This window comes from Paraburkholderia sp. GAS333 (assembly GCF_050435665.1).
GTDB lineage: Bacteria > Pseudomonadota > Gammaproteobacteria > Burkholderiales > Burkholderiaceae > Paraburkholderia > Paraburkholderia fungorum_A.
This window is the reverse complement of sequence record NZ_JBNDKS010000005.1, coordinates 1-56130: the sequence shown is the minus strand read 5'-3', so window position 1 is coordinate 56130 and position 56130 is coordinate 1. Positions and strand designations below refer to the sequence as shown.

52 protein-coding genes, 5 pseudogenes and 1 riboswitch (1 of these 58 only partly in view) are annotated in these 56130 nt (G+C 61.6%); of the genes and pseudogenes, 45 read left to right on the top strand and 12 right to left on the bottom strand.

What is annotated here, in order from left to right:
- Positions 1-781 carry the 3' portion of an amidohydrolase family protein gene (locus ABH945_RS25260; RefSeq protein WP_429252331.1) on the top strand. 611 nt of this gene lie to the left of the window's left edge, so the window shows 781 of its 1392 coding nt (coding positions 612-1392); its start codon lies beyond the left edge, outside the window; it ends in the stop codon at positions 779-781.
- A gap of 41 nt (positions 782-822) precedes the next feature.
- On the opposite strand, the gene ABH945_RS25255 is transcribed toward ABH945_RS25260, so the two are convergent.
- Both ABH945_RS25255 and ABH945_RS25250 read right to left on the bottom strand, forming a co-directional pair.
- Positions 823-1719, bottom strand: a complete 897-nt coding sequence (locus ABH945_RS25255; protein WP_429252330.1) for a LysR family transcriptional regulator — start codon at positions 1717-1719, stop codon at positions 823-825.
- Positions 1720-1805: 86 nt separating this feature from the next.
- The gene (locus ABH945_RS25250; RefSeq protein ID WP_074767919.1) at positions 1806-2573 is read right to left on the bottom strand and encodes a DeoR/GlpR family DNA-binding transcription regulator; all 768 of its coding nucleotides are present in this window, start codon (positions 2571-2573) and stop codon (positions 1806-1808) included.
- A gap of 178 nt (positions 2574-2751) precedes the next feature.
- Between ABH945_RS25250 and ABH945_RS25245 the strand changes: the two genes are divergently transcribed.
- The 9 genes from ABH945_RS25245 to ABH945_RS25205 all read left to right on the top strand — a co-directional run bounded on the left by ABH945_RS25245 (position 2752) and on the right by ABH945_RS25205 (position 12061).
- On the top strand, positions 2752-3606 hold the full coding sequence (locus ABH945_RS25245) for a transketolase (RefSeq protein ID WP_429252329.1): 855 nt from the start codon (positions 2752-2754) through the stop codon (positions 3604-3606).
- Positions 3599-4543, top strand: coding sequence for a transketolase family protein (locus ABH945_RS25240; RefSeq protein ID WP_429252328.1), 945 nt, complete (start codon positions 3599-3601; stop codon positions 4541-4543). Before ABH945_RS25245 ends, ABH945_RS25240 begins: the two co-directional genes overlap by 8 nt.
- Positions 4544-4574: 31 nt before the next feature.
- Positions 4575-5372 carry a GolD/DthD family dehydrogenase gene (locus ABH945_RS25235; RefSeq protein WP_074767925.1) on the top strand — a complete coding sequence of 266 codons (798 nt, stop codon included), beginning with the start codon at positions 4575-4577 and terminating at the stop codon, positions 5370-5372.
- 58 nt (positions 5373-5430) lie between these two features.
- Complete coding sequence (locus ABH945_RS25230; RefSeq protein ID WP_429252327.1) at positions 5431-6372, top strand: D-ribose ABC transporter substrate-binding protein; 942 nt, start codon at positions 5431-5433, stop codon at positions 6370-6372.
- Positions 6373-6452: 80 nt separating this feature from the next.
- Positions 6453-7091: a DUF2291 family protein gene (locus ABH945_RS25225; RefSeq protein WP_429252326.1), complete on the top strand. Its 639-nt coding sequence runs from the start codon at positions 6453-6455 to the stop codon at positions 7089-7091.
- The gene (locus tag ABH945_RS25220) at positions 7088-8626 is read left to right on the top strand and encodes a sugar ABC transporter ATP-binding protein (protein ID WP_074767931.1); all 1539 of its coding nucleotides are present in this window, start codon (positions 7088-7090) and stop codon (positions 8624-8626) included. Before ABH945_RS25225 ends, ABH945_RS25220 begins: the two co-directional genes overlap by 4 nt.
- 18 nt (positions 8627-8644) lie before the next feature.
- Positions 8645-9727 carry an ABC transporter permease gene (locus ABH945_RS25215; protein ID WP_216350614.1) on the top strand — a complete coding sequence of 361 codons (1083 nt, stop codon included), beginning with the start codon at positions 8645-8647 and terminating at the stop codon, positions 9725-9727.
- 34 nt (positions 9728-9761) lie between these two features.
- A complete protein-coding gene (locus ABH945_RS25210; RefSeq protein WP_429252325.1) occupies positions 9762-11231 on the top strand; it encodes an FGGY family carbohydrate kinase in 1470 nt (489 codons plus the stop codon).
- 23 nt (positions 11232-11254) lie between these two features.
- Positions 11255-12061, top strand: coding sequence for an SDR family oxidoreductase (locus ABH945_RS25205; RefSeq protein WP_429252324.1), 807 nt, complete (start codon positions 11255-11257; stop codon positions 12059-12061).
- A gap of 109 nt (positions 12062-12170) precedes the next feature.
- On the opposite strand, the gene ABH945_RS25200 is transcribed toward ABH945_RS25205, so the two are convergent.
- Positions 12171-12671, bottom strand: coding sequence for a 6,7-dimethyl-8-ribityllumazine synthase (locus tag ABH945_RS25200; protein WP_083380029.1), 501 nt, complete (start codon positions 12669-12671; stop codon positions 12171-12173).
- A 78-nt stretch (positions 12672-12749) separates the two neighbouring features.
- Positions 12750-12906: riboswitch (FMN riboswitch) on the bottom strand.
- 102 nt (positions 12907-13008) lie between these two features.
- Between ABH945_RS25200 and tpiA the strand changes: the two genes are divergently transcribed.
- The 13 genes and pseudogenes from tpiA (at position 13009) to ABH945_RS25135 (ending at position 28112) form a co-directional block, all read left to right on the top strand.
- Positions 13009-13794 carry a triose-phosphate isomerase gene (gene tpiA / locus ABH945_RS25195; protein ID WP_429252323.1) on the top strand — a complete coding sequence of 262 codons (786 nt, stop codon included), beginning with the start codon at positions 13009-13011 and terminating at the stop codon, positions 13792-13794.
- Positions 13795-14088: 294 nt separating this feature from the next.
- Positions 14089-14631 (top strand): sugar dehydrogenase complex small subunit, encoded by a 543-nt coding sequence (locus ABH945_RS25190; protein ID WP_429252322.1) that lies wholly within the window; start codon positions 14089-14091, stop codon positions 14629-14631.
- A gap of 29 nt (positions 14632-14660) precedes the next feature.
- Positions 14661-16259, top strand: coding sequence for a GMC family oxidoreductase (locus tag ABH945_RS25185; protein WP_429252321.1), 1599 nt, complete (start codon positions 14661-14663; stop codon positions 16257-16259).
- Positions 16260-16261: 2 nt separating this feature from the next.
- Positions 16262-17653, top strand: a complete 1392-nt coding sequence (locus ABH945_RS25180; protein ID WP_429252320.1) for a c-type cytochrome — start codon at positions 16262-16264, stop codon at positions 17651-17653.
- Positions 17654-17841: 188 nt separating this feature from the next.
- Positions 17842-18474 carry a glutathione transferase gene (yfcF, locus tag ABH945_RS25175; RefSeq protein WP_429252319.1) on the top strand — a complete coding sequence of 211 codons (633 nt, stop codon included), beginning with the start codon at positions 17842-17844 and terminating at the stop codon, positions 18472-18474.
- A gap of 56 nt (positions 18475-18530) precedes the next feature.
- Positions 18531-19481 carry a transcriptional regulator GcvA gene (gene gcvA / locus ABH945_RS25170; RefSeq protein ID WP_429252318.1) on the top strand — a complete coding sequence of 317 codons (951 nt, stop codon included), beginning with the start codon at positions 18531-18533 and terminating at the stop codon, positions 19479-19481.
- A 70-nt stretch (positions 19482-19551) separates the two neighbouring features.
- Positions 19552-20040 (top strand): annotated as a pseudogene (locus ABH945_RS25165) (RidA family protein).
- Positions 20041-20051: 11 nt separating this feature from the next.
- Positions 20052-21248: an aminotransferase class V-fold PLP-dependent enzyme gene (locus tag ABH945_RS25160; protein ID WP_429252317.1), complete on the top strand. Its 1197-nt coding sequence runs from the start codon at positions 20052-20054 to the stop codon at positions 21246-21248.
- Positions 21249-21453: 205 nt separating this feature from the next.
- A complete protein-coding gene (locus tag ABH945_RS25155; RefSeq protein WP_074767952.1) occupies positions 21454-23004 on the top strand; it encodes a methyl-accepting chemotaxis protein in 1551 nt (516 codons plus the stop codon).
- A gap of 29 nt (positions 23005-23033) precedes the next feature.
- The gene (locus tag ABH945_RS25150; protein WP_074767954.1) at positions 23034-23768 is read left to right on the top strand and encodes a gluconate 2-dehydrogenase subunit 3 family protein; all 735 of its coding nucleotides are present in this window, start codon (positions 23034-23036) and stop codon (positions 23766-23768) included.
- A gap of 5 nt (positions 23769-23773) precedes the next feature.
- Entirely contained in the window at positions 23774-25552 is a 1779-nt protein-coding gene (locus tag ABH945_RS25145) for a GMC family oxidoreductase (RefSeq protein ID WP_074767956.1), read from the top strand.
- A 15-nt stretch (positions 25553-25567) separates the two neighbouring features.
- Positions 25568-26869 carry a c-type cytochrome gene (locus ABH945_RS25140; protein WP_429252316.1) on the top strand — a complete coding sequence of 434 codons (1302 nt, stop codon included), beginning with the start codon at positions 25568-25570 and terminating at the stop codon, positions 26867-26869.
- A gap of 190 nt (positions 26870-27059) precedes the next feature.
- On the top strand, positions 27060-28112 hold the full coding sequence (locus tag ABH945_RS25135; RefSeq protein WP_429252315.1) for an alpha/beta fold hydrolase: 1053 nt from the start codon (positions 27060-27062) through the stop codon (positions 28110-28112).
- Positions 28113-28167: 55 nt separating this feature from the next.
- Here ABH945_RS25135 and ABH945_RS25130 read toward each other — a convergent pair whose 3' ends face one another.
- Positions 28168-28965, bottom strand: a complete 798-nt coding sequence (locus ABH945_RS25130; protein WP_074767962.1) for a sulfotransferase family protein — start codon at positions 28963-28965, stop codon at positions 28168-28170.
- 310 nt (positions 28966-29275) lie between these two features.
- The gene (locus tag ABH945_RS25125; RefSeq protein ID WP_074767964.1) at positions 29276-31282 is read right to left on the bottom strand and encodes a bifunctional DedA family/phosphatase PAP2 family protein; all 2007 of its coding nucleotides are present in this window, start codon (positions 31280-31282) and stop codon (positions 29276-29278) included.
- Positions 31283-31595: 313 nt separating this feature from the next.
- Here ABH945_RS25125 and ABH945_RS25120 point away from each other — a divergent pair, with 313 nt between their 5' ends.
- Together ABH945_RS25120 and ABH945_RS25115 are read left to right on the top strand one after the other, a co-directional pair.
- The gene (locus ABH945_RS25120; RefSeq protein ID WP_074771063.1) at positions 31596-31976 is read left to right on the top strand and encodes a hypothetical protein; all 381 of its coding nucleotides are present in this window, start codon (positions 31596-31598) and stop codon (positions 31974-31976) included.
- A gap of 94 nt (positions 31977-32070) precedes the next feature.
- Positions 32071-32547, top strand: a complete 477-nt coding sequence (locus tag ABH945_RS25115) for an OsmC family protein (RefSeq protein ID WP_429252314.1) — start codon at positions 32071-32073, stop codon at positions 32545-32547.
- 100 nt (positions 32548-32647) lie between these two features.
- Here the strand turns inward: ABH945_RS25115 and ABH945_RS25110 are convergent, their stop codons facing one another.
- A complete protein-coding gene (locus tag ABH945_RS25110; protein ID WP_074767968.1) occupies positions 32648-32887 on the bottom strand; it encodes a hypothetical protein in 240 nt (79 codons plus the stop codon).
- Positions 32888-32961: 74 nt separating this feature from the next.
- Positions 32962-33429 carry an Lrp/AsnC family transcriptional regulator gene (locus tag ABH945_RS25105; protein ID WP_074767970.1) on the bottom strand — a complete coding sequence of 156 codons (468 nt, stop codon included), beginning with the start codon at positions 33427-33429 and terminating at the stop codon, positions 32962-32964.
- Between the two features lie 157 nt (positions 33430-33586).
- On the opposite strand from ABH945_RS25105, the gene ABH945_RS25100 reads away from it, so the two are divergent.
- Positions 33587-34228 (top strand): LysE family translocator, encoded by a 642-nt coding sequence (locus tag ABH945_RS25100; protein WP_074767972.1) that lies wholly within the window; start codon positions 33587-33589, stop codon positions 34226-34228.
- Positions 34229-34312: 84 nt separating this feature from the next.
- Here the strand turns inward: ABH945_RS25100 and ABH945_RS25095 are convergent, their stop codons facing one another.
- Positions 34313-34486 carry a DUF1289 domain-containing protein gene (locus tag ABH945_RS25095; protein WP_074767974.1) on the bottom strand — a complete coding sequence of 58 codons (174 nt, stop codon included), beginning with the start codon at positions 34484-34486 and terminating at the stop codon, positions 34313-34315.
- A gap of 157 nt (positions 34487-34643) precedes the next feature.
- On the opposite strand from ABH945_RS25095, the gene ABH945_RS25090 reads away from it, so the two are divergent.
- Positions 34644-34964: a YnfA family protein gene (locus ABH945_RS25090; RefSeq protein ID WP_074767976.1), complete on the top strand. Its 321-nt coding sequence runs from the start codon at positions 34644-34646 to the stop codon at positions 34962-34964.
- Between the two features lie 51 nt (positions 34965-35015).
- On the opposite strand, the gene ABH945_RS25085 is transcribed toward ABH945_RS25090, so the two are convergent.
- The gene (locus tag ABH945_RS25085; protein WP_074767977.1) at positions 35016-35525 is read right to left on the bottom strand and encodes a DUF1993 domain-containing protein; all 510 of its coding nucleotides are present in this window, start codon (positions 35523-35525) and stop codon (positions 35016-35018) included.
- 324 nt (positions 35526-35849) lie between these two features.
- On the opposite strand from ABH945_RS25085, the gene ABH945_RS25080 reads away from it, so the two are divergent.
- The 6 genes from ABH945_RS25080 to ABH945_RS25055 all read left to right on the top strand — a co-directional run bounded on the left by ABH945_RS25080 (position 35850) and on the right by ABH945_RS25055 (position 41383).
- Positions 35850-37409 (top strand): S53 family peptidase, encoded by a 1560-nt coding sequence (locus ABH945_RS25080; protein ID WP_429252313.1) that lies wholly within the window; start codon positions 35850-35852, stop codon positions 37407-37409.
- 93 nt (positions 37410-37502) lie between these two features.
- A complete protein-coding gene (locus ABH945_RS25075) occupies positions 37503-39167 on the top strand; it encodes a S10 family peptidase (RefSeq protein ID WP_429252312.1) in 1665 nt (554 codons plus the stop codon).
- Between the two features lie 378 nt (positions 39168-39545).
- Positions 39546-40196 carry a hypothetical protein gene (locus tag ABH945_RS25070; RefSeq protein ID WP_429252311.1) on the top strand — a complete coding sequence of 217 codons (651 nt, stop codon included), beginning with the start codon at positions 39546-39548 and terminating at the stop codon, positions 40194-40196.
- A gap of 114 nt (positions 40197-40310) precedes the next feature.
- Positions 40311-40670 carry a hypothetical protein gene (locus ABH945_RS25065; RefSeq protein ID WP_429252310.1) on the top strand — a complete coding sequence of 120 codons (360 nt, stop codon included), beginning with the start codon at positions 40311-40313 and terminating at the stop codon, positions 40668-40670.
- A gap of 285 nt (positions 40671-40955) precedes the next feature.
- The gene (locus tag ABH945_RS25060) at positions 40956-41114 is read left to right on the top strand and encodes a hypothetical protein (protein WP_201642845.1); all 159 of its coding nucleotides are present in this window, start codon (positions 40956-40958) and stop codon (positions 41112-41114) included.
- 5 nt (positions 41115-41119) lie between these two features.
- Positions 41120-41383, top strand: a complete 264-nt coding sequence (locus ABH945_RS25055; protein WP_074767986.1) for an RNA recognition motif domain-containing protein — start codon at positions 41120-41122, stop codon at positions 41381-41383.
- Positions 41384-41568: 185 nt separating this feature from the next.
- Here ABH945_RS25055 and nadE read toward each other — a convergent pair whose 3' ends face one another.
- Positions 41569-42426 (bottom strand): ammonia-dependent NAD(+) synthetase, encoded by an 858-nt coding sequence (gene nadE, locus ABH945_RS25050; protein ID WP_429252309.1) that lies wholly within the window; start codon positions 42424-42426, stop codon positions 41569-41571.
- A gap of 494 nt (positions 42427-42920) precedes the next feature.
- Here nadE and ABH945_RS25045 point away from each other — a divergent pair, with 494 nt between their 5' ends.
- Positions 42921-43982 carry a L,D-transpeptidase gene (locus tag ABH945_RS25045; RefSeq protein WP_429252612.1) on the top strand — a complete coding sequence of 354 codons (1062 nt, stop codon included), beginning with the start codon at positions 42921-42923 and terminating at the stop codon, positions 43980-43982.
- A gap of 312 nt (positions 43983-44294) precedes the next feature.
- Here ABH945_RS25045 and ABH945_RS25040 read toward each other — a convergent pair whose 3' ends face one another.
- Both ABH945_RS25040 and ABH945_RS25035 read right to left on the bottom strand, forming a co-directional pair.
- The gene (locus ABH945_RS25040; protein WP_074767988.1) at positions 44295-45167 is read right to left on the bottom strand and encodes a DMT family transporter; all 873 of its coding nucleotides are present in this window, start codon (positions 45165-45167) and stop codon (positions 44295-44297) included.
- Between the two features lie 204 nt (positions 45168-45371).
- Entirely contained in the window at positions 45372-46931 is a 1560-nt protein-coding gene (locus tag ABH945_RS25035) for an ABC1 kinase family protein (protein ID WP_429252308.1), read from the bottom strand.
- 278 nt (positions 46932-47209) lie between these two features.
- Here ABH945_RS25035 and ABH945_RS25030 point away from each other — a divergent pair, with 278 nt between their 5' ends.
- The 11 genes and pseudogenes from ABH945_RS25030 to ABH945_RS24980 form a co-directional block, all read left to right on the top strand.
- Positions 47210-47965, top strand: a complete 756-nt coding sequence (locus ABH945_RS25030; RefSeq protein ID WP_074767994.1) for a DeoR/GlpR family DNA-binding transcription regulator — start codon at positions 47210-47212, stop codon at positions 47963-47965.
- Between the two features lie 842 nt (positions 47966-48807).
- On the top strand, positions 48808-49899 hold the full coding sequence (gene phnS, locus ABH945_RS25025) for a 2-aminoethylphosphonate ABC transporter substrate-binding protein (RefSeq protein WP_074767996.1): 1092 nt from the start codon (positions 48808-48810) through the stop codon (positions 49897-49899).
- A 109-nt stretch (positions 49900-50008) separates the two neighbouring features.
- On the top strand, positions 50009-51103 hold the full coding sequence (gene phnT, locus ABH945_RS25020; RefSeq protein WP_074771067.1) for a 2-aminoethylphosphonate ABC transport system ATP-binding subunit PhnT: 1095 nt from the start codon (positions 50009-50011) through the stop codon (positions 51101-51103).
- Positions 51081-52043: a 2-aminoethylphosphonate ABC transporter permease subunit gene (locus ABH945_RS25015; protein ID WP_429252307.1), complete on the top strand. Its 963-nt coding sequence runs from the start codon at positions 51081-51083 to the stop codon at positions 52041-52043. Before phnT ends, ABH945_RS25015 begins: the two co-directional genes overlap by 23 nt.
- The gene (gene phnV / locus ABH945_RS25010; RefSeq protein WP_429252306.1) at positions 52033-52896 is read left to right on the top strand and encodes a 2-aminoethylphosphonate ABC transport system, membrane component PhnV; all 864 of its coding nucleotides are present in this window, start codon (positions 52033-52035) and stop codon (positions 52894-52896) included. The genes ABH945_RS25015 and phnV overlap by 11 nt, the downstream gene beginning before the upstream one ends.
- A gap of 75 nt (positions 52897-52971) precedes the next feature.
- Entirely contained in the window at positions 52972-53733 is a 762-nt protein-coding gene (locus ABH945_RS25005) for a phosphonate utilization associated transcriptional regulator (protein WP_429252305.1), read from the top strand.
- Between the two features lie 91 nt (positions 53734-53824).
- Positions 53825-54089 (top strand): annotated as a pseudogene (locus ABH945_RS25000) (alkaline phosphatase family protein); the annotation flags it as partial.
- Positions 54090-54125: 36 nt separating this feature from the next.
- Positions 54126-54380 (top strand): annotated as a pseudogene (locus tag ABH945_RS24995) (aldehyde dehydrogenase family protein); the annotation flags it as partial.
- Positions 54381-54388: 8 nt separating this feature from the next.
- Entirely contained in the window at positions 54389-54727 is a 339-nt protein-coding gene (locus tag ABH945_RS24990) for an aldehyde dehydrogenase family protein (protein ID WP_429252611.1), read from the top strand.
- Positions 54651-55295: pseudogene (locus tag ABH945_RS24985) on the top strand (aldehyde dehydrogenase family protein). The gene ABH945_RS24990 and the pseudogene ABH945_RS24985 overlap by 77 nt, the downstream one beginning before the upstream one ends.
- A gap of 73 nt (positions 55296-55368) precedes the next feature.
- A pseudogene (locus ABH945_RS24980) lies at positions 55369-55923 on the top strand (phosphonate degradation HD-domain oxygenase); the annotation flags it as partial.
- Positions 55924-56130 lie beyond the last annotated feature (207 nt).

Below are 56130 nucleotides of genomic sequence, written 5' to 3'. Positions count from 1 at the left end.
GCATGGCGTCGGTTTGCATACGCACAGTAACGAAAGCCGCTTCGATGTCGATGCAACGCAAAAGCGCTATGGTGTGCGGCCCATTCAGGCGCTGGAAAAATTCGGTTTGCTGGACGCGCACAAAGTCATGCTCGCGCATTGCGTCTGGCTCTCCGACGAAGAAATCACAATTCTCGCGGACCGCAATGTCGGCGTTGCGCACAATCCGGTCAGCAATATGAAGCTTGCGAGCGGCGCGGCGCCGGTCGAGAAATTATTGGCAGCAGGTATTTGCGTCGGCCTGGGGACGGACGGAGAGAAAGAGAACAACAACCTCGATATGTTCGAGGAAATGAAGGTCGCGTCGTTGCTCGCGAAGGCGACGAGTCTCGACGCAGCAGCACTCGATGCCTGGTCCGTCTGCCGGATGGCGACCGCGACGGGCGCACGCGCCATAGGTCTGTCGAACGACGTGGGCACGCTCGAAGTCGGCAAATGCGCGGACATGATCGCTGTGCGCACCGACACGCCGCGCATGACGCCGCTATTGACGGGGCGGTATATGAACCTGCATCACAATCTGGTTCACGCGGTGCAGGGTGGCGATGTAGACATGACGATCGTGAATGGCCGCACGGTGGTGGAAAACGGGCGACTGGTCAACGGCGATATGCGGGAGTTGATTGCGCGCGTGAATACGCTGGTTCCCGGATTGTTCGAGCGTCGCGCTCGCTGGCTCGACAGCAATGGTGCGATTACCAAACGTGGCGCGGAGAACTCGCTGCTCGATGCGCATCGTTAAGTATTGATTGCCACGAGCGCGAGGCGCGCAAATGAACCCGCCTAATCGCCGATTTCATTGCGGCTCAATTCAGAGCGCAGGCACATCGCCGCTTGTCCCGACTGCTGTTGTGTCGACCAGATCAGATCGATTCCCACCGCCCATTCTGTGAATGGATAAGCAGCGAGTTTGAGTTCCACCAGTTCGCCGGATTCAAGCTCGCTGCGGATCATCCGCTTTGGAACGGATGCCCATCCCAAACCGTCCCTGATCATGTCGAGAAGTGCCGTATAGCTCCCGACGTTCCACGTGCGAGGTGACTTCAGGTACTCGCCGGTTGGCAGCTTTCGGCCGTGCGGCGTCACGACAATCTGCCGATGATCGTTCAATGCCGCAAACGACACCTCCGGCATCGTCGCCAATACGTGATCGTGTCGAACCGCGTTGTTGAAAATAAGCTTGCCGAGCCGGCAGAAAGCGATCTGCTTCGGGTATTCGGCCTGAGCGAACATGAGTCCGAGATTGACGTCGCCGGCCACCGTCAGTTGAAGAATATCTTCGTGCGACGGCTGGCGCATATCGAGTTCGACATCGGGAAATACCGCTTCGAACCTGCGCAATGCGGGCGACACGGCTGCATAGGGAATGGCATCGTCGAATGCCAAAGCGAGCTTCGTTTCCACTCGCGCGCCGAGCTGATTCGCACGGTCCTGCAACGCCCCGCAGTGCGCGACCACGGCTTCGGCTTCGCGCAACATCGCGCGGCCTTCTTCGGTGAGTGTGGGGTAGCGGCCGCTGCGATCGAACAGCGTTACACCGAGATCGATCTCGAGATTGATGACAGCGGTGCTGATTGCCGATTGCGCCTTGCCGAGCTTTCGCGCCGCGCCCGAAAACGAGCGTTCATGCGCGGCACAGACGAATGCCTCCAGTTGCTCGAGAGAAAAACGTGAAGACATTTAAAACGTCCTGATTCTGGAGAGTTTCTGATTTTACGTCTCCAGAAATCAGGCAGATCACGCGCACGTGCTGATACGCAAATAATTCACGCGTAAATAATGTTCGTGCCGTTCCCGGTGATCCAGTTGGCGAATTCGTCGCTGAGCCCTTCGTCGGTGACGAGGTAGTCGACGCGGTCCATCGCACCGAACGTCGCAAACTCGCGCTTGCCGAATTTTTGCGAATCGGCAAGCAGGTACACAGTTTTGGCCGCGTCGATCATCGCGCGCTTCACGTGAATATCGATGAAATCAGGGTATGAAATGCCCGACTCCATCGACACGCCGCCCGCCGCGAGAAAGAGTTTGTCGACGAACATGCCTTCAAAAAAGGTCGATGCCTTTTCGCCCGAAACGGCAATCGTCTCGGCTTTGAAGATACCGCCCGTCAACATCACGCGATTGGTCGGTTCGGCGCCGAGCAGGATGGCGATATTGAGCGCGTTGGTCACGATGCGCAGGTTCTGCCGGTCGAGCAGGTTCTTCGCGAGTTCGGTGGTGGTCGCACCGCAATCGAGAATGACCGAATCGCCGTTCTCGATCAGGCTCGCAGCCTTGCGACCGATCAGCGCCTTTTCCGGACTCGTTGGCAGAACGTTCGAGCCGAACGTGCGGCGGGTGGAATCGGACTGGGTGGTTTTCAAACGCACGTTACCGTGCACGCGCTCCACGCGTCCTTCTTTTTGCAACTCGTCGATGTCCTTGCGGATGGTCGGCATGGAGACGCCGAATTCGCTGGAAAGCTCCGAAAGCTTTACCAGTTTCAGCGATTGCACCCGTTCGAAGATTTTTTCTGTTCTGGTCCGTTGATCCATTTTCGCTTTCCTTGCGAACTGCCGGCCGGCGTCGCTACTACAGGACGTATTGTGCCTGATTCCACCAGCCGGAAGCTGTCGTTAGGTGTTTTCCCTCTTTCCGTCGTTTTCCTTTTGACTTTCGAAAGAAAGTAACAGAAACTTAAAACCAAGAAAACAGGAAGTACAGGAGCAGGGAATGGAAAACCCCTTCAAGCAGACCGGCGTCCCTTTGCACCGGCGGGCGCAGGAAATCCGTAAGAAGATATGCGTGATGAATTCCGCGGCAAAAAGCGGCCATACGGGCGGCGACATGTCGGAAGCGGACATTCTCGCGGCGCTGTATTTCCACGTTCTCCGCTATGAGACCCAGGCTGACCGCACGGTCCGCTGGCACGACGAATTCATTCTGAGTAAAGGTCATGGCGTGGGCGGTCTGTATGCGTGCTTCGCCGAACTGGGCTGGCTCGCGGACGAAGAACTGCTGACCTACCTGAAGGACGATTCGCGGCTCCCCGGCCACCCCGTCAAGCAGAAATTGCCTACCTGGGTGACCGTCAACACGGGCGGTCTCGGTCATGGGCTGCCCATCGCCGCCGGTCTCGCGATGGCCAAACAGCGCCACGCCGCCGCCACGCAGGGCGCCGTCGGCCGCGTGTTCGTGCTGACCGGCGACGGTGAACTCGAAGAGGGGTCCAACTGGGAAGCCGCGATGGCGGCCGCGCATTTCGAACTGTCGAACCTGGTGGTGATCGTCGACCGCAACCGACTGCAACTCGCCGATTTCACGCACAACATCATGGACCTCGATCCGCTCGACGAAAAATTCCGGGCTTTCGGTTTCGAGGTGCACGACGTCAATGGAAACCAGCCGGACGCTGTTTGGAAACTAATAGAAAGTCTGGATAGCTCAAACGGAAAACCGAAAGTGCTGATTGCTCACACGATCAAAGGCCGCGGCGTGTCGTTCATGGAGAACGTGCCGGCATGGCACCACAAATTCCCCGATGAGGATCAACTCAAACAGGCGTTGAAGGAGCTGGATCATGCGTGAGTACGGTGACTTGCGAGACGGAGCAGTGAATGCGCTCGGCCGACTCACGGCTGCCGGTCAGGACATCATCGTGATGGTGGCCGACTCGACCTCCACGTCGAAAATCGGCTCGTTCCTGGACAAGTATCCGGAGCGCGTGATCAACGTGGGCATTGCCGAACAGAACATGGTCGGCATGGCTGCCGGACTCGCACTTGGCGGGCATGTCGTTTTCACGGCTAACGCTGCGCCTTTTCTGATCGGCCGCGCGAACGAGCAGGTCAAGAACGATATCTGCTACAGCGCAACGAACGTGAAGATGCTCGGCCTCAATGCCGGTGTCGCGTATGGTCCGCTCGCGTCGACGCATCATGCAATCGACGATATCTCGGTGATGAGCGGCTTCGGCAACGTGCAGATTTTCGCGCCATGCGACGAAGTGGAAACGTCGCAGATGATCGACTACGCGGCGTCGATCGACGGCCCGGTTTATATCCGTCTCGACAACGCAAAGTTTCCGATTGTTCACGACGCGCAATACCGCTTTAAACCGGGCCGTCCCGATGTGCTGATCGAAGGCAATCGGGTTGCGGTGATCGCGTTGGGTTCGGTAGTCGGCGAAGCGCTGGAAGCGTGTGAATCCATACAGAAGCAGGATGGCATCAATGCGACGCTCGTCAATCTGTCGTCGCTGCGGCCGCTGGATCAGGACGCGCTGGCCGCGATCATCGATCGGCACGATGCCATCGTCACCGTCGAAGAACACTCGCTGCACGGCGGCATTGGCGCGACGGTCGCGGTGCTGATGGCGAAGCGTCAGATCGCGCGGCCGCTGACGATGCTCGGTATTACCGAAGGCGAATTCGCCCATTACGGTACGCGCAAAGGCATTCGCCGCCATTACGGAATCGACGCAGCAGGGATTGCCGACAGCGTGCGCGCTTACTGCTCGAAGTGAAACATTAAGCACAAGATCAAGGAGACAGAAGATGGGAATTCAGTACGACGTGTCGCTGCGCCACGGTGTCGATTTCGACTTTCGCCTCGACGGCAAGGTCGCGGTCGTCACCGGCGGGCTCGGCGGCATTGCCATGGCGACCAACGCGGCGCTGATTAAGAAGGGTGCGCGTGTCGCCATTCTTTATCCCCGTTTTGAAGAGGCGCGTGTTCCTGCCGCGATCGAAGAACTGGGTTCCTCCAATGCCGCCGCTTTCGCGTGCGATGTCGCTAACGAAGCCGAAGTCGAAGCCGCGATCAAAGCCGCCCACGAACATTTCGGCGACCTGCATCTGCTCGTGAATGCCGCCGGCTGCATCACGCTGACGCCTGCGGAGAACATCGGATTCGACGAATGGCAGCGGCAGATCGGCGTGAATCTCACCGGTCCGTTTCTGTGCTCCAAACATTTCGCGCGTCACGTTCTGGCGAGCGGACACGGCGGCAAGATCGTCAATATCGCCTCACAGGCCGCGACGGTCGCCATCGATCAACACTGCGCGTACACGTCGGCCAAAGCCGGTTTGATCGGCATGACGAAAGTGCTCGCGAAGGAATGGGCGGCGCGCGGCATCACCGTCAATACGGTCTCGCCGACGGTCGTGCTGACGCCGATGGGTGCGACCGCATGGGAAGGCGAAAAGGGTGAAGCGATGAAAAAGCTGATACCTGTAGGCCGCTTTGCGTACACCGACGAAATTGCAGCGGCAATTCTCTTTTTGCTGTCGAACGGCGCCGACATGATTACCGGCGCCGACATCATGATCGACGGCGGTTATACGATCTGCTGACCCACTGACAGATCCGGCGGTACCACCCGTAAAAGAAATTCAATCAGGAGACAGGACAATGTGGAAGAAACTTGCAGTGGCAGCCGCCGTAACGGCTTCGATCGTCAGCATGCTCGAACCGGCTCAGGCCGCGAGCAAAGGCACGATCGCGATTCTCGTCAACGCACTCGACAATCCGTACTACGCGGCCGAGGCCAAAGGCGCGGAGCAGGAGGCGAAGAAACTCGGCTATGACACGATCGTGCTGTCGCACGGCGAGGACGTCAACAAACAGAACGAACTGGTCAACCTCGTAATCGGCAAGGGTGTGAAAGGCATCGTGCTCGACAACGCCGATTCGAACAGCAGTGTTGCAACCGTACGTACCGCGCAGGAGAAAAAAGTACCGGTGGTGCTGATCAATCGCGAGATTCCGAAAGACGGCATTGCAATCGCACAGTTGAGTCACAACAACTTGCAGGCCGGTACTGAGGTCGCGCAACGCTTTGTCGAAACGATCGGCGAAAAAGGCGAGTATGTCGAATTGACCTGCAATCTGGCGGACAAGAACTGTGTGACGCGCTCGCAGGCATTCCACCAGGTGCTGGACCAATACCCCGATCTGAAGATGGTTGCCCGCCAGGATGCGAAGGGCGCACTATTACCCGGCAAGCAGGCGATGGATTCGATTCTGCAGGAACACCCGCATATCAAGGGCGTGATTTCCGGTAATGGACCGGTCGCGCTGGGCGCGATTGCGTCGCTTGATTCGGCGGGGCGCAAGGACGTGGTGGTGATGGGCATCGACGGCAGCAACGACGAACGCGACTCGGTACTCGCCGGCAAGCTGAAGGCAACGGTGATGTTGCAGGCGCAGGGCATTGCGATTCACGGTGTCGATCTGCTCGACAAGTACATCAAGACCGGCAAGACAGGTGAGCCGGAACGCCAGTTGTTCCGCGGCATTCTGATCACCAAGGACAATGCTTCCAAAGTGAACGACTTCTACTACACCAAGTAAAACGCGGTGTGCGTGAGCGGGTGCATGAGCGGGTGCTCGAACACGCACCCGTTTGAAGTTCTGTCTGAAGTGAGGTAGCCATGGTTCATCCCATCTCCACCGTGCGATCCGTGCTTGCGATCATGGGCGTTGTCATGTCTCTGGGCGCGTGCCACGTCGTGACCGACAAGGAGCTGGCGGATATCCGCAGTCAGGGGCAACGTCATGGGCCCGATCCGGCGAAAGTCTTCAACGATCAACTCGTTCCGTACGCGGACAAGAACGCGAAGCCGGCCGCGCAGGTCATCAGCGCCTTGGGTGCGAATTTTGACGACGCGTGCAAGCAGTACGGCTTCCGGCAAAGCAGCGCGTTTCCGTGCAACTTCTGGCTTCGCGTGCAGGGAAAGGTCACACGTATCGACGATTCGTCGCGTGTGGGCAAAGCCTATGTCGATCTGACTCCGGTTTCCGGCGGCGCGCCAGTGAGCGTGGTTCTGCAAACCGGGCCAGTGGTGATCGGCACAGGAGTACGCGACGGCTTTCCCGGCATCAAATACAGCGATTTCGACGATCAGACGAAATTCGCCGCGTTCGGCCAGGAGATCAACAAACTCGTCGTGGCGCGCGTACATCAATCGTTGCAACTGAAAGTGGGTGAGAGCGTCGACGTCGCGGCTGTTTACAGCAGCTGGAGCGAGCCGACCGGCGAGATCCGCGCAATTCCGGTGGCCTGGAAATGAATACACCGCGAACCATGAACCCCGTCAACGTGATCGAGACGCGCGGGCTGTCGAAGATTTATCCCGGCACCGCTGCGCTGGTCGACGTGGACTACAAGGTGCGGCGCGGCAAGGTCAACGTGCTGATCGGCGAAAACGGTGCAGGCAAGTCCACGCTGATGAAACTGCTCGCGGGTGCCGAAGTGGCGAGTTCGGGAGAGATATGGATCGACGATAAGCTCGTTCATATCACCGACGTTCGCAGCGCCGAACAGCATGGCGTAGGCATCATCTTTCAGGAGCTGAATCTCTTTCCAGAGATGACGGTTGCCGAGAACATTTTCGCGGGAAACGAGCCGACCAGCGCGGGCGTGATCCGTAACAAGGTCGAAAATCACTCGGCAAAAATACTGCTTCAACGCCTGCAGATTCCAATTGATCCACGCACGCGTCTCGGTGATCTGTACGTGGGTCAACAGCAACTCGTTGAAATTGCAAAAGCGCTCTCCAAGCACATCAAGGTGCTGATCATGGACGAGCCGACTTCCGCGCTGTCGAAAACGGAAGTCGAGATTCTCTTCAAGATCATCCGTCAGTTGAAAGAAGAGGGCGTGACGGTGATCTACATCTCGCATCGTCTCGAAGAGATCATGGCGATCGGCGATTGCATCACGGTGCTGCGCAACGGCCGCCTGGTTGCCGAAGACGAAATCGCCAATATCGACATTCCGTGGATTATCGAAGCGATGGTGGGTTCGTCGAAGAAACGCTTTGCGTTCGAACAGCACGGCATTGGCGAAGAAGTGCTGAGGGTGAAAGACCTCGCGCTGAAGCGCTCGAACGGCATTTACGCGGTGGATCACGTGTCGTTCTCGGTGCGCGCGGGTGAGGTCGTCGGCATTTATGGGTTGATGGGAGCGGGGCGTACAGAGTTGCTTGAGTCGCTGCTCGGTGCGCAACCGCTCGCCATCGGCGAGATCGAACTGGCGGGTAAGTCGGTCGAGAATTTTTCGATACCGAAGCGCATCGACGCAGGTATTGCACTGGTTCCCGAAGACCGGCAGAAGCAGGGCATGATTCAACTGATGTCGATTCTCGAGAACATGACCTTGTCGAGCCTCGGCAAATTTACGCGCCGCTTCGCATTCGGCGCGCTCGGCAGAGACAAACAGGTGGCCGCCGCCGACGATATCGTCAAGCGTCTCGCCATCAAGGCTTCATCTGTCGATGCACCTATTACCTCGCTGTCCGGCGGCAACATGCAGAAGGTGGTGATCGGCAAAGCATTGCTGACGTCGCCGAAAGTTCTGCTGATGGACGAGCCGACGCGAGGCATCGACGTCGGCGCGAAGGAGGACGTGTACAAGACCATCAGCCTGCTCGCGCAATCGGGCATTGCGGTGATCTACGCGACATCCGAACTCGATGAAGCAATGGCGGTTTCCAATCGTGTCTTCGTGATGGCCAGCGGCAAGCTGACCGCCATCATGGACCGCGCCCAGTTTGATAGCGAACGGATCGTGCGCGCGTCTACGCCCGCCACGGCCGTAGTCTGAAGCGTATTCGAGGTCTACATGATGAACATGAACACTCCCGACAGTACGATTCATCCGGTGCACGCGAAACACAACCGGCACGCCGCTTATGTCGCGTCGCGTGTCGCAGTGGGCGTGCTGAAATTGCGGATCTTTATCGCGCTCTTTGCGATCATCATCGTCTTCTCGTTCGCCACCGATAACTTCCTGTCCACCAGCAACATGCTGATCATGGCAAAGCACGTGACGGTGGTGGCGATTCTTTCGATCGGTATGACGCTGGTGATCCTGACGGGCGGCATCGATCTGTCGGTCGGATCGATTGTCGGAATAAGCGGCATGGCGGCCGGCTACCTGTTGCTGGAAGGCGTGAAGATCGGCCACCACGTCGTGTTTTTCAATCCATGGGGCGTGGCGCTGCTGGCGTGCGTGCTCGGTGCGCTGATCGGCGCGGTCAATGGCTATCTGATTACCGCGCTGAACGTCGCTCCGTTTATCGCGACGCTGGGCATGTTGTACGTGATTCGCGGCGCAGCGCTGCTCGTCAATAACGGCAGCACGTATGCCGACCTGGCGGGTAATCCGGCACTCGGCAATACCGGTTTCGAGTTCATCGGCAACGGCACGATACTCGGTCTTTCCATGCCGGTGTGGATCATGATCGTGCTGGCGGCAGTGACGATCTTCGTGGCTAAAAAGACGCCGCTGGGCCGTCGTATTTACGCAATTGGCGGCAATGAACAGGCCGCGCGCTTCTCGGGTATTCGCACCAATCGGGTAAAGCTTTTCGTTTATATGTTCTCGGGATTTTGTGCGGCCATCGTCGGCCTCGTGATTACCGCGCAATTGCAGACGGCCCACCCGTTGACCGGGCAAACGTTCGAACTCAATGCGATTGCCGCGGTCGTGCTTGGGGGCACGGCGCTGATGGGCGGACGCGGCACAGTGTTCGGATCGGTAGTGGGTGCATGCGTGATCAGCATTCTCGGTGACGGCATGGTGATGTGCGGGATCAGCGACTTCTGGCAGATGGTCATCAAAGGGCTCGTGATTATCTTCGCGGTGGTGATCGATCAGTTGCAACAGCGTCTGCAATCCAGAATGGTCTCGCTGACTGCATAACTTCACGATTCGCTCATACTCAAACGGGATTTCCATGCAATACGTTCTGGCGATCGATCAGGGGACCAGCGGCACGAAAGCGCTTGTCTTCGACGCGAGCGGCCGCGTCCATTCACGAGGATTCACTGCGGTTCCGTGTACGCATCCACGTACTGGCTTTGTCGAACAGGACGCGAATGCGATTTATCAGTCGGTGTTAAAGGCGGTCGCCGAATGTCTGGAGCGCTTTGAGGGCGATCAGAAAGACATTCTCGGCGTCGGTATTTCGAATCAGCGTGAAACGGTCGTCCTGTGGGATGCGCAAGGCGACCCGATCGGTCAGGCTGTGTCGTGGCAGTGTCAAAGGTCGCTCGGCGTATGCGAGCGACTGAAGCAGGAGGGCATGGGGCCGACTATTGCCGAGAAGACGGGCTTGCTGATCGACCCGTATTTTTCGGGCACCAAGCTGATCTGGCTCAACGAGAACGACGAGCGCGTGCGTTCACACATCGCTGCAGGGACGGCGTATTTTGGCACCGTGGACAGTTGGCTGCTTTATCGCCTCACGAATGGCGGCGTTTATCGCACCGACTACACCAACGCGTCACGCACGATGCTGTTCAATCTGAACACGCTCGACTGGGATCGCGAGCTGCTGACCGCATTCGGACTCGACGGGTTGCGTCTTCCTGAACTACGGCCCTCGGCGTCGAACTTCGGCACGACGGATTTCGACGGATTGCTCGCCCGTCCGATCCCGATCGTGTCGATGATCGGCGACTCGCATGCCGCCGCCGTCGGCGAAGGATGTTTGAAGCCAGGTCTCGCCAAAGCGACGATGGGCACCGGTTCATCGTTAATGATGAACGTCGGCGCGAAGCCCCAGGCACCCGCCCATGGACTCGTTTCCACGCTGTGTTTCGCGACTGAAAAGCGCGTGGATTATGCGCTGGAAGGGATCATCATCAGCGCCGGTTCAACGCCCGCGTTTCTCAAGGAAAAGCTCGGACTCTTCGACGACTTTGCCGTCGCCGAACAGGCTTTTACGGACTACGACAACGGCGGCGTTTTTCTGATTCCCGCTTTCTCGGGCATTGGCTGTCCGCACTGGAAGTACCCGGGCGGCGCGCAAATCGTCGGACTGAATTTTTCGAATTCATGGCAACACGTTGCACGCGCGGCGTACGAGTCGATCGTTTATCAGATCAAGGACGTGATTACGGTGATGGAGCAGGCAGCTCAGGTTCCGCTACTCGAACTGTTCCTCGACGGTGGACTCGTGCAGCGGCCCTTCCTGCTTCAGTACCTGGCCGATACGTTGAATCGCCCGGTCAGTACGCTGGCGCTCAGCGAGATATCGGCGGCGGGCGCGGCGGCATTGGCGTCGCTGGAACTTGGACTGGTCGATTCGCTCGACGCGGTCCATACGGAGCGGCCCGTTCTGCGCCGCGTCGAACCTGGCAGCGGTGTGTCTGCTGCAGCGGAGAATCACGCGCAATGGCTGCGCTGGATCGAACGGCTCTAATTCAATTCATCTGGGAGAAGGGAATGGTTAGCGAAGTAAAACCCGCAGCAAAGCGCTTCGACAATAAAGTCGTGGTTGTGACGGGCGGCAGCCGGGGGATTGGATTAAGTATTGGAGAACGTTTCGCACAGGAAGGCGCGAAAGTTTGCCTGTCGGCGAATGAGAAGAGCGTGTTCGACGCGGCGGCCCAATTGCGCGAATCCGGCTACGACGTCATTGCAGCCGAAGTGGATGTCACTGACAAGTCGCAGGTAAAAGATCTCTACGATGAAGTCGCCGGCAAACTCGGCGAAGTCGATATCTCGGTGCAGAACGCCGGCGTCATCACCATTGCGAAGCTGCCCGATCTCACCGAGGCCGAGTGGGACAAGGTTCTCGCAGTCAATACGAAGGGCGTTTTCCTGTGCTGCCAGGAAGCGGCGACGCGTATGTTGCGCGCGGGGAAAACCGGGCGTCTGATCAATACGGCCTCAGGGCAGGCTCGTCAGGGTTTCGTCTACACGCCGCACTATGCAGCAAGCAAGTTCGGCGTATTGGGTATTACCCAAAGCCTCGCGAAAGAACTCGCGCCGACCGGCATTACGGTCAATGCATTCTGCCCCGGCATTATCACGACCGACATGTGGTCGTATAACGACGAAGCATGGGGCAAGCTGCTCGGCGACTATAAGCCGGGCGAGTTGATGACCGAGTGGGTGAACAACATTCCGATGAAGCGCGCAGGGACGGGCAAGGATGTGGCGGGACTGGTCGCCTTTCTGGCGTCGGACGATGCGGCCTACATTACCGGCCAGACGATCAACGTCGACGGCGGCATGTTCATGTCGTGAAGTGACGTGATTCTGGCGCCAGTATGCAGATGAAAAACATTTTTCCACCCGCATACTGGCGCCGTGTGTGATTACTTCAACGTGACTTCAGTGCAGGTTCAACGCGGTATCACGCAACCGGCAACGCCGCGAATTTGCGAACCGTGTCCGCGCATGCGTGAGCCGCTTCGGCACCCTTCACCAGGAAGTGCTCCTTGAAGTATTTCGCGTGTTCTTCCCCGTGGAAGTGGTGCGGCGTCAGCACGACGGAAAACACCGGCACGCTGGTTTCGAGCTGTACCTGCATGAGTCCGCTGATAACGGCCTGAGCGACGAACTCGTGCCGGTAAATGCCACCGTCCACGACGAGGCCTGCGGCGACGATGCCCGCATAACGTCCGCTTTGCGCGAGGCGTTTGGCGTGCAGCGGAATTTCGAATGCGCCGGCCACTTCGTAGAGGTCGATATCGTCGGCGCTATAGCCGCGCTCCTGCATTGCTTCGACGAACGAGATCTTGCATTGATCGACGATATCGCGGTGCCAGCATGCCTGAATGAAAGCGATGCGTGTGCGGCTACCGTTGGACGAACCGTTGTGTGCTTCTGAATGGAGTGAGGTTGCGATATTCATGGACTTCAGCCTGTTGGTGTGAACAGGGCGAAGGACGGCCCTTTCCCGCTATATCGCTGTCGCGACGAGCGCAGGCCGTCCCGTTCTCTTTCATCCGGACTATGACCGTCGGCCCCGGAATCTAACCGGGTCTGCTGACCTCTGCACCAAAGAACGGTGACCGAGCGCTCGCGGGCTACGCGCTTTTCGCACGATTACCGCCGGTGGGGAGTTTCACCCCGCCCCGAGAACTTGTTCTTTTCAGAACGGTGCGTAAGGTATCACGAATTTTTAATTTTTGCTGCAACGCGGGCGGTCTGACTATCGCGCGCGCGACGCGGGTCAATGAGAGGAAAGCATGCAACGCAAGCTGATTTTGGGTAACTGGAAGATGCACGGATCGACTGAATCCAATGCCGCGTTGCTTGCCGCAATTCGCGAACGGATGAGCCGCGAAAACACCAACGTCGATGTCGGCGTGTGTGTGCCCGCCATTTTCGTCGAGCAGGCCCGTTCCGCGTTGCAGGGCAGTGCGGTTGCGTGGGGCGTGCAGGACGTCTCCGCGCATGTGCAAGGCGCGTTCACCGGCGAGATTTCCGCCGCGATGGTCGCCGGGTTTCAGGCAACGTTCGCAATCGTCGGACATTCGGAACGGCGGGCGAATCACGGGGAAACGGCGTTGGTGGTCGGCGAGAAGGCGCGTCAGGCACTGGTCGCCGGACTGGTACCGGTCGTGTGCGTTGGCGAAACGCTGGCGGAACGCGAAGCGGGCGCAACCGACGCGGTGGTTCGCGCACAACTCGCCGCCGTGCTCGAAGCAATTTCCGTCGACGACGCAAAGAAAATCGTCGTCGCGTACGAGCCGGTATGGGCGATCGGAACGGGCCGCAGCGCATCCGTCGACGAAGCGCAGGCCACGCATGCCGGACTGCGCGATGTTCTGCGCGAATACGATGCGGGTCTGGACAAGCTGCGGATTCTTTATGGCGGCAGCATCAAGCCGGATAACGCAAGCTCGCTGCTCGATTGCGACGGGATCGACGGTGGTCTGATTGGCGGCGCGTCGCTCAAATCGGCGGACTTCATTTCGATCATCGAGGCGGCTGCCAGCCTGCATGCCGATGATTCTCTGCATATCGGTTGAAACGGGCTCGCGCTATTTCTGCGGGCGTTTCGCGCGTCTGCCAATTGAACGCGTATTATTAAACTGAAAGCATTTTTACCTGGCGACCAGCGAAACATCATTGCAAGGAAAAATCCGTTCAAGCAGAAAAGGGCTTGAAAAAGGCCGCTTTCCGGCATCGTCGAACAGGTAATGGCCGGTCCGGGTCTACGTCCCAAAACCATAACCTGCGCCTGTCGAGTTATAATTGGTAAGCATGCTGATAAAAGAAGCAGCATTTATCAGCCTCGGTAGATCTGGACTTAACATTACAAAATGACTCATCCCCACGAGCCCGATACGGGCCGCTCCGTGCCGAATTCCGGCCGGCGCTTACTGCTGGCCAGCATATTGGCCAGCTACGCCAGTTCTTTTATTCCCTGGCCTCTCGCCAACGCACAAACAGTTGTTCCTGAAACTGCTGCCGCGCCCGAAGCGTTTTTGATGGTGTCGCGTGCGATCACGGGGCGCGCCACGCTCGACGCTGTTCAGGCAAACCGGCTTTATGCCGGTCTGGTTGCGACGGTTCCTTCGTTTGCCACGCAATTGACCGCGCTCGCCGCGTACATCGCAGCGAATCCGTCCGCGGAAAAGCAATTGCAGGCTTCTCTCGATGCCGCGAATGTCCCGTTCGCCAAGCTGCCTCGTCAGATTGCCACCGCCTGGTATGTCGGCGTGGTCGGCTCGGGTCCGGCCGCGCGTTGCGTGACCTACGAAACCAGTTTGATGAATGTCGTGGTATCCGACCGGTTGAAGCCGCCAAGCTACGCCTACGGTCCCTATGGAAGCTGGGGCCGTAATCCCCTCTCGGCAGCCTGACGCTTCATCGGTAATTCAAGGAACAAAGCATGTCTGAGCAGTTGTCAGCCGATATCGTTGTTATCGGCTCGGGTATCGTCGGTTCTCTCGCGGCCCATCGTCTCGTGTCGCAAGGCGCGTCTGTATTGATTCTCGAAGCGGGTCCGCGCGTGGATCGCGGCCGCATCGTCTCGAACTTCCGTAATTCCCCGCGCAAGGGTGACTTCATGTCGCCTTATCCGTTTTCGTCGTGGGCGCCGCATCCGGTTTATCAACCTGTCGATAACGATTATCTCGTGCAGGCCGGGCCGTATCCGTACAAGGCGGAATACATCCGCATGGTCGGCGGCACGACCTGGCATTGGGCCGCGCAAGCGTGGCGTCTGCTGCCGAACGACTTCCGTCTGCAAACGCAATACGGCGTGGGTCGCGACTGGCCGATTTCGTACGAAGACCTCGAACCCTTCTATTACGAAGCGGAAGTGAAGATGGGCGTGTCGGGTGCGCCGAACAATGGTTCGCCGCGTTCGAAACCGTTCCCGATGCAACCGGTTGCGGAGTCGTATCTGGAGCAGCGTTTTCGTGAACGTCTCGCACCTGGCGGTTATGACGTCATCACCAATACGACTGCACGTAACAGCCGCAACTACGATGGCCGTCCCGCGTGCTGCGGCAATAACAACTGCATGCCGATCTGCCCGATCGACGCGCAATATCACGGCGGTCTCGCTGCTGACGCAGCCGAAAAAGCCGGCGCGAAGCTGGTCGAAAACGCGGTGGTGTATCGCATCGAGCACGATGCAAACGGCCGTATCGTCGCGGTGCATTACTACGATCCGAACAAGGTCTCGCACCGCGTGACGGGCAAGACCTTCATTCTTGCGGCGAACGGTATCGAAAGTCCGAAGCTGTTACTGCTGTCGGCAAGCGACAAATTCAAGAACGGTCTCGCGAACAACTCGGACATGGTGGGCCGTCATCTGATGGATCACCCGAGCAACGGTCTCGTGTTCGATGCCGAAGAAGAACTGTGGCCGGGCCGTGGCCCGATGAGCCCGAGTTCGATCAACGCGCTGCGCGACGGTGCATTCCGTTCCGAACATGCGGCGTTCCGGATCGACATTTCGAACGCGTCGCAAGTGGCGTCGGTCACGCAGGCACTGATTGCGAAGGGTGTCTATGGCGAAGAACTCGAACAGCAGATCCGTTATCACGCGGCACGCCAGTGCAGTTTGAAGAACGTGCTGGAGATCCTGCCGGATCCGAATAATCGCGTGACACTCAGCGATCGCAAAGACGCGCTTGGCATTCCGACACCGCAAATGCACTACGCGATGAACGACTACGTGCACAAGGGCATGGCGGCGGCACGCGACGAGTACACGCGTATCGCGAAGCTGATGGGCGGCACGAATCTGCGTTACAGCCCGGACGGCGTGTATGGCAACAACCAGCACATAACCGGCACGATGAGCATGGGTCACGATCCGAAGAACTCGGTAGTCGACGCATTCGGGCGAACGCACGATCACGAGAACCTGTATATCGCGAGCACCGGCGTGATGCCGACGGCCGCCACGGTCAACTCGACACTCACCGCTGTAGCGCTTGCGCTTCGTTCGGCCGATCACATCCACGCAAACGCCTGAAGATGACTTATTTTCCGTTCATGGCGTTCAAACGCCATTTGTGCGCGGCGTTGTTCGCGTCGGTCGGCCTCATGGCCGGGGTTCACGCGGACGAGGGCGACCTTGTCAAGCGTGGCGAATATCTCGCGAAGGCGGGCGACTGCATCGCGTGCCACAGCGCGCCGCAAGGCAAACCGTTCGCGGGCGGCCTGCCGCTTGCGACGCCGCTCGGCGAGATCGTCTCCACCAACATCACGCCGTCGAAGACCAACGGTATCGGCAACTACACGCTGGATCAATTCAGCGCGGCGTTGCGACAAGGTGTGCGTGCGGATGGTCAGCATCTGTATCCGGCCATGCCGTATACGTCGTACGCCAAGGTCAGCGACGACGACGTGAAGGCGCTCTACGCGTACTTCATGCAGGGCGTCGCGCCGGTCGATACGTCGCCGCCGTCGACCGACTTGCCGTTCCCGTTCAACGTGCGTCTGTCGATGGCCGCGTGGAACCTGCTGTTCCTCGATCGTCAGCCGTTCAACGCCGATCCGGCGAAGAGCGTCGAGTGGAATCGCGGCGCGTATCTGGTGCAAGGGCTCGCGCATTGCAGCACCTGTCATACGCCGCGTAATGCGTTGATGGCTGAAGATACGTCGGCAAGTCTGGGCGGCAGCGTGGTCGGTACATGGTATGCGCCGAACGTGTCGTCCGACGCGACCAGCGGGATCGGTTCGTGGAGCGAAGACGAGATCGCCGCTTATCTGCGCACCGGTCACGTCGTGGGCCGGGCACAGGCAGCGGGTCCGATGGCCGAAGCGGTGGACAACAGCTTCCAGCATCTGAGCGACAGCGATCTGCACGCGATGGCGGTTTATCTGAAGTCCGCAGCGCCGGTTCACAACGCCGCTGACCGTCAGGCCGCCGACACATGGGGCGCTGCGAAATCGAGTCTCGACGAGATTCGCGGTGTGCCGTTGCCCGCCGACGCGAACCAGATGAGCGGTCCGCAGATTTACGACGCGTATTGCGCGAGCTGTCACCAGGCGCATGGCGAAGGAGCGGGGCAAGGCATCGACGGACCGGGTCTGCCGTCGCTGTTTCATAACACGGCGCTGGGTCATGCGAACACGAATAACCTCGTGATGGTGATGCTCGAGGGCGTGCATCGGCAGGACAGTGCGCCTGATGTGCTGATGCCGGCCTTCGGCCATCTGCTCTCCGATCAGCAGATCGCGACACTCGGTAACTATCTGCTCAAGCAGTATGGAAACCCGGACGCATCGGTCACGGTGCAGCAGGTGACGACCTTGCGCAAGGGCGGCGAAGCATCGCCGCTGATCATGATCGCGCGAATCGGAATGGCGCTTGCGGCACTGATCGTGCTGGGCATTGTCGTTCTATTGATTCGCCGGCGATAAGCTCTCGCCTCGCAACGCGCCGTGGTCATCGACCATTGCGCGTTGCGAGGCGCTCTTTATAGACGCATCAAAGACGGTGCGTCTATAAAGAGCGCTATTAGGAACTGTCTTTCTATTGCTCGTGCGAAGAAATCACAGACGGGTTTTCAGGTAGGCTATGCAAGAACTCAACCAAAGTGGAGAGCATCTTGCAGGAAAGCCGTTTCCATCTTTATGCCGACGCTCAATTCACGAGCCCTTACGCGATGTCGGTTTTCGTGACCCTTCACGAAAAGAATCTGCCGTTCGATCTCTCTACTGTCGACCTCGACAGTCACGCTAATAAAGAAGCCGGATACGCCGCCACGTCGCTGACGCAGCGAGTGCCGACGCTCGTGCAAGGAGACTTTGCATTGTCGGAATCGTCGGCGATTACCGAGTACCTTGAAGAGGCCTTTCCGCAGACGCGCGTCTATCCGCAAGACCGATTGCTGCGCGCGCGCGCACGTCAGGTGCAGGCGTGGTTGCGTAGCGATCTGATGCCCATTCGGGAAGAGCGCTCGACTCAGGTCGTGTTTTATGGCGTGCGCGGCGCGCCGCTTTCCGCTGCGGCGAATGCAGCGGCCCAGAAATTGTTCTCTGCGGCAGAGGCGTTGCTTCCTGCCGGTTCACCTAATCTTTTTGGGGAGTGGAGTATTGCCGATACGGATCTCGCGGTCATGCTGAATCGACTTGTCATGCATGGCGATCCGGTGCCTGCACGGTTGGCGGAATATGCGTCGCGTCAGTTTGAACGGCCTTCTGTGCGGCTATGGGCTGAATTGGATCGGCCGCCGCTATAACTGCGTATAAGCTCGCCAAAGGCGTCATAAGATCCATCTTCGCACCGCTACTTCCGATGAGCCTGTCCCGCCCATTGCCGCCGCTGTTGTCCTTACGCGCTTTCGAAGCCGCCGCGAGGCGAATGAGTTTTAGCCAGGCGGCGCAAGAGCTTTTCGTCACGCAAAGCGCAGTCAGTCATCACATCCAGAAGCTGGAAGCCGACCTGGGCGTCGCATTGTTCGAGCGTCGTACGCGCGCTGTTGCACTCACTTCGCACGGCGAGGCTTATTACGCAAAGGTGCGGGACGCATTCGAACTTCTTCGGCTAGGCACTGAGCAGATCCGCTCGCGGCCGCGGGAAAAAGCCACATTGACGGTCGGCTTGCTCGCTTCGTTCGCTACCCGCTGGCTGGCGCCGCGACTGCGTGCGTTCTCCGCGGCCTATCCAGACATCGCGCTGCAATTGCGGCCCGAGATCGCGCTCGCCGACGTCACGGCCGGTGAGGTCGACGTGGCGATTCGCTACGGCCGCGGCGGCTGGCCTGGCGTGCATGCACAACGGTTGATGCCCGAGCGTCTGTCGCTGGTGTGCGCGCCGTCGCTTGTCACGGGAAAGAATCGTTTGCGAAAGCCGCAGGACGTATTGCGCTTTCCGCTTCTCACCTCGTATTCGAAGCACTCGTTCGAATGGGATGCGTGGGCGCGACGTTTCGACGTCGATCTCGGTCAGAAGCAGATGGTGCAACTGCACGACTACAACATCGTGGTGGAGGCAGCGCTCGACGGGCAGGGTATAGCGATGGGCCGGCATCGTCTGGTCGGGCGTCAGCTGGCGAGCGGCGAACTCGTGCCGGCGCTGCCCGAGGCGATACTGGACGACGCCCGCATCGGCTGGTGGTTCGTGACGCCAAAGGGCAGTCTGAGCGATGCAGCCGCCGCGTTTCGCGACTGGCTCGCCGATGCGGCGCGGCAGGACGCATTCGATGCCACGCATGAATCTGGCTCATCTGTCGCAGGCAAGAATTGATTGGTCAGCGCATGCCCGAACGAATAGGATCGATTTTCCCCAATCCAATCGACCCCCATCGACCCCCATCATGAGCACTTCGATCTCTGCCCGCGTTGCCAGTCTCGGTCTCACGCTCGAACCCGCCGCGTCGGCTGCCGCCAATTACGTCCCGTTCGTCCAGGATCACCATCTCCTGCATATTTCCGGACAGATTTCGCGCAAGGGCGGGGCGCCTGCCTATCTGGGCCGATTGGGCGACAATCTGTCGGATGACGAAGGCATCGAGGCCGCATGACTGTCGGCGCTCGGCGTGCTTGCGCAAATCGCCGCGGCTACCGGCGACCGCCTGGATCGCGTCGCACGCGTTGTACGTCTTACGGTGTTCATTGCCAGCGCGCCGGGTTTTGATCGACAGAGCGCGGTGGCCAACGGTGCGTCCGATCTGATGGTTCAGGTATTCGGCGACGCCGGGCGGCATGCGCGAAGTGCGGTCGGCGTCGCGGCGCTGCCTGCGGGCGTCGCTGTCGAAGTCGATGCTGTTATCTCACTGGTTCCCCCTTCGCACGAATTCGCGTGACAGGAAAAAACATGTCTACTGCACTTTCGACCACCGCCGTGGATGCGCTACGTGCGCAAACGCCCGGCACACAAACCACCACGCACTTCAATCACGCGGGCGCTTCGCTGCTGTCGTCGGCGACACTCGATGCGATTCACGCGCAGTTGGCGCGCGAAGCCACGATGGGCCAGATGGAGGCCGGTTTCGCCGGACGTGAGCAAAGCGGGCGGGCGCGGCAACTTGCTGCACAGCTGTTCAATGCACAAGCGTCGGAGATCGCATTGACCTCGGGCAACTCGTTCGGCTGGGTCGCGGCATTTGCCGCGTTGGGGCCGTGGCAAGCGGGCGACCGGATTCTGGTCGGGCGGCACGAGTGGGGCGGCAATCTCAGCGCCATGCGGATGGTGGCGAAGCGTGACGGCGTATCGATCGAGGTGATTCCGTGCGATGCCGACGGCGCAGCCGATCCTCAAGCACTTGAATCGATGATCGACGGCCGCGTGCGCCTGATCTCGCTCACGTGGCTGCCCGCGAACGGCGGCGTGATCAACCCCGCGGCGGCGATCGGGCAGGTGGCGCGGCGGCACGGCATTCCGTATTTCATCGATGCCGCGCAGGCAGTCGGACAAGTGCCGGTGGATGTCGTGGCCCTCGGTTGCGACGTGCTGAGCGGCGCGGGCCGCAAGGCGCTGCGCGGTCCGCGAGGCACGGGTCTTCTGTATGTGCGGAAGGATTTTCTGCCGCGCCTCACCCCGGCATTGGTCGACACACATTCCGCGCCGCTCGATACGCATGGCGAGCCGGTTCTGCGAGAAGATGCCGCGCGGTTCGAATTGTCCGAGGCGGCGTATGCGCTGCATTGCGGTCTCGCCAACGCGCTCCACGAAGCACTGGAGATCGGCGTCGACAACATTCGCGCGCGGATCGACCGGATTGCGGCGGGACTGCGTGAACAACTCGCGGAGATTCCGGGTGTGACGGTGCTCGACCTCGGCGCCGAACGCTCGGGTCTGGTGGCGTTCAACCTCGCGGGCCTCGATGCGAGCGACGTGCAGCGCAGCCTCGCAGAACAGGGCGTCACGATTGGCGGCAACGGTGTCGCCTACACGCCGTTCGATATGGAAGCGCGAGGACTCGCCAGAATCGCACGAGCGTCGGTCAGCTATCTGACTACCGAGGCCGAGATCGACAGATTGCTGAGCGCGCTGCGAACATTTCGGCGCTAGCTAATACCGATATAATCAGTAATATTTACCTTAAATAGCTGCGAATGTGTAGTAAAAATTACTCATTCGCGCCCAAAGTCATAACTATTCAGACTTTTGCGTCAATAAATTAAACAAACGCAAGAATCATTCTCAAGGTAATTAAGTAGTTGCCGTAAACGAGGACTCAGGGCTGTGATGAACAGCGACATCCTCGGAGAGAAAAATGAAGGCTGGGAAAGCGGCGATTTCGCTGCAGGCGCGCATTGCGCTGACGATGGGTTTTCTTGCGATCCTGATGGTGGTTATCGGCGTTCTCGGTCTGCTCGGTACGAGCCAGGCGAATCGCGCGAACCAGGATACGTATGAAAACAAGCTGACCGCGGCGACCAATATCGGCAACGCGGAAATCTACATCGCTCGCACGCGCCTGGTTCTGGACCGAGTCGCGCTGCATCCGGACGACCCGAACACCGCCGATCAGATCGACCGCGCCAGCGGCTTCTTCGGCAAGTCCGACGACTGGTGGAAGAAGTTCGTCGATCAGCCGCACGAACCCAGCGAGGCCAGCCTGATCGGCGACGCAACCGAGCGCCGCAAGGCGATGCGCGGCGCGGTCTCCGCGTTCATCGCGGCGATCAAGGCGAACGATCGCGCGCAGATCGACACGATCGCGATGACGCAGCTGAGCTCGCTCTATAACGACATGAGCGCGGCCAACGAGAAGGTCAAGCAGGCGCTCTACACGAACGCCAAAAACAATTACGACGCAGCCGAATCGAACTTCCGCACCTTCTTCACGGTGTCGATCGCGATGATCGTGATCGGCGTGTTAGCGGCCGGCCTGAGCTGGTTTGCGCTGCGTCGCGCGATCATGAGTCCGCTGAATCAGGCACTCGATCATTTCGATGCGATTGCCGAAGGCGATCTGAGCCGCCGTATCCACGTGATCGCCGAAGACGAAATGGGCACACTGCTGCGCGGCGTCGAGAAGATGCAGGCGAGCCTTGCAAAAACGGTGCGCGCGGTGCGCGGCAGCAGCGAATCGATTGCCACCGCGACCGCGCAGATTGCGTCGGGCACGATGGATCTTTCGTCGCGCACCGAAGAGCAGGCCGCCTCGCTCGAAGAAACGGCGGCGAGCATGAGCGAGTTGACCGCTACCGTCAAACAGAACGCGGACAGCGCACGCACCGCGAGTTCGCTCGCCGACAACGCTTCGCTGGTCGCGACGCGCGGCAACGAAGTGGTCGAGCGCGTGGTCGGCACGATGGGCGGCATCGACGCGAGTTCGCGCAAGATCGCCGACATCACCGGCATTATCGAAGGCATCGCTTTCCAGACCAACATTCTCGCGCTGAATGCAGCGGTCGAAGCCGCGCGCGCGGGTGAGCAGGGCCGTGGCTTCGCGGTGGTCGCGTCCGAAGTGCGCAGTCTCGCGCAACGCTCGTCGTCGGCGGCCAAGGAGATCAAGGATCTGATCACCGAGTCGGTGCAGACGGTGACGGTCGGCTCGGAACTCGTCGCGGACGCGGGCCGCACGATGCAGGAAGTGCTGGTCGCGGTGCGTCAGGTGACCGATCTCGTCAACGAAATCGCAGCCGCCGCCGAACAGCAGCGCGCGGGTATCGAGCAGGTCGACACAGCCGTCAGCCAGATGGATTCGATCACGCAGCAGAACGCCGCGCTCGTCGAACAGGCGACCGCTGCCGCCCAGGCGCTCAATGAACAGTCGCGCAGCCTGCATGGCGTCGTCGACGTATTCAAGCTCGCCTGAGTTTTTATTTCCCCACTCGACCTATAAAAATGAAGATCCCCAACGATCGCAGCCGCCGCGGCTTTCTCAAGGGCTCGCTGGCGATGGCACCGTTAGCCGTCGTCGGTGTGTCCAGCGCGGTGGTTCAGCCTCTCTCGCAAATGCAGAAGCCGGGCCTCCCGCCGCCCGACCATCCCACGGTAGAAAACTACACGCCGGGCTATTTCACGCCGGAAGAATGGGCGTTCGTGAACGCCGCCTGCGACGTGCTGATTCCAAAGGACCACGTCGGTCCGGGCGCCGTCGAACTCGGCGTGCCGCAATACATCGACCGTCAGATGCAGACGCCGTATGGCGACGCGTCGCGCTGGTACATGCAGGGGCCGTTCCTGCCCGCTGAAGCCGAATTCGGCTACCAGTCGAAACTCACGCCGAAGGAGCAGTACCGTCTCGGCATTCGCGCGATCAACGCGTATTGCCGCGAGCATTTCGCGGGCAAGGTGTTCGCCGATCTGACGGTCGAGCAACGCACCGACATGTTCAAGCAGATCGAGTCCGGCAAGCTGAACGTCGAAGGATTCAAGCTGAAAAGCTTCTTCAGCGGCTTCCTGCTGAAGAACGTCTACGAAGGCTATTTCTGCGACCCGTCGTACGGCGGCAACAAGGACATGGCCGCGTGGAAAATGATCGGTTACCCCGGCGTGCGCGCCGATTACCTGGAGTTCGTGGGTGAGGCCAAACCTTATCCGTATGCACCGGTGAGCCTGTACGGCAAGCGAGGATAAGAAAGATGGCAAGCATTAAAAAGAAGCCGGTCGACGCGGTGATCGTCGGCTTCGGCTGGACGGGTTCGATCATGGCGATCGAACTGGCGAACGCGGGTCTGAACGTGGTCGCGCTCGAACGCGGCGACGCGCGCGAAACGGTGCCCGATTTCGCCTACCCGCAGATCGTCGACGAAATCAAATACTCGGCGCGTCAGGCGCTGTTGCAGAACCTCGCGAAAACCACGGTCACGAACCGCCATACGAAGAACGATACGGCCGTGCCGTACCGTCAGATCGGCTCGTTCAAACCGGGCGAGGGTGTGGGCGGCGCGGGGTCGCACTGGTCGGGCGTGCAGTCGCGCGTGATGCCGGACGAACTGCGCATGAAGAGTCATATCACCGAGCGGTACGGTGAGAAGTTCATCCCCGAAGATATGAACCTGCAGGACTGGGGGATTACTTACGACGAACTGGAGCCGAGTTTCGATCGTTTCGAGCGCGTGTGCGGAACGTCGGGTAAGGCAGGCAACATCCAGGGCAAGCCGGTTGAAGGCGGCAATCCGTTCGAAGGACGCCGCTCGGGTGAATACCCGCTGCCCCCGCTCGCCGATCACTCCACCGGCAAGCTGTTCGCCACCGCCGCGAAGGGCCTCGGCTACAAACCGTTCGCACTGCCGGCGGGCAATGCGTCGGGGCCGTACACCAACGAATACGGCTGCCAGCTCGGGCCGTGCAATTTCTGCGGATTCTGCAGCGATTACGGCTGCCTGAACTACTCGAAGGCATCGCCGCAAACGGCGATCATCCCGGCGCTGATGCGCAAGCCGAATTTCGAATTGCGCGTCAATTCGCACGTCATCAAGGTCAATACGGATGCGAGCGGCAAGCGCGCGACCGGCGTGACCTATATCGACGCGGAAGGCAACGAAGTCGAGCAGCCCGCCGACATGGTGGTGCTCGCCGCATTCCAGTTGCACAACGTGCATCTGATGCTGACGTCGAAGATCGGCCAGCCGTTCAATCCCGATACGAACGAAGGCGTGGTTGGCCGCAACTTCTGCTACCAGTTGCTCAACAGCGTGAACATGTTCTGGGACAACGATGTGTACATCAACCAGTTCATGGGTGCGGGCGGCGGCGGTCAGGCTATCGAAGAATTCAACGCGGACAACTTCGATCACAGCCAGCTTGGCTTTATCGGCGGCGGCATTATCTGGGGCCGTCAGACTGGCAATGGTCCGGTGCGCGGCATTCCGCTGCCGAAGGGCACGCCGAAGTGGGGCACCGAGTGGAAGCAGGCGGTCAAGGATAACTTCCTGCACACCGGCCGCATCGAATCGCAATGCAGCAACATGGCTTACCGCCAGTGCTTCCTCGATCTCGATCCGAACTATCGCGACGCATACGGTTCACCGTTGCTGCGTCTCACGCTCGACTGGCAGGAAAACGACCTGAAGGCATCGGAATACGTCGCCGGCAAGATGATGGAAATCGGCCGCGCGATGAATCCGAAGTCGATCTCGGGGCGCATTCTCAAACCGGGCACGCACTGGGACACGCGCGCTTACCAGAGCACGCACATCAGCGGCGGCACGGCGATGGGCGCCGATCCGAAGACGAGCGTCGTCAACAAGTACCTGCAAAGCTGGGACGTGCCGAACCTGTTCGTGCTCGGCGCGAATACGTTCGCGCATGGCATCGGCTACAACCCGACGGGTCTCGTCGGCGGCCTCGCTTACTGGGCTGCGAGCAACATCCGCTCGCAATATCTGAAGAACCCCGGCGCCATGGTGCAGGTCTGAGCGAGCGACTAGAAAATGAGGAAAGCTATTAAGGGTGTGGCCGCCGTTGCAGTGGTGGCCGTGGGGGCGCTGTGGGCGTTCGCGTCGGTGCAGCCGTCGGCGTCGGTTAGTCCCGCGTTTACGACACGTCAGGGCGACGCGGTGCACGGCGCGTATCTGGCGCGAGTGGGCGACTGCGTGGCGTGTCACACGGCGAAGGGCGGTGCGCCGTTCGCGGGCGGCTTGCCGTTCGATACGCCGGTGGGGCGCATCTATTCGACCAATATCACGCCGGATCAGCAGAACGGGATTGGCGGCTATACGTTCGAACAGTTCGCGCTGGCCGTGCGTGAAGGCGTCCGAAAAGACGGCGCGCGTCTTTACCCGGCGATGCCGTTCACGTCGTACGCGAAGGTGTCGGACGCCGATTTGCTGGACCTGTACGCGTATTTCACGTCGAAGGTGCCGGCTTCGGCGCAAGCCAATCGCGCGTCCGACATCGTCTGGCCGCTGAGCGTGCGCTGGCCGCTCGCGTACTGGAGCCGTGTATTCCACGACGACACGCGCTATGTCGCCGATACGTCGAAGAGCGTCGAGTGGAATCGCGGTGCGTATCTGGTGCAGGGCCTCGCGCACTGCGGCGCGTGTCACACGCCGCGCGGCGCCGGGTTCGAGGAGAAGGACCTGAGCGGCAAGACGGACGTCTATCTGTCCGGTTCGTCGCTCGACGGCACCGCGCCGATCAATCTGCGTTCGGCGGCGACCGGCGGTCTGGTGAGCTGGTCGAACGAGGATATCGTCGCGTCGCTGAAGACGGGGCGTAATCCGCATTCGTCGGTGTCGGGTCCGATGGGCGAGGTCGTGGAGAACAGCACGCAGTATCTGAGCGACGCCGATCTGGCTTCGATCGCGGTTTATCTGAAGAGTCTGGGCGCAGCGGATCAACCCGCCTCGTTCCACTCGGACGACTCCACGGTGAAGGCGATTCTTGCTGGCCAGGCAACCGGGCGCGGCGCGAGCATCTATATCGATAGCTGCTCGGCATGCCACCGGGTGAACGGGCAGGGCGCGACGCGGGTGTTTCCATCGCTGGTGAACAACCCGATGGCGACGCAGGCGAACCCGGACTCGCTGCTTGCCGTGATTCTGGGCGGCGCGCGTTTGCCGTCCACCGAATCGGCGCCTTCGCCGCTCGCCATGCCCGGCTTCGGCTGGCGTTACGACGATGAAGACGTCGCGCAGCTTGCGACTTTCATTCGCTCGAGCTGGGGCAATCAGGGCGCGGTGGTGACCGCGGACCAGGTCGCGAAGGTGCGGGCGAAAATCGCCGCGAACTGATCGCGAGCAACAAGCGATGTAGCCAGTACGAGGGCGGCCTGAATGGCCGCCCTTTTTTATGCCGACGCTTTATGCCGGGCTTATGGCCCCAACCCCATCGTCCCCTTAAGATGGCGGGTTCAAAAGACCCGGTGGCTTCACCGGGTCGCATTCGATGCAAACTGAATTCGCTTGAATTGAAGGGGGACACATGTCGGAGCAAATCGATTCCCGCAGACGCGGCTTTCTCGGCGTGGCGGCCATCTCGCTGGCCGCCGCGCAGGCCGGTGTGATCGGGGCCGCGAACGCGCAGTCCAGTCAGGGTAAAGCGGCGAACGCGGCCGGTGCGGTGGCGGGTGCGCACACGTCGCTCGGGCCGCTCAAACAGATCGACGCCGGCTTGCTGAACGTCGGCTACGCGGAACAGGGGCCGGCCAACGGTCCCGTCGTGATACTTCTGCACGGCTGGCCGTACGACATTCACGCATTCGCCGATGTTGCGCCGGTGCTTGCGTCGGCGGGTTATCGCGTGATCGTGCCGTTTTTGCGCGGCTACGGCACCACCCGCTTTCTCTCCGGCGAGACGATGCGCAATGGACAGCAGTCGGTCGTCGCCGTCGATATCGTCGCGTTGATGGACGCGTTGCATATCGAGAGAGCCGTGCTCGGCGGCTACGACTGGGGCGGCCGGACCGCGAACATCATCGCGGCGTTGTGGCCGGAGCGCTGCAAGGCGCTGGTCGCGGTCAGCGGCTATCTGATCGGCAATCCGGCCGCGGGCGCCACGCCGTTGTCGCCGAAAGCGGAGTGGTCGTGGTGGTATCAGTTCTATTTCGCCACCGAGCGCGGGCGGCTCGGCTATCAGGCCGACCGGCACGACTTTGCGAAGCTGATCTGGCAGAACGCGTCACCGAAATGGAACTTCGACGACATCACGTTCGACCGTTCCGCCGATGCGCTCAACAATCCCGATCACGTGGCGGTGGTGATTCACAACTATCGCTGGCGGCTCGGCCTCGCAGAAGGCGAGTTGAAATACGATCCGCTGGAGAAACGGCTCGCGGGTGCGCCTGCGATCGGCGTGCCGGCCATTACGCTGGAAGGCGACGCCAACGGCGCACCGCATCCCGAACCGGCAAGCTATGCGGCGAAGTTCACCGGCAAGTACGCGCACCGGACTGTTAAGGGCGGGATTGGCCACAACCTGCCGCAGGAAGCGCCGCAGGCATTTGCTCAGGCGGTGATCGACGTGGACAACTTTTAAGGTCTGCGGCGTTACGCGTTCACGGTGAGCGCACGGGCTCTTTTATGCCGACCGGCTACGCCGCTGCATAGCCAAGGTGCGTCGCGGCGCGCCCGGCCAGTGCCAGCAACTTGTCGTCGCCCGCTGGTTGACTCGGGACCACGTAAAGATCGGCGATGTCGGTCACGGGATCGCTGAAAGGCGTCGGCGCGTGCCGCTGCGAGACGAGGAAGTCGCTGATCGGCGACGCATCCGCGAGGTCGAGAAAGCGGCCGATGCTTGCGCTCGTCATAGCCGGTTCCTCGATCAGTCCGCGATACGGAATCGTCAGACCGGATGGCTGCGGGAGTTCGTCGAAGAAGTCGAGGATCTCGCTCACGTATTGCCCCCATACACGCACGCCGTCGTCGATCGAGCCGATCCAGTGCTTGTGCAGCAGCGAGTTGGCGACCTGGCGCGGATCGCGATGAATGTGGATGAAGCGCGCTTGCGGCAGCATCTCGCGAATCATCCGCAGACAGGAGCCGGAGCGCGGCAGATGTTCGACCGAGCCGGCGCGCCCGGACAACACGGTGGGGTCCGCATAGGAAGGGTGCTTGTCGCCCCAGATCGGCGCGGTGATCTCCAGTTCCTCGCGATAGAAGCGCTCGACCCACGCGCCGAACGTGCGCTTGCCGTAGCCGATCAGGCGATCGCGGCAAACCGGACTGAGCAGATCCGGCCGATGGCTGCCGACCTCCAGCGTGTCCTTGAGCAGTGCGAACACGCGGCACTCGTTGGTCAACTGGATCAGCGGATGCATGTTCAGGACTGAGCACAGAAAGGTCGTGCCCGACCTCGGAGAACCAACCACGAAAAGCGGGAAAGACGCCATGTTTCTCTCCGGTTCATCGCACTGATTCAAGCAGCATACAGAGCGAAGATGGCGACAAACTGACGGCGAGATGGCTTGAGCGTTGGGGGCTTCTAACTATTAGGTACCCGACACGAGCGGGTACTTTTTTGTTGACCAGGCGGGAGGTAAACGTCACGTATACCGTCGAAAAAATGCTTTCGTATTGCCAGGCTTATCCACAGAAAATGTTCATATCCTTGTGGACAACTCCTCGTGAATCATCCTAACTGCTTGAACGGATAGCGATTTGTCTGCGGATACAGCAAACGGGCGCTTGGTGGCATAACGCTCATTCCATGGGCGCCGCGAGCAGCGATACCGGCACGCCGTGGCAGTCCACTTTGGCGAGCACTTCCGCGCCGAGACCGCCGTGGGATTTCGGATGGGCGTCGAACGCACCCACGGCCCGGTCGACCCGCAGGATGTTGAGCGGCCACGTCGGCCGCGACAGCCGTTCGTGCGCGAAACTGCCGACCCATAGCGGCGTCGCCGAGACGCCGTTCTTCACCGCGTAGCCGCTCGGCCAGAAGCGCAGTACGTCGCGTTCGGCGCGGGTGTCGCCGGGACGCATGAAGACCAGCGACGACGGCACGCCGTTGTTCAGCTTGGGCAGCACCGGCAGCGACACCGCCGCGACATCGGGCGACGCGAGCGAGAGCAGGCTGTGCGCGGACACGTCGGTGCCCTCGATCCAGCCGCGCGCGCGCAGTTGTCCGCGGATCGACGACGGCTCCGCGGCCCATTGCAGCGACAGCGGCTCTCGATGATCGCCGCCCATGTCCGAGCGATAACACGGCAGCCGCTGCCACGCCGACAGCGTCCACTCCGATTGCGACAGCAGCGTGGGCGGCGGCGCGGGCGACGTGTCGGGCGGCGGCGCGGGCAGGTTCACGCCAAGCTGCACCACCACGCTGAGCACCACGACCGCCAGCACGACGACCGGCATGAAGGTGCGCGCGGGCGGCGCTTCGGGGTGCCGCCACATGGCCGTCAGCGCGACGATTGCCACCCAGATGTACGCGAGCGCGGCGCCGCCGATCGCGTCGGACACCCAGTAGCGGCCGAAGTACACGCCCGCCAGTGCGACCACGATCACGACGATTGTGCTCGCCGCCGCCACCAGCACGCCCTCCAGCTTGCCGACACGGCGTCCGAGCAGGAACGCGAGGAAGCCGTACACGATGACGGTCGCGGCGACGTGATTGCTCGGAAACACGTAATGCGCGGTCATCAGTTCGTTGGGCGGCGCGCGATGCATCGCCAGTTGCAAGCCGAGGATCAGCAATTGGGAAAACACGACCGCCGCGAGCCAGTAACCGATGGTGCGCCAGCGCCGCTCCAGCATCATCCATACGACCACGGTGACGATCAGCGCCGTCAGCGTGATGCCGCTGCCGAGCGTCGCCAGGCTCGCGAGCACGGTGTCGCCCCACGGCGTGCGCACCGATTGCAGGAAGTGGTAGACGGAGAGGTCGACGGTGGTCAGCGGATCGCCGCTCACGACGTCGTCGAGCACGCCGAAAAAGAGCGCCCCGGCCACCAGCACGACCACCGAGGTCACGAGTATGTGAGTGGCGTCAGGCGTGTCGGGGTCGAGCATTCTGCGTGCGGCGCGGCCGAACGGGCCAGGGTGCCGGCAGGCCCAGCTGCCGAGATGGCGGCCCACCGCGCTCGACCACGCATTGGCGTGCGACAGCAGGAAGCCCGCGCCGCGAAAACTCAGCCAGACGATGCACACCAGCAGCGCGAGGATCACGACGAGCCGGAACGACACCGCGCCCGCGAGCAGCACCGACGCGCCAAAGACCACGCCCGGCAGAATATGGGCGGGCGCCCACAGCAGCGCCGACACCACGTTCATCGCGTAGAAGCGGACCGGCGGCATGCCGAGCATGCCCGCGACCACCGGCACGATGGCCCGCAACGGTCCGATGAAACGCGCGAGCACGACGCTTTTCGCACCGTGTTTGCGGAAGAAGCGATGACCGGCTTCCAGCACTTCGGGATGCCTGCTGAACGGCCACATCTGGACGATCCGTTCCTTGTAGCGGCCGCCGAGCCAGAAGCTCATGCCGTCGCCGGCGATCGCGCCCACGATGGCCCACACGAAGACCCAGCCGAGACTCAGCGAGCCGGTGCCGGTCAGGGCACCGGCCAGGAACATCGCGGTGCTGCCGGGAATGAACGTGCCGATGACAGCAATCGCTTCGAGGAACGCCGCCAGAAAGACGACCGCGAGCATCCATGCCGAGTGGCCGGCAAGCAGATGCAAAAGGTGGACGTAAGCGTGCTCCATCGTGCGTGATCTACCGTTGTCGCGGCCATTCTGGCGTCACGGTCGATCATAACGCGCATGGGCGTTCGATTATTCCTTTCGCGTTCAATTTGCTGCGGCAGGGGCGAGGTGCGTCGGCGGAAATTCACGCAGTGTGGCGTGGTGGCGCTGACTTGTGATGTGAGGATTTGGCGCATGTCCGTTGACGCGCACTGGCGGACGCGGCCTTGCTCACTGAGTGTGAACAAACGCGGGCGCGCGTCGTCTCACTCTTTGAACGCTTCGTCACGCGGACGCCGCGCTCATGCAGTTCAATGATGTGATGGAGCAGGCCATGAAAATCGTACCAGGCAGTATCGCGAGATCGGCGCTTCGTTCGATCTCGCTTGCAGTGGCGATGATGGGCGTCGCGGTCGCGGCGAATGCGCAGTCGGGCAATGCGGGTTCTGGTGCGGCCAACAGCGCGCAGTACGGCTCGGGAAACAACCATGCCGCAACGAGCGGTACTGCGGCGGGGACCGGTCTCACGCCGGGGCTGGGAACGGCGGGCGGTTCCGTCACGGGCGGCTTATCAGGCGGCGGATCAAGTGGCCTGTCGACCGGCGTGCAACCAGGACCCGCGCTCAACAATATGCGGGCAAACGGCACGAGTCTCTATATGAGTCCCGATCCGCGTGCGCCGAACGTAAGCGGCAGAGCCGCCCCGACCCGATAGTCGGCTTTCCCCTTTTATCGCGCCTTACTGCATATAAAATGCACGTCCCGGCAATTGGATCCGGTTCGGCAATCCGCAGAAAGGAGAGAGGCGCATGGCGTACGGCGAGCACAAGTACCAGGTATCGGTGGAGTGGACTGGCAATCGTGGCAGCGGCACTTCGGGATATCGCGACTATGGTCGGGATCACGTCATTACCGCGGGCAGCAAGCCTGCGATTCCGGGTTCGTCGGACCCCGCGTTTCTCGGCGACGCCAACCGCTGGAATCCGGAAGACCTGCTGGTCGCGTCGGTATCCGCGTGTCACAAACTCTGGTATCTGCATCTTTGCGCGGATGCCGGCGTTGCCGTGCTCGACTACCGTGACAACGCGCAGGGCACCATGCTCGACGATCCGCGACAAGGGCGCTTCTCGCAGATCGTGTTGCGCCCGCGCGTGATCGTTCGTGCCGGCGACGATGCCGCGCTGGCTGAGCGCTTGCATCATGTGGCGCACGAGAAGTGCTATATCGCGAACTCGGTCAAGTTTCCGATTCTTTGCGAGCCGGTGGTGGAAGTGCAGGCGGGGTGATGATTGTGCGGGGGTGGTGGGTCATGCGGGCTGACGCTGACGCACTATGAAGCAGGCGCTCGGGGCGTCAAGCTGACTCAGCTCAAACGCCCCCGCGCCGTCACCGATTCCCGTCGAGCAGATCGCCGAGCATTTCGTCGAACGCGGCTTGTGCGTCTTCGAGTTCCTGCAACGCGGCGTCGAATGTTTGCAACGCGAACTGCGAAGGCTTGCCGCTGCCGGCCGGCGGAAATTGCGATTGCAGCGATGCAAACGCGCTTTGCACCCGCTGCGTCGCGGTCAATACGCGCTCCATTGCCGCCGACTCTTCCGCGCGTGCCTTGCTGTGGTCCTGATCCATGAAAACTCCGTGATTGTCTGGTTGCTGACCGGCCCATGCCGGTTCGGGTGGATGAGACTATGCCACGTTCGCGGTCACGACAATGGCAAGCCGCCGTTGCTTTTCACTTCCCGCAATGACAGCGACGATTCCACCGAAGTCACGCCAGGCAGGCTCCGCAGCTCGTCGCGCATGAACGTGCCGTAGTCGTCGAGATCGCGCGCGACCACTTGCAGGATGTAGTCGGCGCTGCCCGACACGTTGTGACACGACAGAATGCGCGGGATCGCCTGAACCTCGCGCTCGAAACGTGTGGCCGTCGCGCGATCGTGCACGGCAAAGCGCACATAGATAAACGCGACCACCCCGAGACCGAGCGCGGAGCGCGACAGCATCGCACGGTATTGATCGATATAGCCGTCGTTTTCGAGCCGCTTGAGCCGGCGTGCGCACGGCGTTTCGCTCAGGCCGACTGTTTCGGCGAGCCGCGCATTCGACATGCGGCCGTCTTTTTGCAGCGCGTCGAGAATCGCGCGATCGGTTTTGTCGAGGCCGGTTGTCATGGCTTTTGGCGGGGGTCTCTGGTGCTGGGTGGAAATCGTATTCGATGGGTCGAATATTAGCGTATTCCGCCAAAAATTCGGAGTTAAGGCCTGCAATTCGCCAGCAAACCCTCCGTCGACAATAGCAAGATAGATCCCTTGAAAACAGGGGGTTTCAATGATTTCCGCACACTTGCTGGCCGTTTATGTCGCCGCGCTGTTCGTGGTCTACGCTGTGCCTGGGCCGGACATGGCGCTGGTGCTGCAAACCAGCATCGGACGCGGCGTGCGCAGCGGTTTCGCGGCCGCCGGCGGCCTCGGTCTGGCGCGCGCCACGCATGTGACGCTGTCGGCTTGCGGGGTCGCAGCGCTACTGCGCAACGCGCCCTGGCTGTACGACGTGGTGCGATACGGCGGCGCGGTTTATCTCGCGTGGGTGGGCATTCAGATATTTCGCTCGCCGGTGTTCGCATTGCCTGACGGTGATTCGACGAGTGGGGCCGAACGTGGCGAAGCGCGTCCGTTGCGCACCGCGTTCGTCAAAGGCTTGTTGACGAATCTGCTTAACCCGAAAGCGCTGCTGTTCTGCTCGGTGCTGCTGCCGCAATTCGTGCGTCCGGAAGCGGGGCCGGTCGCATGGCAGATGGTCGAGCTTGGCGCGGTGTTGCTGATTACCGGCGCATGTTTCGATGTGATTTACGCGATCGGCGCCGCGCGAATCGCAGGCTGGATGCGCGCTCATCCGCTTGCGCAGACTTTGCAGCGCTGGACATTTTCCGCTGCGCTGATTGGTTTCGCGCTGCGGCTTTCGCTGGATTGACCGCGATTGAAAATAAATCAGAATGGCCGCTACGGTTTCCCGCAGCGGCCATTTTTTTGCTGAATAAACGCGGCAAAATCCCGCTCATTTTTTCAACTTATGCTCGCGACGCGGACGATCCTCGATAATCTTCCGGCGATGCTTGTCCTTCATTTTCTTCCAGCTTTTGCACTCGTCGCGCGTGCGCATACAGCCGATACAAAAGCCGGTTTTGCTATCGAATTTACAGATGTCGATACAGGGTGAGTCGACGCTCATGGCTGTTCGCTAATTGATAAAAAGGGTAATGCGAATGTCGCATGTGTCATGCCCGGCCGCCAAGTGATTGTGTTAATAAAGCCGATAGCGCCGTACAGCCGTTTGCGGCGGCAAACCCAATCAAACCAATCACGCTCATTCCATTAACGACTCGCCGATGAAAACTTTTTTGCTGTATGCCGTGACCGCCATTGCTGAAATTGTCGGCTGTTATTTGCCGTGGCGCTGGCTGAAGGAGGGCGGCTCGATCTGGCTGCTGGTGCCGGGCGCGTTGAGCCTCGCGCTGTTCGCGTGGCTGCTGACCTTGCACGGTTCCGCCGCCGGCCGCGTGTATGCGGCTTACGGCGGTGTGTATGTGGCGGTGGCGATTGCGTGGCTGTGGTGCGTCGACAAGGTGCGGCCCACGCTGTGGGACGCGGCAGGCGTTGCATTCACGCTGGCCGGCATGGCGATTATCGCGTTCCAGCCGCGTGTCTAGGCATCACGCGATGGCCGCTCAGGCAGCGGCCATTGCACCGCTCCAATCCCGTTAGCCGATGCTACCCAGGTAATCGAGCTTGCCGAGTTCGACGCCGTTGTGACGCAGGATGTCGTACGCCGTCGTCACGTGGAAATAGAAGTTCGGCAGCACGAAACCGAGCAGGTATGACAGCCCCGTGAACCCGATCGGACCCGAACGCATTTTCAGTGTGATCGCGCGTTCTTCCGAGCCGTCGATCTGTTCGGGCTTGAATTCCTTCAGATAATCGATCGTCTTTTGAAGGCGGGCCTGCAGTTCGTCGAAGGTCTGTTCGACGTCGTCGAATTTCGGCGCTTCGACACCGGCCAGACGCGCTGCGCAACCCTTCGCGGTATCGCTCGCGATGGTCACCTGGCGCACCAGCGGCAGCATGTCCGGCGCAAGACGGCCGTTGGTGAACACGGTGGGATCGATCTGCTGTTCGGACGCATGCACGTCTGCCTTGGCGAGAATGGCCTGCAGGTTGGTCAGGCCGCGAATCAGCACGGGCAGTGATGCTTGATACATCGAAATGGACATGGGGTTCCTCTGATTCTTCGATCGTGCGCGCGGACGGCGCGCGAGGCAATGTAACGGCTGGATTGCCGCAGCAGCATCATAGCGCGAGCCGTGGACGAAGCGCATCGGCGCTGCGCGGCATTAGCCATCCGGATAACTGTCGGGCGCGCCGGAACTGTGTTCGAATGCTTTGGTCGGACGGATTGACGAGGTCCTTGAAACATCAACTCACGCGTCGGTCCCGTCGATCAATGACGCGATGAGGTCGTGCAGGCGCGTGCCGTGCTGGTGTCCACCGTCTGGTCCATCGGGGCCGCGCGTCACGCTTACAGGAGAGTCGATACCATGGTCACCAAGCATCCGTTGCCGGGAAGCGAGCGAAACGTAGAGCAGGGTTCGAAAGTCGTCGGGCAGTGCGATCCAGCGGAACGGATCGAAGTATTCGTGATGCTGCGCCGCCAGCAGCAAGCGCAATTCGACGCGTTGATGAGCAAAATCGAAGCCGGCGACCCCGGCGTCAAACCGTTGTCGCGTGAGGCATTAGCCAAAGATTTCGGCGCCGCGCCCGACGACGTCGCGAAAGTCAAAACCTTCGCGCAGGCACATGGCCTGACGGTGGTTCGCGAAGATCCGGCGGCGCGCTCGGTGTTGTTGAGCGGCACGATTGCGCAGTTCCAGAGCGCGTTCGGCGTGAAGCTGGAACATTACGAGCATCACAGCGTGGGGCAGTTCCGTGGACGCACCGGCACGATCAGCGTGCCGGACGATCTGCACGGCGTGGTCGAGGCGGTGCTCGGGCTCGATAACCGGCCTCAGGCGCGGCCGCACTTCCGTATCAGGCCGCCGTTCGAGCCGGCCAAAGGGCGGCAGGTGTCGTTTACTCCACCGCAACTTGCGTCGCTCTACCAGTTTCCGCAGGGTGATGGCAAGGGCGAGTGCGTCGGCATCATCGAGCTGGGCGGCGGCTATAACACGTCCGATCTCAAGTCCTACTTTGCGAGCCTCGGTGTTGCGTCGCCGACGGTGAAATCTGTCGGCGTCGATCAGGGCAGCAACCAGCCGAGCGGCGATCCGAACGGCCCGGACGGTGAAGTCACGCTCGACATCGAGATCGTCGGATCGATCGTGCCGGGGGCAACCATTGCCGTGTATTTCACGCAGAACAGCGATGCCGGTTTCATCGACGCGGTGAGCCGCGCGGTGCACGACACGACCAACAAACCGTCGGTTATTTCGATCAGTTGGGGCGGCCCGGAATCGAACTGGACCAGCCAGTCGATCAAGGCCTTCAACAGCGTGTTGCAGTCGGCAGCGGCGCTTGGCGTCACGGTCTGCGTCGCGTCGGGCGACAGCGGCTCGAGCGACGGCTCCGGCAGCGGCAATCAGGTCGACTTTCCTGCGTCGAGCCCGTATGTGCTCGCATGCGGCGGCACGAATCTGACCGCGTCCGGCACGTCCATTTCGCATGAAGTCGTGTGGAACGACGGTGCTCAGGGCGGCGCGACCGGCGGTGGCGTGAGCCAGGCATTTCCGGTGCCGGTGTGGCAGAACGGTTTGTCGTCGACTTCGACGAACGGCGGCAAGACCCCGCTCAGCGGGCGCGGTGTGCCCGATGTGGCGGGCGATGCGTCGCCGGTCACCGGCTACAGCGTGTTGATCGACGGCGAACAGACGGTGGTCGGTGGCACCAGCGCGGTCGCACCGCTGTGGGCGGCGCTGATCGCGCGGATCAACGCGGCGAGCGGACAGCCGGCAGGGTTCGTCAACCCGAAGCTGTATAAGGCGTCGGGCGTGTGCAACGACATCACGCAGGGCAACAACGGCAGTTTCGCGGCGACGCCGGGTTGGGATGCCTGCACAGGGCTCGGCAGTCCCAATGGTCAGAAAGTGGCGGCCGCACTATAGTTTGCAACTCGCTCCCGGAGAAGGCGTTCGGGAGCATTGAAGAAAGCCCCAAAGGGGCAGCCTGCAAGACGTGAACGAACCCATGGAGCGATCATGACAAGCACAGAATCAGCTTCCGTTAGTCCGCAGTCGCCGCACAATTCTCACGCATCGGGCGCTTCCGCCGCTTCGACGCCCGCCAGCGCAGCGCGCAAAAGCGCGGATCAGCCGTTCTTCGATCCGGTCGCCTACGGCAACGGACCGGACGATTCGGTCACCGACACCACCGAAACCGCCGCGATCACGCATCATTCGATCACGATTGGCGGGCACAAGATCAACTACACGGCCACCGCTGGTCATCTGGTGATCGTCGATCCAAGCAGCTCGCAACCCGAAGCGCGGATGTTCTACGTGGCGTTTACGCAGGACAACCAGAAGGAAGAGGCTCGCCCGGTCACGTTCTTCTATAACGGCGGGCCGGGGTCATCGTCGGTGTTCGTGCTGCTGGGATCGTTCGCGCCGCGCCGCATCAAGACCTCGATGCCGGGCTTCACACCGCCCGCGCCGTACGCGATGGAAGACAACCCCGACAGCCTGCTCGACAAGAGCGATCTCGTCTTCATCAATCCGGTCGGCACCGGCTATTCGGCGGCGATCGCGCCGAAAACGAATCGCGCGTTCTGGGGCGTCGATCAGGACGCCGACTCGCTCAAGCAGTTCATCAAGCGCTTTCTGACGAAGAACAACCGCTGGAATTCGCCGAAGTATCTGTACGGCGAGTCGTACGGTACGGCGCGCAGTTGTGTGCTGGCGTACCGGTTGCATGAAGATGGCGTCGATCTGAACGGCATCACGCTGCAATCGTCGATTCTCGATTACACGCAGTCCGGCAACCCGGTCGGCACGCTGCCCACGGCCGCGGCGGACGCGTGGTATCACAAGAAGCTCGGCCTCGCGCCGCGTCCGACCGACCTTGGCGCGTTCGCCGAGGAGGTCGCGCAATTCTCGCGCACCGACTACCTCGCGGCGCTGCGCAAGTTTCCGACCACCGACTCGGCGACCGTCGAAAAGCTGAGCGAATACACCGGCATCGACAAGACGACGTTGCTCGCGTGGAGCCTCGACATTGCGGCGTACGACAGCCGTGGCAATTCGCTTTTCCTGACCACGTTGCTGAAGTCGCAAGGGCTGGCGCTCGGCGAATATGACGGACGCGTGACCGCGATCGACACCGGCATCGCGGGCAAGATCGACCCCAACTCGGGCGGCAACGACCCGACCATGACGGCCGTGACCGGCGTCTACACGACGATGTGGAACGTGTATCTTAACGAGCAGTTGAAGTACACATCGAACTCGTCGTTCACTGACCTGAACGATCAGGCGTTCAAGTACTGGGATTTCGGCCATATCGACCCGACTGGCGCACAGAAGGGGCTCGACTCGAAGGGCAACGTCATTCTGTACACAGCCGGCGACCTGGCGGCGGTGATGGCGCTCAATCCCGACCTGAAAGTGCTGTCGGCGAACGGTTTCTTCGATTACGTGACGCCGTTCTATCAGACGGTGCTGGATCTGCAGCAGATGCCGCTGCTGAGTCAGCAGGTCAGGCAGAACCTGTCGGCGCGTTTCTATCCGTCGGGGCATATGGTTTATCTCGACGGCGGGTCGCGTACCGCTTTGAAGGCGGATCTCGCGGCGATGTACGACTCGACGGTGTCGAACACGCAGGCGGTGGGGCGGATTCGCGCGTTGCAGGCGCGAGTGGCGCAGTAGGGCGGTCGGTTGATCCGCTGCCGCATGCGAGTTCATGGACTTGCGAGGTGGCGTCGGTGAACCGGATGGCCGTCGTTGTGTGAAGACGCGAGGGCAACGCGCAGGTTTTGCGCGTTGCCTTTTGCTTTTTTGCTCTCTCCCCGCAACGTGTGCAGTTGCCCCGAAACTCGTGCCATTCGTTGTATGTCACGACTGATCTGCTCGTGTCGCCGCCCGCATCGTTAAGTCCACACCCTGTAACCCAAAATCGCTCCGAACCCTGCCCATCAATCTTCCATCACTGCTTTTACGAGTGCGCCTTTTACACCCAGCTATATTGAATGTGTTTTAATTAGTCTGCGAATTGACTATTGCGTGCCACCAACGGTGCGCCGACGAATGAACGCAGACATTGCCGACAGGCGTCGCATCCAGCTTTCCAGCGACCCAAACCGCAGTACGTACCGGCCGGATCCGCCCCGGTTCACGAATCAGGCGGCGTTTTCACGCTTCACTCGCAGACGTTGGCGTGCGCTGTTGCTCGGCCTCGGAGCGCTTGTGGTTTTGCGGACCGGCGCGGCCAGCGCACAGGAAAGCAGCATGCTCGACGAGCGCGTGACGCAGGAATCGGTGGGCGAGACAATTTGCCGCCCCGGTTATGCCGACACGGTTGCACCTCCGTTCGACGAACTGATGGCGCACAAGGATCATCTGCTGGCCGAGCGAGGCATCGACGCGGAAAGCGGCGTTTCCTTCGCGCTCGACCGGCGCGTGCCCATCGTGCTCGGCGGCTCGCCGGATGCTCCCGCGAACCTCGACCTCGTGCCGTGGGCGGGCCAGCAAGGCGAGCGCCGCAAGGCTCGCGCGGCCGTCATGCTCAAGCGCTGCGTCTGCGAAGGCAAGCTGAGCCTCGCCGAAGCACAGGCTGCGATCGTCGGAAACTGGTCGGTGGTGTATTCGGGCTTCAGCCAGACGTCCTGCGACATAAGCCGGCTCGACGTCGCCACCGGCGATAATGGCCGCCCCGCCGAACGCGACAGTGCGCCCTGACGCCGAGGTGACGCCTGCCGGGCTGCCGTCTTCGCGGGTGCGTTCGTCCGCGCGTATTCAGGCGCGCAGCGTGTAATTGCTACAGGCTGCGCCTAATTTTTCCGGAGAATTACGATGAACCCTTCACGCCTCATGGCCGTGGCCCTCACTTTCGGCAGCCTGCTGGGCAGCACCGCCGCACTCGCCGCCGAGCCCGCGCGTTGCGGCAGCGCCGACGCCTTGCAGATCCGCGGCGACGTGCCGGCGGCAATCAGCTTCGACGTTTACCAGCAGTTGCGCGCGACGCAACCGTCGAACGCGCAGCGCATCGCGCTGTTCCAGTCGGCGGGCGAGGTGAAGCGCCTGCCCGACGGCCTGTCCGTATGCGCAATCGCCGACAACGGCGTAGCCGACCCGTCAGCGGTACTGGTCCAACTGCCGCAGGGCAAGAACGCGTGGTGGGTGAGCGCGGCCAACGTAGAAGCAGCGGACTGATCCCGTCGATCAATCCGCCGCAGGCCTCAAGTCCCCGCAGGATGCCGTCTGGATACCGCGGCCCGTTTTTTGCAAAAGACAGGCGGTGAATTGTCAATTGCAAGTGTGGGCCAACCCATGATTCGCGTTAAACCCAGGGCGTTTCGCTATTTTTGACGCGGCTTATTCGGGTACAGTGCATTAACGGAGAAAGTGAATTCCGTTTTTGCAATACGTTATTGCGTCGCTTTTGCTGTCGAATATGGCTATCCTGATTACAGGACGAAATTCGCTGAGGAGATTTAAATGATTGCCTTCTATCTGTCATTGGCTGCTTTGGGCGCCGCTGGCGCCGCACTCATCCGCGAATTGGCCGCCGCCCAGGCGAAGCAACGAGCAGCACTGCGCCCGGTGCGCGTGCAGTCGGCGGATCGTGGCGCGGGCCGCAGTACGCGTAGAGGGTAGAGCGCATGAACCTGATCGTGCGCAATATCGCCGAATCGTGCAGTGAGCAGGACGTGCGGGAGTTTCTGAAGCATGAGCTTGGGCACTATGCGAAAAACGTCGAGGTGATCGACGCCGGCAAGCCCTCGGCTTACGCCACGGTCGAACTGGACGCGAATGTGCCTTACGTCGGCGATGTAATTGCGCGGCAGATTCACGGCAAGCAGTTGGGCGGTCAGACGCTCGAAGCGAGCGCGGATCTTTTTACCGACGAGCCGCCCGCGCACTGATTATTGGCGATCGAATAGCGGGCGCGGTGCGCACCGATTGGTTGACGCAGATTGAAAACACGGCGAAGCGGTTTGTTTCGCCGTGTTTTTTTGCGCCATGAGCTAGCGTTAGTTGATGTGCTCATACGCGGCGCAATGCGCGGCGAGTGAGCGTTGCTTTCCCGTTCGCCGCGTGCGGTCTGGTTTCATTCCCCATCCGTCGTCGTCGGCCAATCGAACGGCGTGTACGGCAACGCCCGCTTGTGGCGCGTGGCGTCGTAAAAACGCAGGACGACATCGCGCGCGGCATCGCCAACCGGTTTGCCTTCCAGAAAGTCGTCGATCGAGTCATACGGGATGCCGTACGCGTCCTCGTCCGGACGCAACGGGCGCAGCATTTCCAGGTCGGCGGTCGGCACCTTGTGCGCCAATGTTTCCGGCGCGCCCAGCGCCTTGGCCACTGCTCGCACGCGACGCTTGTTCAATCCCGTAAGCGGCAGCACATCGGCGCCGCCGTCGCCGAACTTGGTGAAAAAGCCCATCACCGATTCAGCCGCGTGGTCCGTGCCGATCACCACGCCCCTTCGCGTGCCGGCTACCGCGTACTGCGCAATCATCCGCTGCCGTGCCTTGATATTGCCGTGGATGAAATCCTGCTGCGATTCGTCGGCAAATAGCACGCCGCTATTACCGAGTGCCGCGAGCATGGCGTCGGCCGCCGGTTTGATGTCGATAGCGATATTTTCGTCGGCGCGAATGAATTGCAATGCCGTCTGTGCATCGGCTTCGTCTTTCTGTTCGCCGTAAGGCAAACGTATTGCGACAAAATGCGCATCGTAATTATCGGCGCGTAAACGCTCGACCGCGAGTTGCGCAAGTCGTCCGGCAGTTGTGGAATCGACACCGCCGCTAATACCGAGGACATAAGTCTTCAGGCCGCTGCTGCGCAAATAATTCGTCAGAAAATCGACCCGGCGTTCAATTTCACGCCCGGCGTCGAATTCGGCGCTCACGTGCATCTCTGCTGCGATGCTTGCCTGACGGGAGACTGGGTCGTTCTTCATGATGATGTCCTGTGGTTCGCGCCTACCTGCGCATTGTCGATAACGCGCCGCATGCGGCAAATAAAGTAAATGGTGGAACGAGTTGCGTCCGGGCTTCGGGATTGCTGCAGTGTGCAGAACGCGACAGCGTCATTGTCGCTTCAGCCGCGTTAGTGGTTTTGAAATCGTTTATATAGGCGCTCGCAAATGTTGTGCAAATACTCGAATACCTCTGGCTATTGCCGCGATATTGGCGAACCGATTTTCTATTCATCGACAGACGCTAGTGCGCTTAGTAACATCCTCGTGCCGGGGCGCTGCATCAACCGGCGAGCAGTCAATAATAATCAGGTTTGCTCTGATACGCGATGAACAACCCAAATCGGTTTGGCCAGCCTGTATTGGACCGCCTGACTTCTGCGTCGCCGGATGGTGGGCGCGTGGGAACGTTTGTGTGTTTGCGTCTGTTCCGGGTGAGCGTGGATCGTTCGCTGCTGTTCGTGTTGCGGTGGTTGATGCTGATGCTTGCAGCGGGCGCGGTTTTCTTTGCGATGTCATCGGGGGTAGCGGTCGCTGCGTCGGCGCCTGAGAAGACTACGGTGACCGCTTCGGCTTCGAAATCCGCTTCGGCTTCGAAGGCTGCTTCTGCTTCAAAAGCGACCTCGGCCTCGAAGTCCGCCTCGGCTTCAAAATCAAAGTCCGCCTCCGCCGCTTCTTCCGTCGCCTCCGCCTCCGCTCCGACGAGCCACCCGCTAACCGCCATCAACGCGTCCGCGCTTGCCGCGCCCGACGCGGCCGGTGTCGTCGATCCGCGTCGCGCGTTCTTGTTGCGCGCCGTGTTCGCGCAGAACGTGACACGCAGGCTGAAGGTGCCCTCGTCCGAACAGAGCGCCTACGCCGATCGCCTGCAAGCGGCGCTCGACGCAAACACGCTCGGCAATCTGTCGGGCGAATATGTCGTGCTGGTCGACCGCAACCCGAACGTGCAGGCGCTGCTGATCTATTTTCGCGCGACCCCGGCCGACACCTGGCAGATGATCGGCGCGTCGCCGGTGTCGACGGGCAGGCCGGGCGAATACGACCATTTCGTCACACCGCTCGGCGTGTTCGAACACACGCCCGCCAACATGGATTTCCGCTCGGAGGGCACGCAGAACGAAAACCACATTCGCGGATACGGCAAGCGCGACATGCGCATTTTCGATCTCGGCTGGGCGCAGGGCGAACGCGGCTGGGGTAAAGGCGGTATGTCGCAGATGCGTTTCCAGTTGCACGCCACCGATCCCGACCGGCTCGAGCCGTTGCTCGGCATCCGTCATTCGAAGGGATGCGTGCGAATGCCCGCATCGCTCAACACGTTTCTCGATCATTACGGCATTCTCGATGCCGAGTATGCCGCGCTGATCGATTCCGGCAAGTCGCTGTGGGTGTTGAAGAGCGATCGGCAGATTACGCCGTGGGCGGGGCGTTATATCGTCGTGGTGGACTCGCAGCGCAAGAGCCGTCCGACGTGGGCGCCGGCGCCGGGCGGCAAGGCGCAGGCCAGAATGCCGGCGGGGGCGGATACGGGGGATTGAATTGGGGCGCGGCGGTGGGGCGCGACGCCGTTAGCTCTTTTGGGCTGCACTTGCTTCGGTGTTCGAGGCAGGCGTGCCCGGCTGTTTTCGATGGATCACGATTGTCAGCACGAAAGGAGCGCGATTCGCGAATTGCACGGGCAATGGCGATTCGCTGTACTGGTTGAGCCTTGAGGAAGCGGCGAGCGGCGTGGAGCGATCAGCGGCACATGGAAGCGCAGCGCGGCTTCGGCTGATCCGCGCAATGCCACCCCGAGCGCATCTCCATCACAACCGCTACCACCGCCACAGCCGCTACCACCACAGCCGCCATCACGACCGCGCCAGCAAAACCCCCACCAACGCCAGCACAAACCCCCCAATCTGCACCGGCAACAGCATTTCCCCAAAGCCCACATACCCTTCAAGTGCCGCAAGCGGCGGCGCGAGAAACATCAGCGCGGTGGCGCGTGCCGCATCGCCGCGTCTGACCATCCAGACCAGCAAGGTCACGCTGATGCCGGACAGCATCACGATGCCCCACGCCAGCGACGCCCACAGCGTCGTCGATGCAATCCAGCGATGTTCGCCAAGCGCCATCGCCAGCACTGCCGCGACGATTGCCGCGCCGAAGTTCTGCACCGCGCTCGCCGTGCGGATATCGGCCTTCGCCAGCGAGGTTTTCTGGAACAACGTACCTGCCGTGATAGCGATGACCGCGACGATCGAGATAAGCACGACCAGCCAGCCCGGTGCATGCCCATGCTGTGCAACGGGCGCGGCCACGGTCAGCCTGGGTTCGAGCACCAGCACGACGCCCGCGAGGCCGAGCGCCATGCCGGTCCAGCCGCGCCGCGACAGACGCTCGCCGAACAGCGGCGCGGCGACGGCCGCGGTCGCGAGCGGCTGCAACGCGCCGAGCAGAGCCATCACGCCCGCGCTCATGCCCTGCGCGACGGCCCAGTAGCCGGCGCCGAGGTACACGCCCTGAAGCAGGGCGCCCGCGAGCAGATGCTTGCCGAGGTCGCGTCCCGTCGGCCAGGCGGCGCGCGTGACCAGCGCGGCAAGCGCGAATATCAGCGCCGTGCCGCCGAAGCGCGCGAGTAGAAACAGGTTGGGGTCGGCGTAGGGGGTGATCGCACGGGCAACCACGAAACCGGTCGACCAAAGAACGACAAAGACGGCGGCGATCAGGGAAGCAAGCATCGGCAGGGAGCGTGGTGAAAAGCCGCCATCTTGTCGCGACGGACGAAGCATGTCTTGTTCGAAGCTGCAATGGAGCAAATGAAGCCATCGGAGCAGGGTGGCACGTGTCGGCGGCTTCGCATGCCCATGTGAGCAGACCAGACGTCACGTGCTCAACGCCATCGCAATTAACGAGCCGCGAGCCACGAGCGACGCCGCGCGCGCTCACCACATCAGCAAAACGGCCCCGGCCCCGAGCACTCCGCCACACACGGCGCACGCCCACAACAACGTCCTCGTGCGCCGGTATTCGCGCCCGATATCCGCGATCAACCTGGCGTTCTGCTGCGGAGTCCGCGCGCGGTCATGCTCGTGCTGCAAATAGCGCACCGCCAGTTGCGGCACGCGCGGCAGCATATGCGCGAGATGCGGCAACTCGCGCGAAATCCGCTTGATCCAGCCGCGATGATCGACATCGCGTTGCGCGATTCCGGCCAGCACGCCACGCGTGATGTTCCACGTATCGACGCCCGGATGCAGCGCGCGCGCCAGCATTTCCGCCTGATGAAACGAGCGCTGCGCGGTGGCGAGACGGCCGGACACGGCGCCGTCGAACGGATGCACTGAGTGCAGCAGATGGTGAAACAGCGAACCCGCCGAGCGGTCTTCGGGATTCGCTGCGAAGTGGGCTTCGGCGCGCGTGCGCAATTCGGCTTCGAGCATCTCCGTGCGCGTGTCGTGAGGAACATGCCCGGCATCGCGATGCATGTCGGCGAGACGTCCGTAGTCCTGGTCGAACAGCGCGGTCGCGCCATGCACGAAGAACTCGCGCTCGCCGGTGGAGAGCGTCGACATGATCGAGAATTCCGCCAGCACGAGCCGCCCCAGCGTGTCCGGTTCGATGCTCACGCGCACCCGGCGCGCATCGAGCGTCGCGTGAAAGAAGCCGTGCTCGAACGCCTGCTCGGTCACGACCTCGACGATATGCGCGGCCAGCGGCGCGAGCTTCACATGATGTGCATGCAGGCCAGGCAGATCGCTCGCGGGCAACGTGTTGATGCGCTGCATGGTCAGCGTGTGGTTGGTGCAGAGATCCCAGATCACGTCCGGCACGACGATCCGTTTGTCGCCGTCGAAATGATGGCCGGTCTGACTCAGGTTGGCGGCTTCGGCGCGCAGATCGAAGCGGCGCTGGATGTCGTCCGAAAAGCTTTGCGCGAGTTTGCGCAGTTGCAGGCAGCGTGCGGAGCCGGAGAGTTTTTCGAGCCATCGGGCAACCCAGCGCAAGAGCGCGAGTTCGTCGCCGATTTGCTGCAACTGGTCGGCGCGTACCAGTTTGATCGCCACTTCGCTATGCCCTTTGACCGGCGTAAGGAGGCGCGCGAAATGGGTCTGCTCGGCGAAGCCGGTGCGCACCGGCACGAGATCGACGGCGCTGAAGATCGCCGCCAGCGGATGCCCGAATGCGCGCGCCAGCGCCTCTTCGGATTCGCGCGGCGGCAGAGGCGCTTCCATGTGATCGATCGCGTCGATTGCATCGTGCAACGTGCCGGACGCGAGTTCGGGCCGCTCGGCGAGCGTCTGTGCAAACCGGCTCGCCAGCGGACCGAGCGCAGGCAGCACGCCTTGCAGACCGCGGCCGCTGTTGCCCGATGCATGCACGCGGCCGACCATTTCGATGATCCAGTGCAGCTTGTGCCCCTGCGGCGCGGCAAGCCAGATCAGGCGCGCGCCGTAACGCAGCGCGTGGAACAGCAGCAATAGACGGCGAAACAGTGGCGGCATCGGCAGTTCGTTAAGCGGGGTGCTGCGGTCGTGATGGTATCGGCATGCAGCCGGAGCAAGCGGACGCTTTCCGGCTCGGGTCGTTAAGGTTAGCAGGTAAGCGCGAGATGAGTCGCACGATCGGTGCCTGCGGGCGCACGGTAAGCGCTGCGTAAGCGGCGCGGGGGCGCGAGGCACGAATGGGCCTGCGCCGCATCATCAGGCGACGCGTAATACAATACGGCGGCCTTCTCCAACCGTGGCGAACCTCCAGCGTGCCGGCTTCCGGCTTTCAACAGATGCTTGCAGAACAACGTCACCAATACATCCTCGCTCAAGTCGCCAAAACGGGCGCGCTCTCGGTCGCTGAACTGGTGCGTGAACTGAACGTATCGCGCGAAACCATCCGTCGCGATCTGAACGCGCTGGCCGGGCGCGGACTGCTCGTCACGACGCACGGCGGCGCGCTCTCGAGCGACCGCCGCGAGCCCGACCTCGACACGCGTGAAGCCGCGAACGCCGGCGCGAAGCGTGCGATCGGCGAGCGCGCGGCGGAGTACGTGCCCGACGGCGCATCGCTGATCATCGACTCGGGCAGCACCACCCAGGCCGTGGCGCGCGCGCTGCTCGACCGCCACCGGCTCGCGGTCTATACCAACGACTGGCGCATCGCGCTGCTGCTCGGCCGCCGCAACGACAACCGCATCACGCTGCTGGGCGGCGAGCTTTCCGATATCGAAGACGCCACCTTCGGACTCGACACGGTCCATCAACTGACGCAGTACCACGCGGACTTCGCGTTCATCGGCGCGGGCGGGATTTCGCCGGACGGTTATCTGACCGACTACAGCCGCATGGCCGCCGAAGTGCGCAGCCGCATGATCGCCGCCGCCGACACGGTGGTGGTGGTCGCCGATCATTCGAAGTTCGGCCGCGTGACGCCGGTGCGTATCAACGGTATCGAGTCGGCGCGCTATCTGGTCACCGAACTGGCGCCCGAGCGCGCGCTCGGCAAAGCGATCACCGCGCACGGTCCTGAAATCGTGATCGCCTGACGCCCGTCAGCCCGACAGAGCTCGGCCTGGCAGCGCTCAGGTTGATGCCTCATGTTCTGGTGCTCAGGCTGACGCTGCGTGACCAAACGGTACTCAGGCAAGAGGCCGCGCGTCACGATGCTGGCGGACGCTACCCCTCTCGCTCAATTTCTGCCCAACTCAAGCCGCCCTTCGCTGCAAGATCCCCGCCGGAAGGGCACAATACGCGCCGTTGTCCGCAAGCCGGCCCTGAGTCGCGTGACGTCGGCGTGTCAAAGGCCGCTTGAGCCGCGAATTTTCAGCGCTTTCATGCAATGCGCGTACGCCGTCATTTTCGCCATATACGATTCTGCTGCGCACGCCTCGAGTCATTCATTCGACCGTCAATCCCAATCGAAGCGTGCCGTTTCTGGCCGTGCCGGGGACACTGCGCGTCTAGCCGGATCGAGGCCGGGTCAACGCCTGCAACAAGCTTCAATCGTCACAGCAATCGTCCGGATCCGCAGCAGATTGCCATTCGATCGCTTTGGCTATTATTGGCGATTTGTGTCATTTTTTGGAATTCGCCACAATCGTCATGGCGTTGTCATGGAAACCTGTGATTCTTGCCGTGCCCGTTCAGGCATGGCAGGCAGCGCGAAGTCGTCAGTGAACTGCAGGTCAGGCTGAAGAAGACGCGGCGAAGTTGTTGGCAATCTGCAATCTGCGCGCAAGCCGCGCGATTCCGCGTCAAAGCGGGGCAGAAAGCGACCGGCAACTGGCTGCGGGCAACACGCAAGCGGCGCGGCGCTACCGCCGTTCAATCACAACAGGTATCGGGATATCCCGACCGTCTGGTTTTTTGCCTTTCGGAGAAGAGCGACATGACAAAGACGAATTCCCTTCAAGTCACGGCCGGTTTCGCACGCAAGCTGTTGCCGGCGCTGGTCGCCGCGGCTGCGTTCGGCGGCATGGCAGTGCAGGCTCACGCGGCCGACGCCGTGGTGCTGTACACCGCCGACGGCCTGGAGAACCTCTACAAGGACGTGCTGCCGGCTTTCGAAAAGAAAGAAGGCGTGAAGGTCAACATCGTCACGGCGGGCAGCGGTGAAGTGGTGAACCGCGCGACCATCGAGAAGGACCAGCCGAAGGCCGACGTGATCGTCACGTTGCCGCCGTTCATCCAGCAAGCCGATCAGGCTGGATTGCTGCAGGCTTACCAGAGCGCCAACTACAAGAACGTGCCGGCCATCGCGAAGGCGCCGAACGGTGCGTGGGCGACTTTCGTGAACAACTACTTCTCGTTCGCGATCAACCCGGACGTCACGAAGAACCAGCCGAAGACGTTCGCCGATCTGCTGCACCCGGACTTCAGCGGCAAGGTCGCGTATTCGAACCCGGCGACGGCGGGCGACGGCATGGCCGTGATCATCCTGACGTCGTCGCTGATGGGTGAAGACAAGGCGTTCGATTATCTGAAGAAGCTCGAACAGAGCGCCAAGTTCCACACCAAGGGCACGGGCTATCTCGACGTGCTGTTGTCGCGCAACGAAATCGCGGTGGCCAACGGCGATCTGCAAATGGATCTCGACGATGCAGCAAATGGCGGCCTGTCGCTCAAGCCGGTGTTCCTCGCTGCCGCCCCCGGCGGTCAGCCGACCACGTTCCAGTTGCCGTACGCGATCGGCCTGATCAAGGGCGGCCCGAACCAGGCTGAAGGCAAGAAGCTGATCGACTATCTGATGTCGACGGACGTGCAGGCCAAGGTGCCGGACATCTTCGGCATTCCGGGCCGTACCGACGTGCCGCTCGCCGGCAAGAACGGCGAAGCCGTCAAGCAGGCAATTACGGGCGTGAAGCTGATTCCGGTGGACTGGAATCAGGTGATGGCGAAGAAGGCGGACTGGACCACGCGCTGGAAGAACGACGTGATCGGTTCGTCGGGCAAGCAGCTCGAAGTGGTCAAGCCGAAGTAAGCCACGGCTCGCCAGCGACGGCGATCCGATGTGAAGTAGTCGATTCAGGCGGCGTCTCACAGTCATGGAGACGCCGCATCAGCTTTAATCTTGTTGGAGGATGAACCCGGTGAATACCGCCAGTCTTGCTCAACCTGGCGCGCTCGGCGCCTCACCGGACGCGCTCGCGCGTTCGACTACGCCGGGCGGCGTGCAGATCGACCATCTGACGGTGCGCTTCGGTTCGCGCACGGTGCTCGACGATCTGTCGTTGACCATCCAGCGCGGCGAATTGCTGACGGTGCTCGGCCGCAGCGGTTGCGGCAAGACCACGCTGCTGCGTTTCATCGCCGGGTTTATCGAAGCAGATGGACTGTCCGGCACGTTGACCGTGGCCGGCCACGATCTCACGCACGTGCCGCCGCATAAGCGCAACCTCGGTCTGCTGTTTCAGAGCTATGCGCTGTTCCCGCATCTGTCGGTGTTCGACAACGTCGCGTTCGGTTTGCGCGCGCGTCGCACGCCGTCGAAAGACGTCGCACGCCGTGTCGCCGATGCTTTGAAGCTCGTGCAACTCGGCGACGCCGGTCATGTGATGCCCGCGCAACTGTCGGGCGGCATGCAACAACGTGTGGCGCTGGCCCGCGCGCTCGTGATCGAGCCAGACGTGCTGTTGCTCGACGAACCTCTTTCCGCACTCGACGCCAATCTGCGCGCATCGGTGCGTTCCGAACTGAAGGCGCTGCACGAGCGACTGCCGAATCTGACGATCGTCTGCGTGACGCACGATCAGGACGACGCGCTCGTGCTGTCCGACCGCACGCTGCTGATGCGCGAAGGCCGCATCGCGCAACTCGGCACGCCGCAGCAGTTGTACGACACCCCCGCCGACGGCTTTGTCGCGCGCTACCTGGGCGCGGCGAATCTGCTGTCGCCGCAGGTCGCGTTCAGCATGGACGACGTGCGCTATAACGAGCGCGACCGGGTGGCGTGTTTGCGTCCCGAGGCGCTGCGCATCGTGCCGCTCGGCGAAGGGCAGTTGCATGGTGCGATTGCGTCGGTCGAATGGTATGGCGCGGTGTTGTCGGTGTCGGTCGTGCTCGACGCGATGCCCAACGAACCGGTGCTCGTCACCATGCAGCGCGGCCACGGCATGATGCCGGAGAAGGGCGCGCGTGTTTCCCTGCGTTATGAGGCTGACGATGTCGTCCTTATCAACCGCTAATGTGTCTGCGCCGCTGAGCGCGGCCGATGTTCAGGCCGAAGCCGAAGCCCAGGCTCGCCGCGACGCGAGCGCCGCGTCGCACACCGCGGCCGTCAAACGGCGCGAACGCGCGGCGCAGTGGCATCTGCTGTTTCTCGCGGTGGTGGTGCTCGGGCCGCTGGTTATCTATCCGCTGGTGCGTCTGGTGATGCTGAGCCTGACCGGTTCGCACGGCATCAGCGTGCAGGCGTATTCGACGTTCTTCGGCAATCCCGAAACGCGCGGCGTGATCGGCACGACGCTGTGGATTCTGTTCGCCAGCGCCGGTCTTGCGTCGTTGCTCGGCGTGGCGCTCGCGTCGATCCTGTTCTTCAAGCCGTTCCCGGGCGCACGCATGGTCACGCGCTTTCTCGAACTGTTCGTCGCGTTTCCGTCGTTCCTGGTCGCGTTCACGCTGATCTTCCTGTACGGCTCGCAAGGCTCGGTCAGTATCGGCTTGCAGCGGCTGTTTCATTTGCAGGAGCCGCCGCTGAACTTTCTGTTCGGTGTCGGCGGCGTGATTCTCGCGGAAGTCGTGTTCTACGCGCCGTTCGTCGTGCGTCCCACGCTGGCGTCGTTCGCGTTGCTGGATCGTCGTCTGATCGAAGCTGCACGCAGCCTCGGCGCGAACGGCGTGATGGTCGCGTTCAAGGTGATCCTGCCGCTCGCGTGGCCAGGCATCGCGGCGGGCACGATCCTCTGTTTTCTGTTGACGCTCAACGAGTTCGGCATCCTGCTCGTGCTCGGCAGCGCGCATCTGATCACGTTGCCGGTGGCGATCTACAGTTCCGCCACCGTCGACCTCGATCTGCCGACCGCCGCCGCAGGCGCTGTCGTGATGCTGCTGATGTCTTTGTCGCTGTATGCGTTGTACCGCCAGGTCAACCGTCGCCATGTGAAAGGAGCGGGCAATGGCCGTTGAACTCGACCCGACCGTATTGCCGGTCATGCATAAAAAGGCGCGGCCGGTGCGCCACAGCCTGCTCACGCGGATGCTAAGCGGCCTGTTCCTCGGCTTTGCCGCGTTGCTGTGCTTCTGGCTGTTCGTGTTGCCGGTGCTGGTCGTCGCGCTCTCCAGCGTGGCCGCGCACTGGTCCGGCACGATGCTGCCCGACGGTTTCAGCATGCGCTGGTTCGAACGCCTCGGTTCGAGCGACTTCGATGCGCTGACCACCAGCCTCGAAGTCGGCATGGGGGTCGCGGTGCTCGGCACGATTCTCGGGCTGTGGCTCGCGCTGGCGCTCGAAGGACGCGACCGCCGCGGCCTGGGCGCTTTCGTCGACACCATCGCGATGATGCCCAACGGCGTGCCGAGCGTGGTGCTCGGGCTGGCCGTGCTGATCGCGTATCACAAGCGGCCGATCGATCTGTCCAGTTCTGCCGCGATCGTCGTGTTCGTGCAGTTGGCTCTCGTGCTGCCGTTCTGCTACCGCTGCGCCGCCGCCGCGCTGCGCCCGGAACTGACGATTCTGCGCGAGGCGGCCGCGAGCCTTGGTGCGCCGCCGTCGATGGTGCTGCGCCGCGTCGTGCTGCCGCAACTCGTGCCGGCGATCCGTGCGAGTCTCGCGCTGGGCTTCGCGCTGTCGCTCGGCGAACTCGGCGCCACGCTTACCGTGTATCCGCCGGGCTTCGCGACGGTGCCGATCGTCGTCGTCGGCCAGGTGGAGCGCGGCTATTACCTGCCGGCCTCCGCGCTGTCGCTGATTCTGCTGCTGGTTTCGCTGGCGGCGCTGCTGTTGATCGCCGCGCGCGCGCCGCGTCGCCGGATCGACTGACGAGCAGATCCGGGTGTTGTGTTTGTGTGCACGGGCCGCACACAAACATCCGTCGATGTGGCGAAATTTGTCAAAATGACCGAAAATATGCAATCTGCCGGGGTTGATCCCATCGACGTAGTGCGCCGGCATTCGCTGACAACGCTGGTCCGGGACGAAATCGAGCGGCACATCGTCGAAGGCATGCTCGCGCCGGGCGACAAGCTCAACGAAGCCGATTGGGCGGCGCGGCTGCAGGTGTCGCGCGGGCCGGTGCGCGAGGCGTTTCGCGCGCTTGAACAGGCCGGACTCGTGCGCACCGAGAAGAACCGTGGGGTGTTCGTGCGCACGGTGACGCTCGCGGAAGCCGCTGAGATTTACACGGTGCGCGCGGTGCTCGAACAGGCGGCGTGCCGGATGCTGGCAGCGAATATCGACGCTCGCAAGCTCGCGGTGCTGCGCGATTGGGTCGACGCGATGCGCGCCGCGGTCGATGTACAGGATCACGACGCGTACGCCCGCGCGAACGTCGCGTTTCACGACGCGCTGGTGGCGTCGGCGGGCAATCTGAAGCTGTACGAGACGTATCGACGGCTGGTGAGCGAATTGAGCCTGTTCCGCCGCGCCGCGCTGGCCGTGCAGGCGGACGCGCTGGAGCGCTCGCTGACCGAGCATCGCGCGATTCTGACGGCGCTGGCTTCACGCGACGCCGACCATGCCGCCGCGCTGATGCACGCGCATGTGCACGGCGGCTTGCAGCGCGCTCACGCAGCGTGCGAACCGGCGGGGCTGCTCGAAGCGGTGCGGATGCCGGCTTCATCGGCTTCATCAGCTTCATCCGTTTCGCGGGACGGTTGAGAGCGCATCAACTGATTGACTACGGCACGGGTGTCCCCGCGCGCATGGAAGGTAACGATGGCGGATTCCAGCGAACGTACGATCGAAGTCAATGGCCGCAGTCAACGGCCGCAGCTACCGGCTGCCGTCGCAACCGACCGTTGTGGTGTGCGTCGACGGCTGCGAATTCGACTATCGACGCGGCGGTATCGGCGGGCGTCGCGCTGTTCATCGGCGCGATGCTCAAAGGCGGCTCCGCATTCCGGGGCGACTGCGTGATTCTGTCGTTCACCAACCCGAACAATCTGTCGATCGTGTGTGGCGTGCCGCCGTCGGTGCATGGCATCTGCGGCAATTACTTCTGGGACCCGGCCGCGTTCGATTACGCAGCCACTTATCCAGCCACCCTCACGTGCTATGAGCGTTCGCAGATTCTCGAATGCGCGGCCGGTCCGCTGCGTGACCGCGCTGAAGATGCGTCCGATCTGATCTCACGCGAATCGGGCTTGTCGAAGCAGGACTCGCGCTATGAGATGGGGCGCGTGGCCGACGTGTTCAGGTTCGCGTCGATGGAAGCGTTGCGTGACGACGGCCAGTCTCTTGCGATCTCACGCCGCAAGGCAGGAAGCGGCGCGTGTTTTCGCGGCGTGAACTGCTGGCGGGTTTGATCGTCGCGATGACGTCGTTCAACCATCCGATGAACCAGGTTGCGCCGGCGATCGCGACGAATAATCGCGTGGTGCTGACGCCGTTGGAGAAGGTGCTGTTGTCGGCGCTTCATCTGGCCGATGTGCTGTATGAGGCCGGCTTGCCTGCGCCGATGTTGCAGATGCTGACCGGCGCTCCGCGTGAAATCGAGGAAGAGCTGACCACGCATCCGTTGGCGGAGCGGGTGACTTTTACGGGCGGCGTAATAACCGGCAAGTCGATTGCGGCGCGTGCCGGCTTATCGTCGCGTCGTGCTGGAACTCGGCGGCGACGATCCGCTGATTGTGCCCGACGACGCCGATCTTGAACGCGCCGCGACGCTCGCCGTGCAGGGTTCTTATAAGTGCTCCGGGCAGCGTTGCAGGGCGGTCAAGCGGATGCTGGTGCAAAAGCGGGTCGCTGACGAGTTCGCCGATCTGGTGGTTGAAAAGACGCGTGCGTGGTCGTTCGGCGATCCGTTCGATATATGCAATCAGATGGGCACGGTAATCGACATCGCCGCCGCGCAGCTTTTCGAAGCCCGTGTGAACGACGTAATTGCGAATGGCGCGCGCCTGCGGGTCGGCAATTGACGCAACGGCGCACTGTATTCGCCGACCGTGCTCGACGGCGTCGATCCGTCGATGACGCTGGTGCGCGAGGAAACGTTCGGCCACGTGTCGCCGATCATCGCGTTCGATTCGCTCGACGACGCGATCCGCATCAGCAACGGGACGCCGTTCGGGTTGTCGTCGGGCGTGTGTACGAACCGGCAGGACGCGATCACGCGCTTTATCAACGAATTGCGCGTGGGGACGGTCAACGTGTGGGAAGTGCCGGGTTACCGGCTCGAGCTGACGCCGTTCGGCGGCAACAAGGATTCGGGGCTTGGCTAGAAGGAAGGCGTTCAGGAAGCGATGAAGCGCTTCACCAAGCTGAAGACCTTTTCATTACCGTGGGAGTGAGAGAGTGGCATTGAGTCTGAACGATATCCGTTCGCTGTTCGAGCGGTACGGCGCGCTCGCGTATAGCGGCGAGCCGGTCACGCAGCTTGAGCACGCGTTGCAGAGCGGCGCACTGGCCGAAGAGGCGGGCTCCGCCGACGAGCTGGTCGCTGCTGCGTTCCTGCATGACCTTGGGCATTTGCTGAATCTGCAGGGGGAAACGCCGACCGAGCGCGGAATCGACGACTTGCATCAGTACTTCGCGCTGCCGTTCTTGCGACCGGTGTTGCCGGATGCGGTGCTGGAGCCGATCCGGCTGCACGTCGACGCCAAGCGCTGCCTGTGCGCAATCGACGCCACGTATTTTGGTCAGCTTTCCGCCGACTCGGTGCGCAGTCTGGAATTGCAGGGCGGCATCTTTAGTGACGAAGAGGCTGAGTCGTTTCTGCAGAAGCCCTACGCGAAAGACGCGCTGCGTCTGCGTAAATGGGACGACCAGGCGAAAGTTCAGAATCAACCGACGCCGGATCTGAATCACTATTTAGGACTGGTTGAGCGGGTGATGAGAAAACATGCGGCTGTATGGGCTGGCGATGGTTCTGATCGCACTGGGCCCGCTTCGAAGGCGGCCGTTTCTCCGTCAAATCTGACGAATCCACGCACATCAAAATAACGCTTGCAAGTGCCTGCGCGGCTCGCTAGAATCTCGCTCTTTCGTGCTTCGGATACCGGAGCACGGGGAAGCGGGAAAGCCAGCAGTGGCAAGGCTTCCAGCGAAGTAGGCAGG

What these genes read in the sequence shown, in the direction of transcription:
- ABH945_RS25045 (WP_429252612.1), top strand. Translation starts at nt 42,921, where the DNA reads ATGCTGATGCTTGCAGCGGGCGCGGTTTTCTTTGCGATGTCATCGGGG.
- ABH945_RS25110 (WP_074767968.1), bottom strand. Translation starts at nt 32,887, where the DNA reads ATGGATCAGGACCACAGCAAGGCACGCGCGGAAGAGTCGGCGGCAATG.
- ABH945_RS25035 (WP_429252308.1), bottom strand. Translation starts at nt 46,931, where the DNA reads ATGCCGCCACTGTTTCGCCGTCTATTGCTGCTGTTCCACGCGCTGCGT.
- ABH945_RS25075 (WP_429252312.1), top strand. Translation starts at nt 37,503, where the DNA reads ATGACAAGCACAGAATCAGCTTCCGTTAGTCCGCAGTCGCCGCACAAT.
- ABH945_RS25190 (WP_429252322.1), top strand. Translation starts at nt 14,089, where the DNA reads ATGACTCATCCCCACGAGCCCGATACGGGCCGCTCCGTGCCGAATTCC.
- nadE (WP_429252309.1), bottom strand. Translation starts at nt 42,426, where the DNA reads ATGAAGAACGACCCAGTCTCCCGTCAGGCAAGCATCGCAGCAGAGATG.
- ABH945_RS25245 (WP_429252329.1), top strand. Translation starts at nt 2,752, where the DNA reads ATGGAAAACCCCTTCAAGCAGACCGGCGTCCCTTTGCACCGGCGGGCG.
- ABH945_RS24990 (WP_429252611.1), top strand. Translation starts at nt 54,389, where the DNA reads ATGACGTCGTTCAACCATCCGATGAACCAGGTTGCGCCGGCGATCGCG.
- ABH945_RS25240 (WP_429252328.1), top strand. Translation starts at nt 3,599, where the DNA reads ATGCGTGAGTACGGTGACTTGCGAGACGGAGCAGTGAATGCGCTCGGC.
- ABH945_RS25100 (WP_074767972.1), top strand. Translation starts at nt 33,587, where the DNA reads ATGATTTCCGCACACTTGCTGGCCGTTTATGTCGCCGCGCTGTTCGTG.
- ABH945_RS25060 (WP_201642845.1), top strand. Translation starts at nt 40,956, where the DNA reads ATGATTGCCTTCTATCTGTCATTGGCTGCTTTGGGCGCCGCTGGCGCC.
- ABH945_RS25235 (WP_074767925.1), top strand. Translation starts at nt 4,575, where the DNA reads ATGGGAATTCAGTACGACGTGTCGCTGCGCCACGGTGTCGATTTCGAC.
- ABH945_RS25230 (WP_429252327.1), top strand. Translation starts at nt 5,431, where the DNA reads ATGTGGAAGAAACTTGCAGTGGCAGCCGCCGTAACGGCTTCGATCGTC.
- ABH945_RS25155 (WP_074767952.1), top strand. Translation starts at nt 21,454, where the DNA reads ATGAAGGCTGGGAAAGCGGCGATTTCGCTGCAGGCGCGCATTGCGCTG.
- ABH945_RS25150 (WP_074767954.1), top strand. Translation starts at nt 23,034, where the DNA reads ATGAAGATCCCCAACGATCGCAGCCGCCGCGGCTTTCTCAAGGGCTCG.
- ABH945_RS25145 (WP_074767956.1), top strand. Translation starts at nt 23,774, where the DNA reads ATGGCAAGCATTAAAAAGAAGCCGGTCGACGCGGTGATCGTCGGCTTC.
- ABH945_RS25250 (WP_074767919.1), bottom strand. Translation starts at nt 2,573, where the DNA reads ATGGATCAACGGACCAGAACAGAAAAAATCTTCGAACGGGTGCAATCG.
- ABH945_RS25255 (WP_429252330.1), bottom strand. Translation starts at nt 1,719, where the DNA reads ATGTCTTCACGTTTTTCTCTCGAGCAACTGGAGGCATTCGTCTGTGCC.
- ABH945_RS25215 (WP_216350614.1), top strand. Translation starts at nt 8,645, where the DNA reads ATGATGAACATGAACACTCCCGACAGTACGATTCATCCGGTGCACGCG.
- ABH945_RS25210 (WP_429252325.1), top strand. Translation starts at nt 9,762, where the DNA reads ATGCAATACGTTCTGGCGATCGATCAGGGGACCAGCGGCACGAAAGCG.
- ABH945_RS25055 (WP_074767986.1), top strand. Translation starts at nt 41,120, where the DNA reads ATGAACCTGATCGTGCGCAATATCGCCGAATCGTGCAGTGAGCAGGAC.
- ABH945_RS25115 (WP_429252314.1), top strand. Translation starts at nt 32,071, where the DNA reads ATGGCGTACGGCGAGCACAAGTACCAGGTATCGGTGGAGTGGACTGGC.
- ABH945_RS25220 (WP_074767931.1), top strand. Translation starts at nt 7,088, where the DNA reads ATGAATACACCGCGAACCATGAACCCCGTCAACGTGATCGAGACGCGC.
- tpiA (WP_429252323.1), top strand. Translation starts at nt 13,009, where the DNA reads ATGCAACGCAAGCTGATTTTGGGTAACTGGAAGATGCACGGATCGACT.
- ABH945_RS25160 (WP_429252317.1), top strand. Translation starts at nt 20,052, where the DNA reads ATGTCTACTGCACTTTCGACCACCGCCGTGGATGCGCTACGTGCGCAA.
- ABH945_RS25070 (WP_429252311.1), top strand. Translation starts at nt 39,546, where the DNA reads ATGAACGCAGACATTGCCGACAGGCGTCGCATCCAGCTTTCCAGCGAC.
- ABH945_RS25095 (WP_074767974.1), bottom strand. Translation starts at nt 34,486, where the DNA reads ATGAGCGTCGACTCACCCTGTATCGACATCTGTAAATTCGATAGCAAA.
- ABH945_RS25225 (WP_429252326.1), top strand. Translation starts at nt 6,453, where the DNA reads ATGGTTCATCCCATCTCCACCGTGCGATCCGTGCTTGCGATCATGGGC.
- ABH945_RS25185 (WP_429252321.1), top strand. Translation starts at nt 14,661, where the DNA reads ATGTCTGAGCAGTTGTCAGCCGATATCGTTGTTATCGGCTCGGGTATC.
- ABH945_RS25040 (WP_074767988.1), bottom strand. Translation starts at nt 45,167, where the DNA reads ATGCTTGCTTCCCTGATCGCCGCCGTCTTTGTCGTTCTTTGGTCGACC.
- ABH945_RS25140 (WP_429252316.1), top strand. Translation starts at nt 25,568, where the DNA reads ATGAGGAAAGCTATTAAGGGTGTGGCCGCCGTTGCAGTGGTGGCCGTG.
- ABH945_RS25105 (WP_074767970.1), bottom strand. Translation starts at nt 33,429, where the DNA reads ATGACAACCGGCCTCGACAAAACCGATCGCGCGATTCTCGACGCGCTG.
- ABH945_RS25065 (WP_429252310.1), top strand. Translation starts at nt 40,311, where the DNA reads ATGAACCCTTCACGCCTCATGGCCGTGGCCCTCACTTTCGGCAGCCTG.
- ABH945_RS25130 (WP_074767962.1), bottom strand. Translation starts at nt 28,965, where the DNA reads ATGGCGTCTTTCCCGCTTTTCGTGGTTGGTTCTCCGAGGTCGGGCACG.
- ABH945_RS25030 (WP_074767994.1), top strand. Translation starts at nt 47,210, where the DNA reads ATGCTTGCAGAACAACGTCACCAATACATCCTCGCTCAAGTCGCCAAA.
- ABH945_RS25180 (WP_429252320.1), top strand. Translation starts at nt 16,262, where the DNA reads ATGACTTATTTTCCGTTCATGGCGTTCAAACGCCATTTGTGCGCGGCG.
- ABH945_RS25125 (WP_074767964.1), bottom strand. Translation starts at nt 31,282, where the DNA reads ATGGAGCACGCTTACGTCCACCTTTTGCATCTGCTTGCCGGCCACTCG.
- ABH945_RS25205 (WP_429252324.1), top strand. Translation starts at nt 11,255, where the DNA reads ATGGTTAGCGAAGTAAAACCCGCAGCAAAGCGCTTCGACAATAAAGTC.
- ABH945_RS25200 (WP_083380029.1), bottom strand. Translation starts at nt 12,671, where the DNA reads ATGAATATCGCAACCTCACTCCATTCAGAAGCACACAACGGTTCGTCC.
- ABH945_RS25090 (WP_074767976.1), top strand. Translation starts at nt 34,644, where the DNA reads ATGAAAACTTTTTTGCTGTATGCCGTGACCGCCATTGCTGAAATTGTC.
- ABH945_RS25005 (WP_429252305.1), top strand. Translation starts at nt 52,972, where the DNA reads ATGACCGAAAATATGCAATCTGCCGGGGTTGATCCCATCGACGTAGTG.
- ABH945_RS25015 (WP_429252307.1), top strand. Translation starts at nt 51,081, where the DNA reads ATGTCGTCCTTATCAACCGCTAATGTGTCTGCGCCGCTGAGCGCGGCC.
- phnV (WP_429252306.1), top strand. Translation starts at nt 52,033, where the DNA reads ATGGCCGTTGAACTCGACCCGACCGTATTGCCGGTCATGCATAAAAAG.
- ABH945_RS25135 (WP_429252315.1), top strand. Translation starts at nt 27,060, where the DNA reads ATGTCGGAGCAAATCGATTCCCGCAGACGCGGCTTTCTCGGCGTGGCG.
- ABH945_RS25085 (WP_074767977.1), bottom strand. Translation starts at nt 35,525, where the DNA reads ATGTCCATTTCGATGTATCAAGCATCACTGCCCGTGCTGATTCGCGGC.
- ABH945_RS25080 (WP_429252313.1), top strand. Translation starts at nt 35,850, where the DNA reads ATGGTCACCAAGCATCCGTTGCCGGGAAGCGAGCGAAACGTAGAGCAG.
- gcvA (WP_429252318.1), top strand. Translation starts at nt 18,531, where the DNA reads ATGAGCCTGTCCCGCCCATTGCCGCCGCTGTTGTCCTTACGCGCTTTC.
- phnS (WP_074767996.1), top strand. Translation starts at nt 48,808, where the DNA reads ATGACAAAGACGAATTCCCTTCAAGTCACGGCCGGTTTCGCACGCAAG.
- ABH945_RS25120 (WP_074771063.1), top strand. Translation starts at nt 31,596, where the DNA reads ATGAAAATCGTACCAGGCAGTATCGCGAGATCGGCGCTTCGTTCGATC.